The 56,876-nt window shown below is 64.3% G+C and carries 55 protein-coding genes (1 of these 55 running past the window's edge); 18 read left to right on the top strand and 37 right to left on the bottom strand.

The window, feature by feature from the left end; genetic code table 11:
- On the bottom strand, window positions 1-742 hold a 742-nt coding region (locus P8Y39_00385), incomplete at its 3' end, for a 4Fe-4S ferredoxin (GenBank protein ID MEJ2190788.1).
- Window positions 743-962: 220 nt separating this feature from the next.
- Between P8Y39_00385 and P8Y39_00390 the strand changes: the two genes are divergently transcribed.
- The 5 genes from P8Y39_00390 (at window position 963) to P8Y39_00410 (ending at window position 3,962) form a co-directional block, all read left to right on the top strand.
- Window positions 963-1,214 (top strand): glutaredoxin family protein, encoded by a 252-nt coding sequence (locus tag P8Y39_00390; GenBank protein MEJ2190789.1) that lies wholly within the window; start codon window positions 963-965, stop codon window positions 1,212-1,214.
- The gene (locus P8Y39_00395; protein MEJ2190790.1) at window positions 1,211-1,543 is read left to right on the top strand and encodes a ferredoxin-thioredoxin reductase catalytic domain-containing protein; all 333 of its coding nucleotides are present in this window, start codon (window positions 1,211-1,213) and stop codon (window positions 1,541-1,543) included. The genes P8Y39_00390 and P8Y39_00395 overlap by 4 nt, the downstream gene beginning before the upstream one ends.
- 356 nt (window positions 1,544-1,899) lie before the next feature.
- Entirely contained in the window at window positions 1,900-2,022 is a 123-nt protein-coding gene (locus tag P8Y39_00400; GenBank protein ID MEJ2190791.1) for a hypothetical protein, read from the top strand.
- Window positions 2,023-2,075: 53 nt separating this feature from the next.
- Complete coding sequence (locus tag P8Y39_00405; protein MEJ2190792.1) at window positions 2,076-3,185, top strand: glycosyltransferase; 1,110 nt, start codon at window positions 2,076-2,078, stop codon at window positions 3,183-3,185.
- Between the two features lie 63 nt (window positions 3,186-3,248).
- Window positions 3,249-3,962 (top strand): hypothetical protein, encoded by a 714-nt coding sequence (locus P8Y39_00410; protein ID MEJ2190793.1) that lies wholly within the window; start codon window positions 3,249-3,251, stop codon window positions 3,960-3,962.
- 87 nt (window positions 3,963-4,049) lie between these two features.
- On the opposite strand, the gene P8Y39_00415 is transcribed toward P8Y39_00410, so the two are convergent.
- The 3 genes from P8Y39_00415 to P8Y39_00425 all read right to left on the bottom strand — a co-directional run bounded on the left by P8Y39_00415 (window position 4,050) and on the right by P8Y39_00425 (window position 6,411).
- A complete protein-coding gene (locus P8Y39_00415) occupies window positions 4,050-4,673 on the bottom strand; it encodes an isoprenylcysteine carboxylmethyltransferase family protein (protein MEJ2190794.1) in 624 nt (207 codons plus the stop codon).
- A gap of 186 nt (window positions 4,674-4,859) precedes the next feature.
- A complete protein-coding gene (locus P8Y39_00420) occupies window positions 4,860-5,372 on the bottom strand; it encodes a hypothetical protein (GenBank protein MEJ2190795.1) in 513 nt (170 codons plus the stop codon).
- A 112-nt stretch (window positions 5,373-5,484) separates the two neighbouring features.
- Window positions 5,485-6,411: a substrate-binding domain-containing protein gene (locus tag P8Y39_00425; protein ID MEJ2190796.1), complete on the bottom strand. Its 927-nt coding sequence runs from the start codon at window positions 6,409-6,411 to the stop codon at window positions 5,485-5,487.
- 80 nt (window positions 6,412-6,491) lie between these two features.
- On the opposite strand from P8Y39_00425, the gene P8Y39_00430 reads away from it, so the two are divergent.
- From P8Y39_00430 to lspA, 4 genes are all read left to right on the top strand, one after another.
- Entirely contained in the window at window positions 6,492-6,923 is a 432-nt protein-coding gene (locus tag P8Y39_00430; protein ID MEJ2190797.1) for a SoxR reducing system RseC family protein, read from the top strand.
- Window positions 6,924-6,950: 27 nt separating this feature from the next.
- The gene (gene fusA, locus P8Y39_00435; GenBank protein ID MEJ2190798.1) at window positions 6,951-9,050 is read left to right on the top strand and encodes an elongation factor G; all 2,100 of its coding nucleotides are present in this window, start codon (window positions 6,951-6,953) and stop codon (window positions 9,048-9,050) included.
- A gap of 104 nt (window positions 9,051-9,154) precedes the next feature.
- Window positions 9,155-11,968, top strand: a complete 2,814-nt coding sequence (gene ileS, locus P8Y39_00440) for an isoleucine--tRNA ligase (GenBank protein ID MEJ2190799.1) — start codon at window positions 9,155-9,157, stop codon at window positions 11,966-11,968.
- The gene (gene lspA / locus P8Y39_00445) at window positions 11,965-12,450 is read left to right on the top strand and encodes a signal peptidase II (GenBank protein ID MEJ2190800.1); all 486 of its coding nucleotides are present in this window, start codon (window positions 11,965-11,967) and stop codon (window positions 12,448-12,450) included. Before ileS ends, lspA begins: the two co-directional genes overlap by 4 nt.
- Window positions 12,451-12,490: 40 nt before the next feature.
- Here lspA and ilvN read toward each other — a convergent pair whose 3' ends face one another.
- The 5 genes from ilvN to P8Y39_00470 form a co-directional block, all read right to left on the bottom strand.
- Window positions 12,491-12,976, bottom strand: coding sequence for an acetolactate synthase small subunit (gene ilvN / locus P8Y39_00450; protein ID MEJ2190801.1), 486 nt, complete (start codon window positions 12,974-12,976; stop codon window positions 12,491-12,493).
- The gene (gene ilvB / locus P8Y39_00455) at window positions 12,973-14,706 is read right to left on the bottom strand and encodes a biosynthetic-type acetolactate synthase large subunit (GenBank protein MEJ2190802.1); all 1,734 of its coding nucleotides are present in this window, start codon (window positions 14,704-14,706) and stop codon (window positions 12,973-12,975) included. The genes ilvN and ilvB overlap by 4 nt, the downstream gene beginning before the upstream one ends.
- A gap of 166 nt (window positions 14,707-14,872) precedes the next feature.
- Window positions 14,873-15,661, bottom strand: coding sequence for an HD domain-containing protein (locus tag P8Y39_00460; protein ID MEJ2190803.1), 789 nt, complete (start codon window positions 15,659-15,661; stop codon window positions 14,873-14,875).
- A gap of 8 nt (window positions 15,662-15,669) precedes the next feature.
- Complete coding sequence (locus P8Y39_00465) at window positions 15,670-15,951, bottom strand: hypothetical protein (GenBank protein MEJ2190804.1); 282 nt, start codon at window positions 15,949-15,951, stop codon at window positions 15,670-15,672.
- Window positions 15,952-15,969: 18 nt separating this feature from the next.
- Window positions 15,970-16,485, bottom strand: coding sequence for a glycine/sarcosine/betaine reductase selenoprotein B family protein (locus P8Y39_00470; GenBank protein ID MEJ2190805.1), 516 nt, complete (start codon window positions 16,483-16,485; stop codon window positions 15,970-15,972).
- A gap of 179 nt (window positions 16,486-16,664) precedes the next feature.
- Between P8Y39_00470 and P8Y39_00475 the strand changes: the two genes are divergently transcribed.
- Window positions 16,665-16,940, top strand: a complete 276-nt coding sequence (locus P8Y39_00475; GenBank protein ID MEJ2190806.1) for an HU family DNA-binding protein — start codon at window positions 16,665-16,667, stop codon at window positions 16,938-16,940.
- 251 nt (window positions 16,941-17,191) lie between these two features.
- Here the strand turns inward: P8Y39_00475 and P8Y39_00480 are convergent, their stop codons facing one another.
- The 8 genes from P8Y39_00480 to P8Y39_00515 all read right to left on the bottom strand — a co-directional run bounded on the left by P8Y39_00480 (window position 17,192) and on the right by P8Y39_00515 (window position 25,736).
- A complete protein-coding gene (locus tag P8Y39_00480) occupies window positions 17,192-18,445 on the bottom strand; it encodes a cation:proton antiporter (protein MEJ2190807.1) in 1,254 nt (417 codons plus the stop codon).
- A 50-nt stretch (window positions 18,446-18,495) separates the two neighbouring features.
- Window positions 18,496-18,657 (bottom strand): hypothetical protein, encoded by a 162-nt coding sequence (locus P8Y39_00485; protein ID MEJ2190808.1) that lies wholly within the window; start codon window positions 18,655-18,657, stop codon window positions 18,496-18,498.
- Window positions 18,650-18,805 carry a cbb3-type cytochrome oxidase assembly protein CcoS gene (gene ccoS / locus P8Y39_00490; GenBank protein ID MEJ2190809.1) on the bottom strand — a complete coding sequence of 52 codons (156 nt, stop codon included), beginning with the start codon at window positions 18,803-18,805 and terminating at the stop codon, window positions 18,650-18,652. The genes P8Y39_00485 and ccoS overlap by 8 nt, the downstream gene beginning before the upstream one ends.
- An 84-nt stretch (window positions 18,806-18,889) precedes the next feature.
- A complete protein-coding gene (locus P8Y39_00495; protein MEJ2190810.1) occupies window positions 18,890-19,534 on the bottom strand; it encodes a carboxypeptidase regulatory-like domain-containing protein in 645 nt (214 codons plus the stop codon).
- Between the two features lie 225 nt (window positions 19,535-19,759).
- Complete coding sequence (locus P8Y39_00500) at window positions 19,760-21,100, bottom strand: cbb3-type cytochrome c oxidase subunit II (GenBank protein ID MEJ2190811.1); 1,341 nt, start codon at window positions 21,098-21,100, stop codon at window positions 19,760-19,762.
- Window positions 21,097-22,425: a cbb3-type cytochrome c oxidase subunit I gene (locus P8Y39_00505; protein ID MEJ2190812.1), complete on the bottom strand. Its 1,329-nt coding sequence runs from the start codon at window positions 22,423-22,425 to the stop codon at window positions 21,097-21,099. The genes P8Y39_00500 and P8Y39_00505 overlap by 4 nt, the downstream gene beginning before the upstream one ends.
- Window positions 22,426-22,548: 123 nt before the next feature.
- Window positions 22,549-25,041, bottom strand: coding sequence for a heavy metal translocating P-type ATPase metal-binding domain-containing protein (locus tag P8Y39_00510; GenBank protein ID MEJ2190813.1), 2,493 nt, complete (start codon window positions 25,039-25,041; stop codon window positions 22,549-22,551).
- On the bottom strand, window positions 25,041-25,736 hold the full coding sequence (locus P8Y39_00515) for a sulfite exporter TauE/SafE family protein (GenBank protein ID MEJ2190814.1): 696 nt from the start codon (window positions 25,734-25,736) through the stop codon (window positions 25,041-25,043). Before P8Y39_00515 ends, P8Y39_00510 begins: the two co-directional genes overlap by 1 nt.
- Window positions 25,737-25,833: 97 nt before the next feature.
- Between P8Y39_00515 and P8Y39_00520 the strand changes: the two genes are divergently transcribed.
- On the top strand, window positions 25,834-26,388 hold the full coding sequence (locus P8Y39_00520; GenBank protein ID MEJ2190815.1) for a tetratricopeptide repeat protein: 555 nt from the start codon (window positions 25,834-25,836) through the stop codon (window positions 26,386-26,388).
- Window positions 26,389-26,410: 22 nt separating this feature from the next.
- On the opposite strand, the gene fen is transcribed toward P8Y39_00520, so the two are convergent.
- Window positions 26,411-27,409, bottom strand: coding sequence for a flap endonuclease-1 (gene fen / locus P8Y39_00525; GenBank protein MEJ2190816.1), 999 nt, complete (start codon window positions 27,407-27,409; stop codon window positions 26,411-26,413).
- A 7-nt stretch (window positions 27,410-27,416) separates the two neighbouring features.
- Entirely contained in the window at window positions 27,417-29,087 is a 1,671-nt protein-coding gene (locus P8Y39_00530; protein MEJ2190817.1) for an ATP-dependent DNA ligase, read from the bottom strand.
- Window positions 29,088-29,214: 127 nt separating this feature from the next.
- On the opposite strand from P8Y39_00530, the gene P8Y39_00535 reads away from it, so the two are divergent.
- Genes P8Y39_00535 through P8Y39_00555 form a run of 5 tightly spaced genes read left to right on the top strand, consistent with a single transcriptional unit; the run spans window position 29,215 to window position 34,166 of the window.
- Window positions 29,215-30,279 (top strand): GAF domain-containing protein, encoded by a 1,065-nt coding sequence (locus P8Y39_00535; protein MEJ2190818.1) that lies wholly within the window; start codon window positions 29,215-29,217, stop codon window positions 30,277-30,279.
- Entirely contained in the window at window positions 30,257-31,318 is a 1,062-nt protein-coding gene (locus P8Y39_00540) for a 4Fe-4S dicluster domain-containing protein (GenBank protein MEJ2190819.1), read from the top strand. Before P8Y39_00535 ends, P8Y39_00540 begins: the two co-directional genes overlap by 23 nt.
- The gene (locus tag P8Y39_00545) at window positions 31,293-32,108 is read left to right on the top strand and encodes an FAD/NAD(P)-binding protein (protein ID MEJ2190820.1); all 816 of its coding nucleotides are present in this window, start codon (window positions 31,293-31,295) and stop codon (window positions 32,106-32,108) included. Before P8Y39_00540 ends, P8Y39_00545 begins: the two co-directional genes overlap by 26 nt.
- A 38-nt stretch (window positions 32,109-32,146) precedes the next feature.
- Window positions 32,147-32,926 (top strand): oxidoreductase, encoded by a 780-nt coding sequence (locus P8Y39_00550; GenBank protein ID MEJ2190821.1) that lies wholly within the window; start codon window positions 32,147-32,149, stop codon window positions 32,924-32,926.
- Window positions 32,916-34,166, top strand: coding sequence for a Ni/Fe hydrogenase subunit alpha (locus P8Y39_00555; GenBank protein MEJ2190822.1), 1,251 nt, complete (start codon window positions 32,916-32,918; stop codon window positions 34,164-34,166). The genes P8Y39_00550 and P8Y39_00555 overlap by 11 nt, the downstream gene beginning before the upstream one ends.
- 476 nt (window positions 34,167-34,642) lie before the next feature.
- Here the strand turns inward: P8Y39_00555 and P8Y39_00560 are convergent, their stop codons facing one another.
- From P8Y39_00560 to P8Y39_00640, 17 genes are all read right to left on the bottom strand, one after another.
- Window positions 34,643-35,083: an SRPBCC family protein gene (locus P8Y39_00560; protein ID MEJ2190823.1), complete on the bottom strand. Its 441-nt coding sequence runs from the start codon at window positions 35,081-35,083 to the stop codon at window positions 34,643-34,645.
- A 50-nt stretch (window positions 35,084-35,133) separates the two neighbouring features.
- Window positions 35,134-36,552 (bottom strand): NADH-quinone oxidoreductase subunit N, encoded by a 1,419-nt coding sequence (locus P8Y39_00565; GenBank protein MEJ2190824.1) that lies wholly within the window; start codon window positions 36,550-36,552, stop codon window positions 35,134-35,136.
- Window positions 36,539-38,068, bottom strand: coding sequence for an NADH-quinone oxidoreductase subunit M (locus P8Y39_00570; protein ID MEJ2190825.1), 1,530 nt, complete (start codon window positions 38,066-38,068; stop codon window positions 36,539-36,541). The genes P8Y39_00565 and P8Y39_00570 overlap by 14 nt, the downstream gene beginning before the upstream one ends.
- The gene (gene nuoL / locus P8Y39_00575; GenBank protein ID MEJ2190826.1) at window positions 38,065-39,933 is read right to left on the bottom strand and encodes an NADH-quinone oxidoreductase subunit L; all 1,869 of its coding nucleotides are present in this window, start codon (window positions 39,931-39,933) and stop codon (window positions 38,065-38,067) included. Before nuoL ends, P8Y39_00570 begins: the two co-directional genes overlap by 4 nt.
- Before the next feature lie 4 nt (window positions 39,934-39,937).
- Window positions 39,938-40,246, bottom strand: a complete 309-nt coding sequence (gene nuoK, locus P8Y39_00580; GenBank protein MEJ2190827.1) for an NADH-quinone oxidoreductase subunit NuoK — start codon at window positions 40,244-40,246, stop codon at window positions 39,938-39,940.
- Window positions 40,243-40,761, bottom strand: coding sequence for an NADH-quinone oxidoreductase subunit J (gene nuoJ / locus P8Y39_00585; protein ID MEJ2190828.1), 519 nt, complete (start codon window positions 40,759-40,761; stop codon window positions 40,243-40,245). The genes nuoK and nuoJ overlap by 4 nt, the downstream gene beginning before the upstream one ends.
- Window positions 40,762-40,780: 19 nt before the next feature.
- Window positions 40,781-41,296 (bottom strand): NADH-quinone oxidoreductase subunit NuoI, encoded by a 516-nt coding sequence (nuoI, locus tag P8Y39_00590; GenBank protein ID MEJ2190829.1) that lies wholly within the window; start codon window positions 41,294-41,296, stop codon window positions 40,781-40,783.
- Window positions 41,297-41,303: 7 nt separating this feature from the next.
- Window positions 41,304-42,257, bottom strand: a complete 954-nt coding sequence (gene nuoH / locus P8Y39_00595) for an NADH-quinone oxidoreductase subunit NuoH (protein MEJ2190830.1) — start codon at window positions 42,255-42,257, stop codon at window positions 41,304-41,306.
- A gap of 2 nt (window positions 42,258-42,259) precedes the next feature.
- Window positions 42,260-44,965 carry an NADH-quinone oxidoreductase subunit NuoG gene (gene nuoG / locus P8Y39_00600; GenBank protein ID MEJ2190831.1) on the bottom strand — a complete coding sequence of 902 codons (2,706 nt, stop codon included), beginning with the start codon at window positions 44,963-44,965 and terminating at the stop codon, window positions 42,260-42,262.
- Window position 44,966: 1 nt separating this feature from the next.
- On the bottom strand, window positions 44,967-46,268 hold the full coding sequence (gene nuoF, locus P8Y39_00605; GenBank protein MEJ2190832.1) for an NADH-quinone oxidoreductase subunit NuoF: 1,302 nt from the start codon (window positions 46,266-46,268) through the stop codon (window positions 44,967-44,969).
- The gene (gene nuoE / locus P8Y39_00610) at window positions 46,265-46,726 is read right to left on the bottom strand and encodes an NADH-quinone oxidoreductase subunit NuoE (protein ID MEJ2190833.1); all 462 of its coding nucleotides are present in this window, start codon (window positions 46,724-46,726) and stop codon (window positions 46,265-46,267) included. Before nuoE ends, nuoF begins: the two co-directional genes overlap by 4 nt.
- 25 nt (window positions 46,727-46,751) lie before the next feature.
- Window positions 46,752-48,524, bottom strand: coding sequence for an NADH-quinone oxidoreductase subunit C/D (gene nuoC / locus P8Y39_00615; protein MEJ2190834.1), 1,773 nt, complete (start codon window positions 48,522-48,524; stop codon window positions 46,752-46,754).
- Window positions 48,525-48,539: 15 nt separating this feature from the next.
- The gene (gene nuoB / locus P8Y39_00620) at window positions 48,540-49,181 is read right to left on the bottom strand and encodes an NADH-quinone oxidoreductase subunit NuoB (GenBank protein ID MEJ2190835.1); all 642 of its coding nucleotides are present in this window, start codon (window positions 49,179-49,181) and stop codon (window positions 48,540-48,542) included.
- Complete coding sequence (gene ndhC, locus P8Y39_00625) at window positions 49,165-49,566, bottom strand: NADH-quinone oxidoreductase subunit A (GenBank protein ID MEJ2190836.1); 402 nt, start codon at window positions 49,564-49,566, stop codon at window positions 49,165-49,167. Before ndhC ends, nuoB begins: the two co-directional genes overlap by 17 nt.
- 1 nt (window position 49,567) lies before the next feature.
- On the bottom strand, window positions 49,568-51,751 hold the full coding sequence (locus P8Y39_00630) for a cytochrome b N-terminal domain-containing protein (protein ID MEJ2190837.1): 2,184 nt from the start codon (window positions 51,749-51,751) through the stop codon (window positions 49,568-49,570).
- Between the two features lie 56 nt (window positions 51,752-51,807).
- A complete protein-coding gene (locus P8Y39_00635; GenBank protein MEJ2190838.1) occupies window positions 51,808-52,302 on the bottom strand; it encodes a ubiquinol-cytochrome c reductase iron-sulfur subunit in 495 nt (164 codons plus the stop codon).
- 171 nt (window positions 52,303-52,473) lie between these two features.
- Window positions 52,474-53,325, bottom strand: a complete 852-nt coding sequence (locus P8Y39_00640; protein ID MEJ2190839.1) for an MBL fold metallo-hydrolase — start codon at window positions 53,323-53,325, stop codon at window positions 52,474-52,476.
- Window positions 53,326-53,658: 333 nt separating this feature from the next.
- Here P8Y39_00640 and P8Y39_00645 point away from each other — a divergent pair, with 333 nt between their 5' ends.
- Together P8Y39_00645 and P8Y39_00650 are read left to right on the top strand one after the other, a co-directional pair.
- Complete coding sequence (locus P8Y39_00645; GenBank protein ID MEJ2190840.1) at window positions 53,659-54,657, top strand: fused MFS/spermidine synthase; 999 nt, start codon at window positions 53,659-53,661, stop codon at window positions 54,655-54,657.
- Window positions 54,654-55,277, top strand: a complete 624-nt coding sequence (locus P8Y39_00650; protein ID MEJ2190841.1) for a fused MFS/spermidine synthase — start codon at window positions 54,654-54,656, stop codon at window positions 55,275-55,277. The genes P8Y39_00645 and P8Y39_00650 overlap by 4 nt, the downstream gene beginning before the upstream one ends.
- A gap of 23 nt (window positions 55,278-55,300) precedes the next feature.
- On the opposite strand, the gene P8Y39_00655 is transcribed toward P8Y39_00650, so the two are convergent.
- On the bottom strand, window positions 55,301-56,876 hold the 3' portion of the coding sequence (locus P8Y39_00655; GenBank protein ID MEJ2190842.1) for an NAD(P)-binding protein. 305 nt of this gene lie beyond the right edge of the window; only the last 1,576 of its 1,881 coding nucleotides appear in the window; its start codon lies off the right edge, out of view; it ends in the stop codon at window positions 55,301-55,303.

A 56,876-nucleotide genomic window follows, 5' to 3' on the forward strand; every position in this document is an offset into this window, starting at 1 on the left:
CGGCATTGAGGACAAGCCCCGTCTCCCTGGAGCGGGCGAGGTTTTCAAGCATCTCGGTCTTGGAGACTTCCCTGGCAAGACCGCGCCTTATCATGAACTCGGCGGCGTAACCGAAGACGGAGCACTTTTCCAGAGGAACGTCACAAGTCTTTTTTCCGGCATGCAGCATCGTGTGCCTGCAGGAGCAAAGACCAATGGCAAACCTGTCGGATGCGTGGATGAGGGAGGCGGCTTTTTCGTAATCCATAATTTCACTGTAATCGGTCGGGTGCATCATCTCTTCGTGCGGCAGGGTCCTGATAATGGAAACCCGCTCGCCGTTATTGCAGTTGGCCGCATAGAGAGACGCATCGTCCTGCATGTAGGCGTGGAAAAGTCGTGCCCATGTCTTCACGTCGAGGTCGGGCCCCGTCCTCATCATCGTGAACTCGAATATCCCGACCACGATGGGAGAAAGCATGTAGTGAAACTCGCCTCTTATCCAAAGGTCCATGACGAGGCCCTTTGAGCACAGGCCGTCGAGAAGTCTTCGCACTTTGGCGCCGTCGCATCCCGTGCTCTTTGCTATGCGGTCCGCCGTGGACAGTGTATACGGCAGCTTCGCGGCGAAATCAGCCTCCTCGGCGGAGTAAAGCTCCCTCAGGATGGAGTGGAACGTTTCATTGCGAGGAGCCCTCATCGTGAGATTGTCGAGCTTTCTCCCGAGCTTCCCGTAAACGTCTTTTCCCGCTGCATGTCCCATAAGGAGTCCCTTCTGATAGATTATACGCCGGCTGACATCGGTCCGATAGACTTTCCCGGGAGGAATCCCCTGGCTCCCAAGACGGGACGGGGTACGGACGGGTGTTTGACAGAAATCACGGAAAGCCTTAGGTTATTAGGAAGGACTCAACAGATGAAGAGCGCCTGTCGCCCTCATGATTATTTGACCGTGCTATACCCTGGAGGGCCATAGAGGGCATATGCCGACTGTAAGGATGTATACGTTGAGCACCTGCGGCTACTGCAGGGCAACAAAGCTGTTTCTGGCGGAAAACTCCGTCAACTATGAATACACGGACGTTGACCTGCTCTCGGGCGACAAGCAGCGTTCGGTGCTCGAGGAGATGAAAAAACTGAACCCGCTGTGCACGTTTCCCACCATCGTCATAGGCGACAGGGTCATCGTGGGCTTCAAGCGGGACGAGATCAGGGAGGCGCTGGGCATCAGGTGACCGCGAAAGAGCTGTACGAAATGCTCGGAAAGGCCCAGGAGCCCAAGGGCTATTTCTTCAACAAGGACAGGGACTGGGTTTACGGCCTGCTCGAAAGCCTCCTTGTAAACAGAGAAAGGTACGGCTACATGTCCTGCCCCTGCAGGCTGGCGACGGGCGACCGCCGGAAAGACGGAGACATCATCTGCCCCTGCGTGTATCGCGGGCCCGACGTGGAGGAGTTCGGCAGCTGCTATTGCGGCCTTTATGTATCCAGACAATGGAACGACGGCGAGGTCCCGCACGTTTACGTCCCGGAAAGAAGGCCCCGCGAAAAGATGTCCTACTGATACACCCGGGAACCACCACACGAGGAATCCGGCTGACCGTTTTGCACGTTTCCCGAAGAGCCTCACTAAAATTGGCCGCCCCGCCGTAACATACCGGCGTCCCGGGATACGCAAGGCGCTCCCGCCGGCACCGCCAAGAATCTCTTGCACATGGTCCGACGGCCTTCGTCCGGCTGCCGCCCCTTCTGCCCCCTGCATCCGCTCATCGGTTTGCACCCTCCGGTGCGTGCCTTGTTCCTCTTCTCCGGAAAGCCAGGTGCGAGCGAGAAAGAGAACTTATTGCATTTGGGGACGGCCCGTTATACAATGTCTGAACGCTCAAGCTCGGGGACTGCCGAACCGAGAAACCCGCCCCTATGAAGGAGGCCGTCCCCGTGATGAGCACCGGGGTTGAGAGCCCGCCCGGGCACGGCATCGCGGCCTTCATGGACCGGGAAAGCGCCGGGCATCGCGTGGCCGGGGACGGGGCACGGTTATGACGTCCGGCTGCCTCATCGCCCGGGAGCTTCGATAGCCGGCTTCCTTGCTCCCGGTGCCGGCAGCAGGGGGCGCAGAACGCCAAACGTCCGGAGGGCCGTCCATAGCCAGCGTCATACTCAGGAAAGAGGTCCAGGAGAAGCTCTCCGAGATCCAGAGGGCCGACATCGTCGTCGGCGTCCCCAGTTACAATAACGCGTCCACCATCGGCCACGTGGTGCGCGCCGTGCAGGCGGGCATCAGCAAGTACTTCCCCGACCGCTCCGCCGTCCTGGTCAACTCCGACGGCGGCTCCAAGGACGACACGGCCGGGGTGGTAACGAAAGCCATGCTCGATGATTTCGGCTCCCTACTCATCCCCCAGCGCATGAACCCCATGGAGAAGATAATCACCCCCTACCACGGGGTTCCCGGCAAGGGAAGCGCCTTCCGCACCATCTTCGAGATAGCCAAGGAGCTGGAGGCCAAGGCCTGCGCGGTGGTGGACTCGGACCTTCGGAGCATCACCCCGGAGTGGATAGACCTCCTGTTGAGGCCGGTGCTGGAGCGCGGCTACGACTTCGTCGCCCCCTACTACCTCAGGCACAAGTACGACGGCACCATCACCAACAGCCTGGTCTACCCCATCACCCGCGCGCTGTACGGCCTCCGCATCCGGCAGCCCATCGGCGGGGACTTCGGCTTCTCCGGAGAGCTGGCCAAGTTCTACCTCACCAAGGACGTCTGGGAGAGCGACATCGCCCGCTTCGGCATCGACATCTGGATGACCACCACGGCGGTGGCCAACAAGTTCCGGGTCTGCCAGTCCTTCCTCGGCGCCAAGATCCACGACCCCAAGGACCCCGGAGCCGACCTCAGCGCCATGCTCCACCAGGTGATGAGCACCGTCTTCGAGCTCATGATCGAGTATCACGACGTGTGGAAGAATGTGCAGGACTCCCAGCCCACGGAGGTCTTCGGCTTCCGCTACGGCGTGGGGCTCGAGCCCGTCCACGTACACCTGGAGAGGATGATAGACAAGTTCACCCTGGGCCTGCAGGAGCTCTCCCCGCTCTGGGAGAGGTTCATGCCCCCGGAGGTCCTCGAGTACCTGAGGTCCATCTCGTCTCCACCCTGGAGAGCGGAGCCGAGGAGGTCGAGGAAATCATCGAGAAGTCGTGCCTGAAATTCGAGGAAAAGAAGGATTTCCTCCTAGAAAACTGGTAGGAGTAAAGAAAGGGGGCGCCCCATGAACGATTCCATAAAAAGGCTCCTCGTCGAACCTTTCGAGAAGTTCTACGAAAACGTCATCCAGTACCTGCCCAACGTGCTGGGCTTCCTCCTGGTGCTCATCGCGGGCTTCATCCTGGCCAGGGTGCTCAAGATACTCGCGAACTACCTCTTCAAGCTTTTCCACGTGGACAGCGTCTCCAAGCGCTGGGGCATCACCGAGGTGCTGCACAGGGGGGGCATCCGCGAGCCGGTCTCCGCGCTCCTGGCCCGCCTGGTGGAGTACATCACCATATTCATCTTCGCCATCGTCGCCCTGGGGGTCCTGGAGATTCCCCAGGTGGAGTACCTGCTGAGGGACTTCTTCATCTACCTGCCGAACATCCTCGTGGCCATCCTGATACTGTTTCTGGGGTATCTGCTCAGCAACTTCCTCGGCCGGGCGGCCCTCATCACGGCCGTCAACGCCAACATCCCGTTCTCGGGACTGGTGGGAAAGGGCGTCAAGTACAGCATCTTCGCCCTCACCATAACGATGGCCCTGGAGCAGCTGGGCATCGGCAAGGAAACCATCATCATCGCCTTCACCATCATCTTCGGAGGGGTTGTGCTGGCCCTTTCCATCGCCTTCGGCCTCGGGGGAAGGGACGCGGCACAGAGGTACATCGAGCGGAGCATCAAGAAGAAAAAGCAGCAGGAAGAGGCCGGTGCCGACGAGATAGAGCACATCTGAGGACGGGCGCATGGCCGGGAAAAGCGCGGTCCTGGAACTTCTGCCCCTCGGGCGCGGGACTTATCTAGTTTTGGGCACGGGCGGCTCTTAATACAGCTTCAGGAGGGTCGGCAGCACGCCGGCCCTGTGCAGGGCTTCCATGAACTCCAGGAGCCCCACGACCACGATGAAAAAGCCGAGGTCCCTGAGGCCGTTTCTGAAGGCGCGCACGGAGATGAGCATCGTTTCGTCCTCCACGAAAGCCTTGAAGGAGGGGAAAAACGCCGGCACGCTCCGCTGGTATGCCTCGAACTCCGCCCCGAAGAGCTCGCGGAGCTCCAGCTCCTCCCTGCGTATGACCCCGGGATAATACAGGGCGAAGGCGACCAGGACGGCAGCGGTCATCGTAAACGTTTCGGTGCAAAGGCCCAGGCCCACCGCGCCGAGGAAGCTCGAAAAATAAAGGGGGTTTCTGCACAGGGAATACGGCCCCGTGGTAACGAGCATTCTGTTCTTCTTGCCGGCTATGTAGGAGAGGCCCCATGCCCTGCCCACCAGACACAGCGCCACAAGGACGACCCCGGCAAGATACAGCGACCCCTCGAGCAGAGCGTTCCTGGACTCCCAGCCTTCGGCCGAAAACAGCAATGTCAAAAATACCAGTGCACCAAACACCTGCGTAAGGAAGATCCTGCTTCTCAAGGACTTGGTTACGGTTTGCTGTATGTTCAAGAATGGCCTCCCCATTTTGCAGTGGCGTTTGGCAATATGTTTAGGATTATAGGCCCTTCATTTCGGTAAAAACAAGCCGGTTTCGTGCTGCTCCGGCAGCAGGGATTGTTCTTCCGATGCCCCCGCGTGAGCCGGCCCAAGCCCTTATGAGCGTGAGAGGAAGAGCACCGGACAGCCCGCTTCCGTCTACTTTACCAACACGGGCTCCCCGGTGCATAAGCTTTTAAGCCCGGGGTCTGCTATCTTCTCGCAGAGCGCCTCATCGCCCGTCTTGCCGTACACCTTCAGATAGCAGCTGTCTTTGAAGTTCCGGGTCCGTATCTTTTCACAGAGCGCGGCATCCCCGGCCTTTTCGGCCACGTCGCTTATGCAAAGGTCGCGGAGCTTCAGGGACTCATCGGGTTCCCGCGGTATATCGAAGCAGATTTTCCAGTCGCCCAGCTTCTCGGCCGCCACGGCGTAGCACTGGTACTTGACTCCCTCGTGCTTGGCGGCATCGCAGAGAGAAGGGTCTTTTTTCGCGGCAGCCACGTCCGAGAGGCATGTAATCTGCTCTATGAGGCCTTGAGCGAGGCATTCCTCCACGGAGCCCTGCGCCCATGCGGACGGTGCCGAAAGGAGAAAAACCGCAAGAGAAAGCACAATGGCCCATCCGCCCCTCCGAAACGTCACTCCGCCCTTCACACTGCCTATCCCCATGACGCCACCTCCGATATATTATGAGAAGCATGATACGGTGTGCACGCAGATGCCGGAACCAAGACGAAAAACAGGTTCCTCCCGAGCTTTCAATGTACGGGAAAATCCCCAGTCAGCGTTGTCTCCGTATCGCCAGAAACCCGTATTCCTCAAAGACATCTTGAGCGGTCTCGGAGGCGAGGAAATCGACAAAGCGGCGTGCGTTTCCCGGGTGGGGCGCGTCGGCCAAGGCGGCGCAGTAATATCCGACCCTGTCCCTCTGGTCGCACTGAGGGCCTACCTCGAGGGCATCGACTTCGAGGCCTTCCTTCTGAGCGTTCAGGACTTCGGTGAACCAGACCGGCCCCACGTCGGCCGCTCCCTGGGTAATCCTCCGGGGGGTCTCCCGGTGGTGCACCACGGTGGCGAGCGTGGTGCCCTCGGCCTGTTTCCCCTCCATCACCCTGCGGGCCAATTCCTCGCCCCCGGAGGCTACGTACATGAGCCTCGTATAATGCCTGATGTCCTCAAGCTCGCCGGGCTGGGAGACCACTATCTCGTCCCGCGCAAGGTCTCCCACCGTTGATATGCCCCTGGGGTTGCCTCTGGCCACCATGAGCACGAGGCGGTTCCGGAGGTAAAGGGAATACTCCCTTATCCGTCCGGCTGCCTTCAGTTTCTCCATCGCCTCCTCGGTGACGGACGTGTATACGTCGGGCCTGCCCGTGAGCTTCATGCCGCGGAACATCGCCCCGCCGGCCAGTATCTGCCTGAGCTCGAGCCCCGGGGGGAGGGTTTCGTAAAATATCTCCCGTACGTCCGGATAGAGGGACCTGAAGACGGCCAGGAGTTTCGGAGCGGCCATGAACTGGTTTCCGGCAAGGAACAGGACGAGGTCGGCGGAGTCCATGTGCTCGATGCCATGGATGTCGTCGGCCCTCTCCGGTGGAATCAGGGGATAGTGCATCTCCTCACCCATCGTCCCGGTGATTATAGCATGGGGAAGCACCGGGAAATCTCGGGAGAGGCACCGGGCCGCCCCCGCAGGGGTCCCCGACATGTTCGAGGTTCGCCCCGGAGAGAGGCCCCGCCTCCGGACCAAAATTTTCTTTATATATGTGGTACAATGGAGTATCACCGATGGAACAAGAAGTAGGGCTTGTCACAGGCATCGAGGGGGTCCACGCGCTCGTCACCGTAGAGAAGAAAAGCGTGTGCGAGCACTGTACCGCCGGCACCTGCATCCTCACGGACGACGGGGCCGTCATCGAAGCGTTCAACAAGGCCCAGGCCAAGGTGGGGCAGCGCGTACGGGTGGCCCTCACGCCGTACACCTATGTGAAGGGGTCGATCATGGTCTACGGGCTCCCGGCCCTGGCCCTCATCATCGGGGCTGTACTGGGCAAGGAGGTGCTGAGCCCGTACTTCTCCTCCATGGATTCCGACGGCGTCTCGGCCATCTTCGGATTCCTGTTTTTCGCCCTCTCCTTCGTGCTTGTGAAGCTCTGGAGCATGAGGGCCCAGAAGAGCGTGCAGTACAAGCCCGTCGTCGAAGAAATTCTGGAAAACTGAACACTCTCAGCACGGAGGGGTTATCGTATGCCGAATTTCGCCATCGACAAACTGCGTGATATCGCCGTCGTCGCCCACAGCAAGGCCGGGAAGACCTCCCTGGTCGAGGCCGTTCTCTTCGATGCCGGGGCCGTCGACAGGCTGGGCTCCGTACAGGAGGGAACCGCCACCACCGACTACGAGCCCGAGGCCGTGGACCGGCAGATGACGGTCACCTCCACCCTTGCCTTCTGCACCTGGAAGGACACCCGCTTGAACATCATCGACACTCCGGGGTTCATCAACCTCCTGGAGGACAGCCGCGGCGGCATGAGGGCTGCGGACGGAGCCCTCCTGGTGGGAAGCTCCATCGGCGGCGTCAAGGGCGAGGCCGAGAGGCTCTGGCAGTACACCGAGGAGTTCGCCCTGCCCCGGCTGGTCTTCATAAACAAGATGGACAGGGACTCGGCGGACTTTTACGCCGCGGCCGAGGCCTTCGAAAAGACCTTCCAGCTGGAGGCCGTACCGCTTCATCTGCCCATCGGCACGGGAGAGGGCTTCTCCGGGGTGGTGGACCTCCTGGGCATGAAGGCCTACACCTTTGCCGGCGGCAAGCCCTCGGAGTGCGGGGTCCCCGGCGACATGGAAGAGCGGGTGCAGGCCTACCGGAAGAAGCTCGTGGAAAAAGTGGCCGAGCTCGACGACGCGCTCCTGGAGAAGTACCTGGAGGGCGCGGAGCTCACGGCCGAGGAGCTCCTCACGGGGGTAAGGAAGGGCTCCCTGGAGCGGAGGTTCATCCCCGTCACCTGCGGGTCGGCCCTCAAGAACGTCGGCATCCAGACGCTCCTGGACGCGGTCCTCCTCTGCCTGCCTTCTCCCCAGGACATGGCCGGGCTCCGTCCCCTCGCCGGCACCGACCCCCGGGACGGCTCCGAGGTGGTGCGCGACATCTCCCCGGATGAGCACTTCTCGGCCTTCGTCTTCAAGACCATCGCGGACCCCTTCGCCGGGAAGCTCTCGCTCTTCAGGGTCTGCTCCGGCACCCTGACCGGCGAGACCAACGTCGTCAACACGGTGACCGGCGCCAAGGAGCGGCTGGGCCAGGCCTTCTACCTGCTGGGGAAAAAGCAGGTCTCCGCGCAGAACCTCGGCCCCGGCGAGATAGCGGCCGTGGCCAAGCTCAAGGAGACCAACACGGGCGACACCCTCGCCGACGCCGCCCACCCCGTCATCTACAAGAAGGTGGACTTCGCCGAGCCCCTCATCACCTACGCCATCGAGGCGAAGAGCAAGGGTGAGGAGGAGAAGGTGAGCACCGCCCTGCACAAGGTCCTGGACGAGGACCCCACCATCCACTTCAGCCGGGACGAGGAAGCCAACGAGATGCTCCTCTCGGGCATGGGACAGTTCCACCTGGAGCTGACCCTGGAGAAGCTCAAGAGAAAGTTCGGCGTGGACGTCCTGATGAAGGCCCCCCAGGTGCCCTACAGGGAGACCATCAGCGCCTCGGCCAAGGCACAGGGCAAGTACAAGAAGCAGTCCGGCGGCCGCGGGCAGTACGGCGACTGCTGGATAGAGATAGAGCCCCTTCCCCGGGGGACGGGCTACGAGTTCGTCGACAAGATAGTGGGCGGGGCCATCCCCCGGCAGTACATCCCCGCCGTGGACAAGGGCATCCAGGAGGCCATGCGCCAGGGCCTGTACGCGGGCTTCCCCATGGTGGACGTCCGGGTCACGCTGTACGACGGCTCCTTCCACGCCGTGGACTCCTCGGAAATGGCCTTCAAGATAGCCGGCTCCCTGGGCATCAAGAAGGCCGTGGCCCAGGCCAGGCCGGTCGTTCTGGAGCCCGTCATGAAGGTCGAGATAACCACCCCCGAGGAGTACCTGGGCACCATCATCGGCGACCTCAACAGCCGCCGCGGGAAGGTGCAGGGCATGGAGCAGCTGCCCGGCGGCACCAACCAGAAGGTCGGCGCCCTGGTGCCCATGGCCGAGATGCTCACGTACGCAAACCAGCTCCACAGCATCACCTCCGGCCGCGGCCTGTACAACATGGAGTTCTCCCATTACGAGGAGCTCCCGCACCACCTCGTACAGAAGCTCCTGGAGGAGAAGAAGAAAGTGGAGGCCGAAGAGGTCAAATGACCCCGCCTCTTCCCCCCGTCCCGCCCCCGGTCCTCCGGGCAGCGCTTGCCTGAGCCCGGGACGGTGGCCGCAAACAGGGAAAAAATCCAAACGGAGTGCGCAGGATGAGCCCGCAGGAGCAGGACGCCCGGACATCGAAGGAGAAAAGGGACTACAAGGAGACGCTGAACCTCCCGCGGACGGACTTCCCCATGAAGGCCAATCTCCCCCGGCGAGAGCCGGAGATGCTTGCCTTCTGGGAGTCCAGGGAGGTCTACCGGAAGCTTCTCGAGAAGAACCGCTCCGGCCCCTCCTATGTCCTTCATGACGGGCCGCCCTACGCCAACGGGCACATCCATATCGGGCACGCCCTGAACAAGACCCTCAAGGACGTCCTGGTCAAGTACAAGGCCATGCGGGGCTTCCACGCCCCCTACGTGCCGGGGTGGGACTGCCACGGGCTGCCCATAGAGCTCGAGGTGGACAAGAAGCTCGGGGGCAAGAAGGCCGAGGTGGACATCCTGGCCAAGAGGAGGCTCTGCCGGGAGTATGCCGAGAAGTTCGTCCAGGTGCAGCGCGAGGAGTTCAAGCGCCTGGGCGTCTTCGGCACCTGGGGCTCCCCCTACCTCACCATGTCCAACGACTACGAGGCGGCCATCGTGGGCGAGCTCATGACGTTCCTCGAGAAGGGAAGCGTCTACAGGGGGAAAAAGCCCGTACACTGGTGCCCCTCCTGCGTGACCGCTTTGGCCGAGGCCGAGGTGGAGTACGCTGAGAAGACCTCTCCGTCCATCTACGTGAAGTTCCCCGTGGAGCGGGCCGACCGCGAGCGGCTGGGCCTGGGAGGAGAGGACGCCTTTTTCCTCATCTGGACCACTACGCCCTGGACCCTCCCGGCCAACCTGGCCCTGGCGGTGAACCCCGACTTCATCTACGCCGCCGTGGAGGTGCGGGGGGAGGTCCTCGTCCTGGCCGACGACCTCAGGGGAAGGCTCCTCCGGGAGGGCGTCCTGCCGGAGGAGGAAATCGCGGTGGCCCGCCTCAAGGGAAGCGACCTGGTGGGCGCCCGCGCACGGCACCCCTTCGTCGACAGGGTCTCCACGGTCGTCCCGGCCTCCTTCGTCAGCGCGGAGGAGGGCACCGGCATCGTGCACATCGCCCCCGGGCACGGCGAGGAGGACTACGAGGTGGGCCTGCGGGAAGGCCTAGACATCTACGCCCCGGTGGACGACCTGGGGCGCTTCTCGGGCTCGGGCGTCGAGGCCCTAGAGGGGCAGTTCGTCTTCAAGGCCAACGCCGCCATCGTCGACATCCTCAGGGAAAAGGGACTTCTTCTGCACGGCAGCCAGCTCACCCACACCTACCCGCACTGCTGGAGGTGTAAGAAGCCCGTCATCTTCCGGGCCACCGAGCAGTGGTTCATCTCCATGGAGCACGACGCGTTGAGGGAGAACTGCCTTCGCGAGGTGGAGCGCACCCAGTGGGTTCCGCACTGGGGAGAGGACCGCATCCGGGGCATGCTCCAGAGCCGGCCGGACTGGTGCATCTCCCGGCAGAGGGCGTGGGGCGTGCCCATCACGGTCCTGACGTGCCTGTCATGCGACACGCCCGTAAACGACCCCCGCGTCTCGGAACACATCGTCGCCCTGGTCCGTGAGCACACCGCCGACGTCTGGTTCTCCCGCGAAGCCCCGGAGCTCCTGCCCGAGGGGTACCGCTGCCCCTCCTGCGGCGGGGGGACCTTCAAGAAGGAGACGGACATCCTGGACGTCTGGTTCGACTCCGGCGTGAGCCACGCGGCCACCCTGAAGCCGGAGTACGGCCTCTCCTGGCCGGCCGACATGTACCTGGAGGGGTCGGACCAGCACCGGGGCTGGTTTCAGAGCTCGCTCCTGGCCGCCGTGGGCACCAGGGGCCGCGCACCCTACCGCACCGTGCTCACCCACGGGTTCGTGGTGGACGGGCAGGGCAAGAAGATGTCCAAGTCCCTGGGAAACGTCATCGCCCCCCAGGACGTCATCAAGAGCACCGGCGCGGAGATACTGAGGCTCTGGGTCTCGGCCGAGGACTACAAGGGCGACGTGAAGATATCCCGGGAGATCATGGCCCGCCTGACCGAGGCCTACCGGAAGATCAGAAACACCGCCAAGTTCCTCCTGGGCAACGTCCACGACTTCCCCGGGGGAGAGCCCGCCGGGGAGCTCCAAGAAATCGACCGCTGGGCCATGTCCCGCCTCCAGGGCCTCACCGAGAAGGTCACGGCCGCCTACGAGCGCTACAGCTTCCACGAGGTCTACCACCGACTGTACAACTTCTGCGTCGTGGACATGAGCTCCTTTTACCTGGACGTCCTCAAGGACCGCCTCTATACATACAGGGAGGACTCCCCCGGGAGGCGGGGCGCGCAGTGGGTGCTGAGGGAAATCCTCCTCACCATGACCCGGCTCATGGCCCCGGTCCTCTCCTTCACCGCCGAGGAGATCTGGCGGTTCACGAAGGACGCCCCCGCGGAGAGCGTCTTCCTCGCGCCCTTCCCCGTGGTGGAGGAACGTTTCCTCGACCACGCCCTGGAGAGAAGATGGGAGACCCTCATGGCGGTGCGCAACGAGGTGAACAGGGCCCTCGAGCTCAAGCGGAAGGACCGGATGATAGGCAACTCCCTGGAGGCCGGGGTCGTCCTGCACGCGCAGGACCGGGAGCTCCTGGCCCTCCTCGAAGGATACCGGGACTTCCTGCCCACCCTGTTCATCGTCTCGGCGGCCTCCCTGAGGGGCGAGGGCCACGGGGAATACGCGAGCGAAGAGGTCCCGGGCCTGAGCGTGGGCGTGGAGCGGGCTCCCGGCCAGAAGTGCGCCCGGTGCTGGAACTGGTCCACCACGGTGGGGCAGGTGGCCGAGGCGCCGGAAATCTGCCAGAGATGCTACGGAAACATTACATGAGAAAGCTCCCCCTGGCCCTCACCGTCTCCGCCGGCACCCTGGCCCTGGACCAGATAACGAAATTCCTGGCCGTGCGCTTCATCTCTCCGGCCCACCCGGTGGATGTCCTGCCCTTCCTCACCCTGGTCAACGTCCGTAACACCGGGGCGGCCTTCGGTATGCTCAGCTCCCTGGGCAACACCTTCTTCGTTGCGGCCACCCTTGCGGCCATGGCCCTGGTGGCCTTTCTCCTCATCCGGGGAGACGAGGACGCCGTGGGCCTTTCGCTCATCCTCGGGGGCGGGCTTGCCAACCTCATCGACCGCCTGGCCCTGGGCCACGTGCGCGACTTCATAGACGTGCACGCGGGCTCCCTGCACTGGCCGGCCTTCAACGTGGCGGACAGCGCCCTCACGGTGGGCATCGCCCTTCTCATCCTTAACGCCCTCCGGAGCAGGCCCCGCCCGGACAGGCTCCTGAGGGACGAAAAAGGCAGCCCCTGAGGAGGGCTGCCTCGCGCGCGGGCCTTCGGTATCCTGCCGCCTACGTCTTTACGCCCTCGCGGGCGATGGCCACCTTGCCGGTCCTCACCAGCTCCTTGATGCCCATGGGCTTCATGAGGTTGATGAAGGCCTCTATCTTGTCCTCGTCGCCGGTTATCTCCACCGTGTAGGTGCGCTCCGAGGAGTCGACGATCTTGCCCCTGAAGGTCTCGGCCAGCTGGAAGACCTCGAACTTTCTCTCCGGCCTGGGGGCCACCTTCAGGAGTATCATCTCCCTCTCCACGTGCTCCAGCTCCACCATGTCGGTGACCTTGATGACGTCGATGAGCTTGTTGAGCTGCTTGGTTATCTGTTCGATGATCTGGTCGTCCCCCCGGGTGACGATGGTCATCTGGGAAACCCTGGGATCGGTGGTCACGCCCACGGACAGGCTCTCGATGTTATAGCCCCTGCCGCTGAACAGGCCCGACACCCGGGAGAGCACGCCGAACTTGTTTTCCACGAGCAACGAAATGGTATGCCTCATTTCACCGCCCTCAGTTTCTTCTTCTCGGGTTTCTCCTCCTCGGGAAACAGCATGTGGTCGATGGGCGCCCCCGCGGGCACCATGGGGTAGACCTTCTCCGTCCAGTCGACCACGAAGTCCATGACGACCGGCTTTCTGGTGGAGAAGGCCTCCTTGAGGACGGGCTCCACCTCCGAGGGCTTCTCGGCCCTAAGGCCCACGGCCCCGTACGCCTCGGCCACCTTCACGAAGTCCGGGGTGACGTCGAGGCTGGTGTGGGAGTAACGCTCCTGGAAGAACAGCTCCTGCCACTGCCTGACCATCCCCAGGTAGCGGTTGTTCAGGATGGCCACCTTCACCGGCAGGTTGTTGACCACCGCCGTGGCCAGCTCCTGGATGTTCATCTGGATGCTTCCGTCTCCGGCTATGTCGATGACCAGCTTCTCGGGCACGGCCATCTGCGCCCCGATGGCCGCCGGGAAGCCGTATCCCATCGTCCCCAGCCCCCCGGAAGTCAGCCACTGCCGGGGCTTGTCGAACTTGTAGAACTGGGCGGCCCACATCTGGTTCTGTCCCACCTCGGTGGTGATGACGGCGTCGCCCCGGGTGAGCTCGTATATCTTCTGCACGACGAACTGGGGCTTGATGACCTTGTCGCTGGCCTCGTAGGAGAGGGGCCGCTCCTTTTTCCACGCCTCTATCTGGGCGAGCCACTTCTTCTTGACGGCCGCCCACTGCTCCTTCTTCTCGTCCTTGAGCACCTTGTTCAACTGCGTGAGCACGCGCTTGACGTCCCCCACCACCGGGATGTCCACCCGTATGTTCTTCCGTATGGAGGTGGGGTCGATGTCGATGTGGACGATCTTCGCATGGGGCGCGAAAGAGTCGGTCTTGCCCGTCACCCTGTCGTCAAACCGCATGCCGACGGCGACGAGGAGGTCCGACTCCTGGATGGCCTTGTTGGCGTAATAGGTGCCGTGCATCCCCGGCATCCCCAGGGAGAGCTTGTGGCTGCCCGGAAAACCGCCCAGGCCCATGAGGGTCATCGTCACCGGGATGCCCGTCATCTGGGCCAGCTCCCGGAGCTCCTTGTGCGCCCCCGAGAGGACCACTCCTCCTCCGGCCACGATGACCGGCCGGGTGGCCTTGGCGATGAGGGCGGCCGCCTTCTGTATCATCCATTTGTTGCCCTCGTACCGGGGCTTGTAGCTGCGTATGTCCATCGACTCGGGCCAGACGAACTCGGCCTTCCCCGCCGTAACGTCCTTGGGCAGGTCGATGAGCACCGGGCCGGGCCGCCCCGAGGAGGCGATATGGAAGGCCTCCCGGACGATGTGGGCCAAGTCCCCAACGTCCTTGACCAGGTAGTTGTACTTCGTGCACGGCCGGGTAATGCCCACGATGTCGGCCTCCTGGAAGGCGTCGTTGCCGATGAGCATGGTGGGTACCTGCCCGGAGAAGACCACCAGGGGGATGGAGTCCATGGAGGCCGTGGCGATTCCCGTCACCGTGTTGGTCGCCCCGGGGCCCGAGGTCACCAACGCCACGCCCACCTTCCCCGAGGCCCGGGCATAGCCGTCCGCTGCGTGTATGGCTCCCTGCTCGTGGCGGGTAAGGATGAGGTTGAGGTCTTTATCGTCATAGAGGAGGTCGAAGATGTTCAGCACCACGCCCCCGGGGTATCCGAAGATGTGCTTCACCCCCTCCTTCTTCAGGCTCTTAAGCAGAATCTCTGCGCCCGTTATCTTCATGTGCCGGAACTCCAAGCTCTTAAGTTTTGAGGTTTATTCTACCACAAAGCCCCGGCGCGAAGGTCGCCCGGCACACGGGCGAGAGCCTCCGCAGCGACATGTTCTGAGCGAGAAAGCCGACCCGGCAACGGACCATGAGCCCCCGGAAGCGCCGGAGGCCACCCCCTTACGGCCCGGCTGCCCTCACCTTGACGTACGCGGCCAGGCGCTCGAGGGCCTCCCGCACCGCCGGCCCATCCGGCAGCACCCGGCCCAGACGGCCCAGGACGTCGCGCTTGAGCAGGATGCGGAAGCTCGTCCGGAAAGTGAGGTCATGGACCCAGGAAAGCTGCACAAGGACATAGTCCTTCCCGGTACGGCAGATGTCTATCGAAGGTATGCGTCCTTCCTTGACGGCGTCCAGCACCGCGTCCGTACAGGCGTCCTTGGGGCTGAGCCCCAGATTGGCGGCCGCCGAGCGCTCCCCGGGCGGGGTGTCGTGCCATTCGGAGAAGACGCGCCAGATGTCCAGCTTGTCCGCGTCCCGGATGAGCCTCAAGCAAAGCTCCGCCTCCGGCCGCCCGAGGTCCGGCACCCGGAAGGCGTTGTGATACCGCACCACGGCCAGGATGACATCCCTCTCGGCCTCGGGAAGCCCCGCCAGGAGCCCCTCCTCCTCGATGACCCTGGCCCCGAGGAGGCCGTGGTTCACGGAAGAGGCGTCCCGGAACGTTCCGTAGCGGGCGAGCTGGGGGAAACGCCCCACGTCGTGAAGAAGCGCCGCGGCGGCCGCCACCCGGGCCTTCTCCCGGGAGAGGCCCTCTTCGCGAGCAATGCGCTCGGCGTTCCGAAGCACCTCCCGGGTGTGCCGCTCCTTCAGAAGGAAATTCCGCCGCTCCTCCTCGGACCGCGGGACGAAGGAGCGGACGTATCGGGAAAACCACCGGCGGAAGTCGCGCAGGTCGCTATCGAGCATCGGGACGCTCAGCAGAGGTCAAGCTTCTCGTCCTCGTAGCTCTCCCGCCTCCACTTGTACGGAATGTCCCTGATCTCTCCCGGGGTCTTGATGGAATAGAGGGCCTCGAAGGCGCGAATGAGCACGGCGCGCTGCTGGTTTCTGTTGAAGGGCTCTCCGAGGGGATGGCCGAAGGGCCAGTGCAGGTATATGCTCCTGGGGGGCTTGACCTTCTCGGTATAGGCCCGCACGATGGAGATGCCCACGGTGGCGATGCCCGCCCTTTCTATCTCCCTTTGTACCAGTGCCACGGACTGGTTGCAGATTCCTCACCCCGGCGTCAGGACGACGACGTCGACCCCCCGGGAGGCAAGCTCGCGGGCGCACCAGGGGGCGCTCTTCTCGACAAGGGTTTTGACGTGCGGCTCCTCGATGTGGCCCATGAAGCTGTAATGCAGCTCCGCCACCTTCCCCAGGGCCCCCTCCTCCTGAAACTCCCACAGCCTTTCGATGGGGAAGACAATGTTGATGTCCTTGTCGGCGTCCCTGTGGTCGTAGTAGTCGTGGGTAATCATCAGGCTCGTGAGAGGCCGCCGGACGTCGATGACCCTGACCGAGGGGTCGCCGTGGGGGTCTTGCATGTCGAAGGGTCTCTGGTCCTTGTGGTGCACGCCCGCCGTGGTGACAAGGGCCACCGTGGCCTCGCACAGGGGCTTGGGAGTGCTCCAGGGTATCTCTCCGGCGGTCTCCAGGGCCTCCCGGCCCTCGGAGACGAAGCGGGAGATGGCCGGAAAACGGCTCGTGGCCCTGGCCACCGCCTTGTTTATCGCCTTTTTTATGCTCATCTGTTTCCTTTATCCCCATTTGCCCCGGAGGCGGCGTATATCCCCATTATACGCGCATGGGTGAGCCTTGTGCAGTACCTCGATAATGGCGGTTGCAGAGCCTTAACTTTTACTTCCCCTATGGCGAAAAAAAGTGTAAAATAGCCATGTAACACACACAACAACGGGGAGGGGGTTTCATGAACAAAAAGAAGCTCATAAGAAAAATCTCCAATGACACAGGCCTGACCCTCAGGCAGGCGGGCTCTGCCGTGGAAGCCCTGCTGGACACCGTCACCGACAGTCTGAAGAGGGGAAAGAAGTTCCGACTGAGCGGTTTCGGCACATTCTCCATCGGCAGGAGAAGGTCACGCTGGGGACGCCACCCTCGCACGGGGGACAAAATCAAGATACTGGCTTCGAAGTTCCCGAAGTTCACCCCGGCTCGCAAGCTCAAGGACATGGTCAGAAAATAGCGGTACTCCTCCGCCGCACCGGGAGCCGCCTTGCACCGGACGGCGGTTCCTTGGGGAGGATCGAAACGGTGGGGTTGAAAAAATCCGGCTCTGCCGCAGGAGCATTTCTTTTCCGCCGTTGCCACTGACGTCGCGACACAGCCCACTCACCTTCCGGACGGGCACCGATGCCCATCTCCTGGCGAGTGCAGGCCGCCGCCTTTTCCGGCGCCCTTCCAAGGGGCTTTTCAGCCGGGGGAAAGGTCCGGGGCCTACCGCTCTTCTTCCTCTTGCCGCCACAGGGAGCAGAAGGCCGCCTTCTCGTCGGGCAGGCAGGTCCGAAGCACGGACCACCTCAGGGTGAGGGGCGCCAGAAACGTGGTGGCAAAGGCCATGAGGATCAGCGCGGAGAACTGCACTTCCGTCAGCAGGGGCTCGGCGATGCTCCCCGCGGCGAGGAGCTCTTGGCTGAGCTTGATGACCACCGAGGCGATGACCAGCTCCACCGCCCCCCGGCCGTTCAAGCCGAAGCCCACCACGACGGATTCCCATACGTTGCGGCGGAAGGGGTAGAGCCCCAGGCCACAGCCCACCAGCTTGCCCAGCACGGCCACGGCGGTCAGGGCCGCGGCGAAGAGGACGAAGTGCCAGCTTGCCTCGAAATTGAGGTGAAACGAAAGGGAGGCGAAGAAAATGGGCACCAGGAAGCCATAGCTCAACCCGAAGAAGCGGTCGCTGATGGCGTCGAAAATCCCGGGGTCCATTATCTCCTTCCTGACGAACTGCCCCGCCAGGAAGGCCCCGATAATCAGGTGCAGGCCCGCCAGCTCAGCCAGGTACGCCATGGCCAGGGCGACGCTTATGGCGAAGGTGAAGGCCTTGCCCTCCTTGTCGTGGAGCTTGCGGGTAAAGCGGGGAAGGACGTACTGTCCCGCCAGGATGGTGGCGGCAAAGAAGGCCACTACCTTGAAGACCACCCAGGCCACCCCGGCAACCTCCACGGTGCCGGTCCGGGCCAGTCCCAGAAGCACGGAGAGGGCCACCAGGGAGAAGATGTCGTCGGCGATGGCCGCCCCGATGATGATATGGCCGACGTAGGTCCGGTTTATGCGGAGGGAATGCAAGATGACGGCCTGCACAGCGATGGCGCTGATGGAAATGCCCATGCCCATGAAAAGGGCCTGGTAGACCGTGGCCCCGAAGAGCCTACCGGCCCCGTAGCCCAGGGCGAAGGGCAGGACGAACCCTCCGACGGCGGTGGCCAGGGAGGGCCAGAAGTGCTCCATGAGCTCCCTGGGGTCCATCTCCACGCCGGTATAAAACATCACGAAGAATATCCCCAGCTCCGCGATGAGTTCTATGGAAGGAGAGGTGGTAACGATTCCCAGAAGCGGGGGGCCGAGAATGACGCCGGCCAACAGCTCGCCCAGCATAACCGGAAGGCCGAACCGGCGGAAGATGGTCCCGAGAACCCAGGCAAGGACGAGAATAAGGAGGAGGTTGACGATGAGCTCGCCGGTAATCACGCGCAGAGCCCCGCGGCCTCAGCCCTCACGCGGCTCCGGACATAACGCCATCAGTATCCCACACCCGGGCCGGACCCGCCCCAGTAGGCGATAACATAGTAAAGCGCCCAGGCCGCCACCAGCAGCGAGCCGATGACGAACCACAGGGGGGTCTTCTCCCGCATGTAGCTGCCGATGCGTATCTCCTTCTTCTCCCGGGTCTCCTCACTCATCGGAAAGCTCCCTCTGAAGCACGCGGTACTTTATCTCCTCCGCGTCCTCGTAATGGCCGCTGAGGACCGCCCATATGAACACGCAGAGCGCCCCAAGCCCCATCAGAACGGCGACGATGAATTCCAGTATCACAATCTCTTCGCCCATGCCCGCTCCCCCGGGAAAGGCCTCCGCGGCGGCGCCCCGGCGGAGCAGCCACCCCTTCCCCTTTTCCTTTGGCTCACCTCAAGCTCACTGTTCTTCCCGCCGGACCTTCAGCTCTATCGTGCCCATGTCCGTTTTGCCGCCGGCCTTGACGGTGACGGGCTTCTCCACGGTCTCGGCCCCTTCCTGCCAAATGACCACCGTGTAGTCCCCGGGAGGGATGTCCCCGATGCTGAAGTCCCCGTCCTCCGAAGACAGGGCATAGTACGGGTTGTCGGCCACGTAAATCCAGGCCCTCATCCACTGGTGCACGTCGCATTTCACGTGCATGAGCCCGGCTGTATTTATCTTCTTTTCCACCTTGGCGCCCTTGAAGGGAAGGGCCACGTTGAAGACCGTATTGCCCCTGATGAAACCGTGCGTATTGTGTAAAATGGGATCCGAATCCAGTATGGTCAGGGTATCCCCCACGGGCATCGCCTGGACGTGGGGTTCGAACGCGCACTTCTTGTTGTTCAGCGTATAGGTCCGCTTTGCCGGCCACCTCTTCCCGCTTTCCACGCTCTTCAGATAGACGACGGCGTCCTTCACCCCATTGTCATCGCCCACCTCGATGAGCGCCTCCTTCCGCATGCCGTCGCACACGCTCTTGTTCTTGTTGGGTATGATGGTCCGCTCGGGGGGCGACCCCTTGAAGATGACCCTCCCCACCACCGATCCACCGTCGGACACCGTCTCCTCCTTGTAGGCGTCCGCGGGTGCCGCAGAAAAAACAAGTACGGCGAGCAACATCGTCAAGGCGACACCTGCCGGTACTGTATGTCTCACTCTTCTGCCTCCTCTCGTTTCTCCATGGTCAGCCTCGCTCCGCCGGTTCGCCGCTTCCCTGGGCTCCTTTCCCCTGCTGCTTTCTCTGCCCTGCTTCCTGCGTCCCCTCGGGCGCTTTCTTCGCCGTCTTTACTCGGCGGCGAAGCTCAGCACATAGTACGACAGGGCCCAAGTGTCGCTCTCGGACTGAAGGAAGCTCCGATACGACGGCATGGGGGTCCCGTTCAGCCCGGTCATCAAGGTCCGGAAGATATCCCCCGGCCGCGGGCCCACTTTCCACTGCCCGTTGGTGAAGTTCGCAGGCAGGATGGGGTTGCCCAGGTCGTCGGTCATACCCACGGCGGCGGGGCCGTCCCCCTCGCCGTCCTTGGCGTGACACTGCCAGCACTGGAATTTTTCGTACAGGTTCTTGCCGCGCGCAAGCATTGCCGGCGTGGGCTCCGGCGCCTCCGGGACGTAGACGGGCTTTCCGGGCTTCTCCTTCTTGAACGCCGGGGAGAACGTCTTTATGTACTGGATGATGTCCCACCGCTCCGACTCCGGCAGCATGTTCCAGGGCGGCATGGCCGTCCCCCGAACACCGATGGTGATGGTCCGGTACAGGTCGGTGTCCAGGGGCAGCGAGCCCGTGGGCGTGGAGCGGAACTTGAAAACCCCCCGGGTGAAGTTCCGGGGCTTGACTTTCCGGAAGAACCTGGCCGCCGGGCCGTCGCCTTTCCCGTCCTTGCCGTGGCAGCCCGCGCAGCGGCGATTAAAGCTCTTCTTGCCCCGCGCGAGGGACGCATTGTCCGCGATGGCGTTGGACCCCTCGCCGGCCAACCGGGAGATATAGGCGTTTCTCCATTTCCCCCGGTTCATCCCCAGGAACTGGACGAAGGCGATGACGGCCTCCCCGTCCTCGTTGGGAACAAACTCGGACTCCACGGGAAGGACGCGCTGGCGCTCCCCCTCGGTAAGCTTCCGCCCGGCCTCCTCCTGCTCCTCTTCCGCGGGCTTCTCATACTTCTTGTAAAACCACGGGAAGCCGGGCATGATGGAGTCGGGCACCACGAGGCGGGGGTTGAAAAAGTGGGCCCGGTGCCAGTCGTCCCCGTACTTGCCGCCCTCGCGGATGATGTCGGGCCCTATGCGGCGGGTGCTCATGGTGTGGGGAATGTCGTACGCATACTCTCCCGCCTGAGAGACCGGCCCCCACCTGCGGTCCTCCCCGGCCACCGGACGGACATACATGGAATGGCAGTACCAGCAGCCCTCCCTGATGAATATCTCCCGGCCACGCTTGACCTTCCCCTGGTAGGGCCGGGCCTCGCCGTCCACCTCCTGAAGCAGCCCCAGGTCGGTGCGCACCCATGTGGACACCTTGGTCGTGTGCGTGTCCCTGGTGAAGTACGGGATGAGCGCCTGCACCCCGATGGCCGCCATGATGAACACGAACCCCGCCGTGAGCGCTATTACTTTCGCCCGCTTCACTTCTTCCCCCTCAGAAGGTTAATGGCAACGAGCGCGATGCCCGTATCCATCGTTACGCCGGCAAGGGTCCTCATGAGCCAGTAGGGTTTCATGGAGTCCAGGCTGTGCACGAAGAAGACCCCCTGCTTGAGCATGGTCCCCTGTGCGAGGCCCTGAACGATGAGCCCGAAACCCATGGCCGTGATGCCGACGATAATGAGCCAGGTGCTCCACCGGGCCATGGTGGCGCTGAAGGGCTTGTCGCTGACGCGCGGCCAGACGTGGTAGCAGGCGGCAAGGGCGAAGACCACGTAGCCGCCGAAGACCGTGAGATGCGAATGGGCGATGACGAAGTCCGTAAAGTGGGTGGGCGTTTGAATGCTCCTCAGTGCTTCGAAGGAGCCCATCACGCTGCCGAAAAAATAGAAGAACGTGCCCACGACGAGAAGCTTCACGGTAAAGTTGTCTATGAAGGTGTGCCACCTGCCCTTCAAGGTGCCGTAAAAGTTCACCAGCACCGCCGCCACCGGGATGATGAGCATCAGGCTCGCCGCGATGGCGACGGTCTCTGTCCAGTCCAGCACCGGGCTGAAGATGTAGTGGTGTATTCCCACGAAGGGGTAGAAAAGGGCCAGGGACCAGAACCCCAGAAGCCCCAGCCGGTGGCTGTACAGAGGGTTTCTGGAGGCGGCGGGCAAGAAGAAATAGACGACGGCCAGCCCTGTGGGCGTTATCCAGAGGCCCACCGTGTAATGGATGTACAGGCCGTGAAGCGAGACGTTGTTGATGCCGGCGACGTGATAGGGAAGAATAAAGTTTCCCACGAAGAGGCTCACGGTGGTCCATACCAGGGCCGCGATGATGTACCAGGCCGAGACATAGAGCTTCTCCTCCTTGCGCACGGCCAGGGTCGCCAGAATCTGCACCATGAGGACCGCCACGGCCAGCCACAGGACCAGAGCAACGGGCCAGGGGAACTCCGCCACCTCCACCCCGTCGTTGTACCCCAGGGCCAGGGTGACGAACCCCGCGGCCAGACCCAGGTTCCAGAGCCACATGAGGGGCCGGCCCACGCGCTCCCATTTCATCCGCACCCCTGTTATCTGGGGCACCATGTAGTAGGCCAACCCGATGAACAGGGTGGAGTACAGGGCGAAGATGACCCCGTTTATATGCACCGGCCTCAAACGGCCGAATACCGTGTATTCGGTATTCAGGAAGTTCGGATAGTTGAATTTCAGGGAGACCAGGATGCCCACCACGGGGGCAAAGAAGGACCAGCCGAGACCCCAGAGAAGCCATCCCCTTACCAGAGGCTTATTGACCAGTGTACCTTCCCCGTCCATGTCCCTCCTTTGGATATGTGGTCCCCGGGCGCCCGGCTGCGCCCTCTCACGAAGGCACTCACCTTTGTTGCCACGCTTCGTCGGGAGCGGCTTGCTCCCACTTTAACACTCCGAGGGCAAATGTCAAGAGGCAAGGGACACCGCCCTCTCGCCCACTCTTTCTCCGCTTGCGGGAGCGCGGCGCCTCTCCACTCCGAGCCTCAGGGAGTTGGCGGCCACCACCAGGGAACTGCCCGCCATCAGTGCGGCCGATGCGATGGGATGGATGAGCCCCGTCACCGCCAGGGGTAAAGCGACCAGATTATAGGAGAAGGCCCAGAAGAGGTTCTGCCTGACGGCCCCAAGCGTGTGGGAGGCTATCTTGAGGAGAGAAGGGAGAAGCCGAAGGTCCTCTCTCAGGAAGACCACGTCGGCGCTCTTTCGGGCGACGTCGGTCGCCTTACCCACCGCAACCCCCACATGGGCCTCGGCCAGCGCGGCAGCGTCGTTTATGCCGTCGCCCACCATCATCACCCTCCTGCCCGATTCCCGCAAAGCGCGGACGTATTGCGCCTTCTCGATGGGGGAGGCCCCGCCCCTGATAACGTCCGCCTCCCCGGCGCGTTCTTCCTCGCCCAGGAGGCCGGCCTCCACAGCCATTGTCCTTACGGCCTCCGGGATATCCCCGCTCCGCACTCGCACGTCCAGGCCCCTCGCCGCGAGGGCCCTCATGACCTCGCCCGCCTCGGGCCTCGGGGGGTCGGCCAGGGCGAACCACCCGGCAAGCCCGCCATCCTGGGCCAGGCCCACCACGGTCTTCCCCGCCCGGCTCAGGCCGGCCCGCATGTCTTCCTCCGCGGGCCTCCACGTGACGCCCCGCTCCCTGAGGAAACGCCCGCTCCCCAGCACGACGTTCCGCCCGCCGACCCTGCCCTCTACGCCGCCTCCGGGGTGGGCCCTGAAATCCTCCACCGGAAGGAGGCCGCCCTCGGCGGCCCCTGCCAGGGCCCGTCCCAGGGCGTGCTCCGAACGGCTCTCCAGGGAGGCGGCCAGTAGACGGAGCTCCTCCTCGCCCATGCCCGTGGCCGCCACATCGGTGAGAGCGGGCCGCCCCATGCTCAGGGTGCCGGTCTTGTCGAAGACGACGACGTCCACCCCGCCCAGGGCCTCCAGCACGTCGCCCCCTCTGAGTAAAATCCCCTCCGAGGAGGCCCGCGAGGAGCCCCTCAGCATGGCCATGGGAGTGGCCAGCCCCAGGGCGCAGGGGCAGGCGATGACCAGCACCGAGACGGCGTTCATGAGGGCGGCCGAGGTCCCCACGCCCCGCGAGAGCCAGTAAAGGAACGTCCCCGCCGCCACAGCGCAGACGGCGGGCACCGCCCATCCCACTACCTTGTCAGCCGCCCTCTGAACGGGGGCCTCCCGTCCCTGGGCCTCCTCGACCGCGCGGATGACCCGGGCCAGCACGGTGTCTCCGGTTCCCCCGCTGGCCCTGAGCGTGATGCTCCCCGTAAGGTTCGCGGTCCCGGCAAAGACCCGTTCCCCCGGGGCCTTTCCCACGGGCATGGGCTCGCCCGTAAGCATGGACTCGTCCACCTCGCCGCCGCCGGCCACCACCATGCCATCAAGGGGAACGGCCTCCCCCGGGATAACCTCGAGGAGGTCGCCCTCCCTGAGGGCAGACAGGGGAACGACCTGCCGCTCTCCGCCGCTCAGGACGGCCCGGGCCTGACAGGGCTGGAGGGACAGGAGGGCGCCCAGGGCCTCCTGTCCCTTGCCCCTGGCCCCCGCCTCAAGGAGCCGCCCGAAGAGGATGAGGGTGACGATCATCACCGCGGTGTCGAAGTAGACCTCCCCTCCCCTGAGCACCTGCACGGCACTGAAGGCGTACGCGCTCATGGAGCCCAGAAAGACCAAGGTGTCCATGGTGGCCGCGCGATTGCGGATGCCCCGGAGAGTGTGGACGATGAAGGGATACCCGGAGTAAAAGAGCACCGGGGTCGCCAGGGCCCACATGACGGCCTGGATGAGCCTCTTGGCCCAGGGGTCCATGCCGTCGAAGTAGCCAATGTACAGGGCCAGAGAGAAAAGCATGACCTGAAGCGAGAAAAACCCCGCCGTCCCCAGGCGTATGAGGAGGCTCTTCCTTTCCCGGGCGATGGCCTCCGCAAAGCCGGAGGAGAAGGCGGGGCGGGGCGAATACCCCAGCGAGCTTATCCTTTCCAGAACGGCCCCGAGGTCCGTCCTCTCCGGGTCCCAGCGTACCCTTGCCCGGTGGGTCGCGTAGTTGACCCTGGCGGAGGTCACCCCCGCCTGCCTGCCCAGCACACGCTCGATGAGCCAGACGCAGGCCGCGCACCTTAGGCCCGAAAGCGAGAGGTCCAGTTGTCTTTCGCCCCCTGCGCTCAGGACCTGGTCCTCGAAGAGCGCCGGCGAGGCGGCCTCGAAGACCGGACGCCCGGGCCTCCATCCCTCCCGAAGGCCGTAGAAAGACGCGAGGCCCTGCCCGCAAAGAAGCTGGTAAACCCCACGGCAGCCCGTGCAGCAGAACGTCTTGTCGCCTTCCCGGACGGCCCCCGCCCCCGCGGCCTCCCCCAGGCAATGGGCACACGTCGGCGTATGCTCCGGCCTTTCCATCAGCCCAGCGCCCTCACGAGGATGAGCACCCCCATGAGAACGACGATACCCCCCGAGACCGCGGACAGCCTCTTCCTTGCCCGCTCACCCAGGAGCCCGGCCACCTTGCCGAAGGCCGCCAGGGGGGCCACCGTCCCCAGGCCGAAAAGAAACATCAGGGCCATGCCGCTTAAGAGGGCCGCTCCGTGAGTTTGGGCCTCCACGCCCATCCCCAGGGCGGTCATCAGGACCGAATAGACCAAGCCGCAGGGCAGAAAACCCAGGGCCACACCCATGGGATAGAACGTCCCCACCGACGCCTCGCCCGCGAAAAGGCCCACGAGCCGCCCAAGTACGGGGAGACGCCCCACCCCTCTTTCGAGGTAGCCGGCCAGAGGCAGCCATCCCGCCGTGCTCGCCCCCATGAGGACGACGAACACCCCCGCCAGGGCCATGGGCATCTTCCCGAGCCAGTGCAGATGCTCCGCCGGGAGAACCCCGGCGGCCGTCACCGAGAAAGAGCCCGCGAGTGCCACGCCAGCCCCGAGGAGCACGTAGGTGGTTATTCTGCCGGCGTTATAAAGCGCGTGGGGAAGAAAGCTCCTGGCCGGCAGGACCAGCGAATAGGACGCCACGATGGGGCCGCACATGCCGATGCAATGGCCCAGGCCTCCGGTGAGTCCGGCAGCCAGGGTCAGGAGATAGATTTCCGGCATGCCCCAAGCGTACCGGAAAAAGAAATGACGGGCAAGCGCACCGGAAGAGCCTTCGCCGGGCTGTGTTACCATAAGGCATCTCTAAAAAAGGGGTCACGTGGCGGAGACATCATACAAGAAGTGGATATTGGGCCTAGTCCTTCTTCTCCTGGTGGGCGGGGCCGTCCTCGTGCTCACCGGCCTGCCTCGCCGGGGAGGGGAGCGGGAGCCCCTCGTCCCGGCGGCACCGGCAGAGGGATTTGCGGCGAAGGAGCGGAACCTGCGGGAGCAGATCCGGAACAGCCCGGAGCGGGCGGAGCTTTACGCGAGCCTGGGCGACCTGTACTTTGAGCAGCAGGATTTCGCCCGCGCGGCGGACGAATACGAAGAGGCCCTCAAGCGAAATCCGCAGGACGCGGACACCTACAACGACCTGGGGCTGGCCCTCCACTACCTGGGGCAGGAGGACAAGGCCGTCGAAACATTGAGAAAAGGAACGGACGCGGACCCCTCCTACCAGCGTATCTGGCTCTCCCTGGGGTACGTCCTTCTCTCAAGCGGCAAAACCAGGGAGGCCCGGGATGCCCTAGAGAGAGCCGTCGAGCTGGGCCCTGAGACCACGATGGGCAGGGAGGCCCGGAAGTTCCTGCAGGGGCTGCCCCCGGCCCAATAAGGCTTGCTTCGAAGAACCGGCCTCACCTTTTCCGTGGCGGCGCTTTCAGCCTCTGCACCGCCGTCTTTACCCTCTGGCGGGAGAAATCCCTCTCCTCGCAGAGAAAGCGGTAAACCCCTTCCTCGTCGGGCTCTTCGAAGGAGATGCCGTAGTCGTCCGTCACCTCGGGGCGCAGAAAGACGTCCCTTATTTCTTCGTAGCGCTCCGTCACCTTCCTCCCGACCTCGGCGGGAAGGTCCTCCAGGCGCCCGTGTTTCTTTAACAGGTTAAGGGCCGTCTTGGGACCGATGCCCCTGATGCCGGGGTTGAAGTCCGTCCCCATGAGGATGGCCAGGTCCACGAGCTGCTCCCTGCTTATGCCCAGCTTGTCCAGCATTCTCCCGGCATGGATTATCTCGGGGACGAGGGGGCGGGAGATTCCCTTGCTGGGGAGGCGCTCCCTGCCGGTGAAGGTGACGAACCTGACCAGGCGCGGCGCCCCGAAAAGAAGGGAGTCGAAGTCCTTGCTTCCCACGGCCCAGGCGTCCCCCCACGAGGCCATGTGGGCGGCCTGCGCTTCGCCCTCCCCCGGCGCCTGAACGAAGGGAATTCCCAGAAGGGCCAGGAGGCGTTTGGCATCCTCGGTCATCGAGGGGGTAAGCCGCGAGGTCATCACGGCCTTGGAATAGGCCTCCGCGAGGTCTCCCCGCGCCCGTGCCTCCCGATACTCCCGCTCGTACCGCTCCCTCAGCCGCCGCCTCCCGGCCAGGACCTCCCGTTTGAGCCGCGGGGGCTTCCCGTCGAACACGAAGACCAGCCGGGCCCCGTGCTCGCTCACGAGCCGGGTAGAGCGGTACAGAAGGCCCACCAGGTGGGAGGTAACGTTGCCGCGGGAGTCCCGAAGCGGGGTGCCGTCGGGCTGGCGAATCAGGGCCAGAAACTGATACAGCTCCGCGTTTCCGTCCACGGCCAGGACCCTGTCGCGGAGGGCCTCAAGAGTGCTCTCCTCCCTGAGGGCGATGGGTGCGAGGTTCACTCCCATACCGGCCTTACGCCTCCGCGGGCCGGGGCGCAAGCTGTCCCCTGTAAATTTTCCCGATGCTCTGGATGGTATCGGCCTCGCGGGGGGTCTTGTCCTCCCTCAGGCGGGCGATGCGGGCAAACCGGAGGGCATAGCCTCCCCGGTAACGGGGGCTTCTCTGGATGTCGGAGAAAAGCACCTCCACCACCACCCGGGGCTCCACGAAGACGGTGCCTCCGCGCTCGCCCCTCTTCAGGGCCAGAAGCCGCCTGGTCATCTCCTGAAACTCCCCATCCGTAAGGCCCTTGTACGTCTTTCCCACCATGACGAGCCCACCGCTTTCCTCGTCGCGCGCCGAAAGGTGGTAATTGCTCAGCCAGCCCCGTCTCCGCCCGTAGCCCCACTCCGCAGCCGTGATGACCAGGTCCAGGGAGATGGCTTTCTTCACTTTGAGCCAGAGCCCGCCCCGCATCCCCGGCCTATAGGGCGAACCGAGGGCCTTGGCCAGAAGCCCCTCGAAGCCTTCGTCCACGGCCCTCCTGAAGAAGGCTTCGCCCTCGGCCAGGCTCCGGGGCACGATGCGGGGGGCGAGGGACAGGCCCGTCCGGCGCAGGGCCTCCCAGCGCTCGGCGTAGGGGAGGTCTACGAGGAGTGAGCCGTCCTTGTAAAGGATGTCAAAGAAGAAAACCCGCACGGGAAGCTCCTCAATCATCCGCTTGAGGTCCCTTTTCCGCCCGAGCCTCCGGCTCAGGACCTGAAAAGGCAGGGGACGGCCGTCCCTGTCCAGGGCCGCGACCTCGCCGTCCAGGACCGCGCTTTCCAGAGCGAGCGCGCTCCGCACGTCGCGCACAACCTCGGGGAAGACCGGCGTCAGGTCGCTCAGGCTCCGGGAGTAAAGGCGGCAATTCCCCGCATCGCAGTGCGCCTGGATGCGGGCGCCGTCTATCTTGTACTCCAGGGAAAAGGGAGCCTCCATGGCCCCGAAGACCTCCGCCACGTCCGTTGCCATCTCGGCCAGCATGGGCTTGACCGGCCGGAAAAGGCGGATGCTCTCTTCCCCGAGCCCTTCGGCGCCCCGGGCAATGGCCACCCCGGCCACGCGGCCCACGTCACCCGTGAGCATGTTGGCCCGGCGGAGAAGCTCGCCCTCGATGCCCAGGGTGCGGCCCAGCGACTCCAGGACCATGCCCTCCTCCACGCCGTGGCGCATCTCGCCCACCACGGCCTTGGCCAGGCACTTGGCCTCCAGGGGACTGGCGCGGGCGAGGAGCCCCCTCAAGAGGTCGAGCTTTCGCGCCCGGGAGCCCGGCCCCGCAGCCCCGGCTATCTCCTCCAGGGCGCGGTAGACGCCGGAAATGGTAAGCCCGCCGCCCTCAGGGCGGTGCCCGCCCTCCTTGAGGAGGATGCGGACCGCCTCGCCGAAATCGGCCGCCCTGCGGAAGGCGTCCTCCACCCGGTCCCGGGTGAGAACGAGGAGGCCCGACAGGGCCTCGAAAAACGACGAGCCGCTTATGTTCAGGGTGCGGTGGTCGGCTTTGGGAAAGACGTCGCCCAGGACGAGGTGGACGGCGACGGGGACCTCCTCCGAAGGAAGCTCCATAAGAAATTCTCCCAGGAGCCGGGAAAGCTCCGTACGCTTCTTCGTCCTCTCCAGCTCCCGGCACAGGCCGGCGAGCCGGGCAAAAGGGGTCTCATCCATCGCATGAAAAGTTTTTTTCTTTCACTCTACCACCCCGGCCGGATGAAAGAAAGAAATGCCGGGGCAGGCGGAAGACGGGGATGCTCCGCTTCTTGACAGCCACACCCCGTTTTGATAGCTTTCGGCTATGGAAGCAGGCAAGTTCTGCACGCCCGACATGTGCTCCCTCTGCGAAGAGATTGCCTCGGCGTACGGACTGGACGAGACCCTGAACGTGCTGGCCCGGAACATGGCAAACGCCCTGAACGCCAGGGCCTGCGCCATCTATCTCTTCGAGCGGGAGAAGCTTTCCCTCGTGCCCGCCGCCTCCCACGGCCTCCCAATTGGCCTCCTCCCGAGCGGTCCCCGCCCTGTGAAGGAGGGCTCGATTGAGCTCAGGGTGCTCGGGGGAGAGGTGGTGGACGTCCCGGACATCGCGGGAAGGTCCGACGTCCTGGACGGCGAAGCCCTGGCGTCGGCCGGCGTGCGGTCCGCCTCTTTCCACTGCCTCCGGGTGCGAGGCAGGGCCCTGGGCCTTGTGGCGGTGTACAGCGACGCACCCCGGGAGCTTTCGGAGGTGGAGAGGAGGACGGCCCGGACCCTGACCTCCCTGGGCGGGGTCCTTGCAGACAGGGCGACCATCTGGGAGAGGATGGAAACCCTCATCGAGACGGCGCGCTCCCTGAGCTCCACGCTCTCCCTGGACGAGGTCCTGGGCAGGCTCGTGGAGCGGGCGGCGGAGTCCCTGGACCTCAAGGCCGCTTCCATCAGGCTCCTGGGCCCCGAGAGGGAGAGGCTTGACATCAGGGCCACCTACGGGCTGAGCGACGCCTATCTGGCCAAGGGACCCGTGGAGGTGGCCAGAAGCCCCCTGGACAGGGAATGCATCGCGGGCAACGTCGTCGAGATATCCGACGTCGAGCGCGACGGGAGGCTCCAGTATCAGGAGGCCATCCGGGAAGAAGGCATAGGGGCGCTGCTTTCCGTCCCCCTCACCTCGCGGGGCACGGTGCTCGGCGTCCTCAGGGTCTATACGGCTCATCCCTACAAGTTCTCCCGGTCCGAGGTCGATTACATCTCCGCCCTGGCAAGCCACGGGGCGGCTGCCATCGAGAACGCGCGCCTCTTCGAGCACATCCAGAAAGAGTACGAGGAGCTGACCAGGGATGTCTGGAAATGGTACGACTGGGGTGCGCGCTTCCCCCGGATGTAAGGCCGTCCTCACGCCCAAGGAATCATTGCCGGGGCTCCTGGACTCCCTGCGCCCCGCATACGGGCTTGCCGGCCCGGTCCCCTTGGGAGAACAGACCGTCTTCAGCCGCGTGGACTCCGCCGGGCAATTGAAGATGGACTATTCCTCCACCATGGCTCCTCCGGGGAAGCTCTTCCTTTATCCGTCCAGGGAGAACATTCTCCGGTTCCGCACCGAAGGGGAAAGCGCGGAGGTGGAGAGTTTTCCGGCGGAGACGGCCAAGACGCTGCTCCTCGGCGTGCACGCCTGCGACGTACACGCCGTCGTTTACCTGGACAAGGTCTTTCACAACGACCCCTTCTACCGCGCCAGAAGGGAAAATACTCTTCTGGTGGCCATCAATTGCACGGAGCCCACCCCCTTCTGCTTTTGCTCCTCCGTGGGGACGGGCCCTTTCCTCAGGGCCGGGGAAGGCTATGACGCGGTGCTTACGGACCTCGGCGAGCACTACCTGGTGGAGCTCGTAAGCGACAGGGCCGGGGACCTTCTGCGCATCGAGGGCGAGGCCGTGGGAGAGAACGTCTGGCGGCGGAAGGCCGCGCGGGAAGAAGAGGTGCGCGGGAAAATCACCAAGAGGATGGATGTGGAGGGCCTGGACGAGCTTCTTCTTCGGAACACGGAGCATCCCGTCTGGTCGGAGACGGCGGACAGCCGTTGCCTCTCCTGCGCCAACTGCGTGATGGTCTGCCCCACCTGCTTCTGCCACGACATCGTGGACCGCGTGGACATGGCGCTTACCGAGACCGTGCGCTTCAGGCACTGGGACGCCTGCCAGGACCAGAAGTTCGCCGCCGTGCACGGGGGCAACTTCAGGCGCACGCGGGCCGCACGGCTCAGGCAGTTCGTCATGCACAAGCTCGACTACACGGCCCAGTTCGACACCATGGGCACGGTGGGCTGCGGGCGGTGCATCCAGTGGTGCCCCACGCGCATCGACTTGACGGAGATGGCCAAGGAGATACAAAGGAGCCCCGGTGAAAAACCTTCTCTTGCCCGATAAGGCGGTCATAAGGGACATCAGGCGGGAGACCGGGGACGTCCGCACGTATACCCTCTCTTTGGAAGGAGACAGCCTTCATGCCCTGCCGGGGCAGTTCAACATGCTCGGATGGCCCGGCGTGGGCGAAGCACCCATCTCCGTGAGCTCGCTGCACGGCCCGGAGGGCATCCAGCACACCATACGGGCCGTGGGAAGGGTGACCAACTTCCTCGCCTCCATGGCCGAGGGTGACGAAATCTTCATCCGGGGCGCCTACGGGAGCCCCTGGCCCCTGAGGAACGCCGAGGACATGGAGCTTGTCCTGGTGGCCGGCGGCCTGGGGATGGCGCCCCTGAGGCCCGTGGTGCAGTCCATCGTGCGAGGCGAACACCGGCCCGGAGACGTCACCCTCGTCTACGGGGCCCGCGACCCCCTGAGCATGCTTTTCAGGGACGAGCTGGACGGCTGGCGGAGACACTTTCGCCTGCACCTTACCGTGGACGAGGTCCCCGAGGGCGTCCCCTGGGACGGGGGGGTGGGCCTGGTCACCGAGTACATGGAGGACGTGGCGCAAAGGCCGTCGCAGGCCGTCGCCTTTCTCTGCGGGCCCGAGATCATGATGCGCTTTGCCGCCCGAAAGCTCCTCATGAAGGGCATGCCCCCGGGGCAGATATACGTCTCCATGGAGCGGCGGCTCAAGTGCGGCATCGCACAGTGCGGCCACTGCCAGCACGGAAGCGCCTTCGTCTGCAAGGACGGGCCCGTCTTCCGCTACGGCGACGTCGGCAGGTTCCCCGACGGCCTGCTTTAAAGGGCGCGCCAACCAACGCAATGGAGAAGACACCGAACATGCAGCCGCGGAGAAAGCCCCGCCTGGGGTTCTTCAAGTACTCCTGCTGTGCGGGATGCGAGTTCACGCTCATCTTCTTCCAGAGGCGCATCGTGGAGACCCTCCGGGGCTTCGACTTCGCCTATTGCCGCATGGTCTCAAGCGCGGGCACGCCCGAAGGGCCCTTCGACCTCGCCCTGGTGGAAGGCACCATCACCGAGGCCTGGCAGGCCGACGAGCTCAAGAAGATACGCCGGAGGAGCCGCCTTTTGCTGGCCATCGGCTCCTGTGCGGTAAACGGCGGCATACCCGCCATCAAGGCCACGCATCCCGAGGACGACGTCCAGCGGCGGGTCTACCGGGACCTCGAAAACATCCATTCCATCCGGCCCCACGCCCTTGACGCCTATGTGCGCGTGGACGGCGAGATAAAGGGCTGCCCTCCCGGGGAGCGGGACCTGGAGGAGGCCCTCACTTCGGTGCTCATGCAAAAGAAGCCCGATTTCCTCGAGTACAGCGTCTGCATCGAGTGCAAGGCCAGAAACAACATCTGCATCCTGGTGGCCCACGGGATGCCCTGCATGGGGCCGGTGACCAACGCCGGCTGCGGCGCCCTCTGCCCCTCGAACCAGAGGGCGTGCTACTCCTGCTGGGGACCGATGAAGCAGGCCAACGGGCTGGCCCTGGCCAGGACGTTCGAGGCCCTGGGCCTTTCGCCGGAGGACATCGTGGGAAAGTTTACCCTGTTCGGCGCCGACACCGTACAGTACCGGCAGGTGCGGGAGCACTATGAAGCATAAGATAGCCTATCTGGCCCGCGTGGAGGGCGAGGCCGCCGTCACTTTCGAGATTAAGGACGGCAAGCTCTCCGAGCTGGTCCTGAACATCTGGGAGCCCCCCCGGTTTTTCGAGGGGTTTCTCGCCGGGCGCACGTTCGACGAGGTCCCGGACATCGTGGCCCGCATCTGCGGGATATGTCCCATATCGCACATGACGACGGCCATCCGCGCCCTTGAGAGGGCCTTGGGGCTCGAGCCGCCTCCCCAGACGGTGGCCCTCCAGGAGGTGATGGCCCTGAGCCAGATAGCGGCCAGCCACCTGGTGCACCTTTACATGCTTGCCCTCCCGGACTTCCACGGCATGGCCTCGGCCGCGGAGCTCCTGCCCCGTTTCGAGGGCGAAGTCGGAAGGTTCCTCAGGATGAAGGAAGTCCTGAACGATGCAAGCGCGCTTTACGGCGGCAGGGCGCTGCATCCCGTATCCATGGTGGTGGCCGGTTTTACGAATCCCCCGTCGCAAGACCGGGTGGGGGACATCGTAAGGAGACTCGAAGGCATAAAGGCCGACGCCCTGGAGACGGTGAAAATGGTGGCGGGGCTCCCGGTGCCGGACCTCACGAACGAAGCCGAGTACGCCGCCCTCAAAAGCGCGAACCGTTACGCCGTCAACGCCGGGAGGCTGGCCTCAAGCGGAGGCATCGACGCGCCCGAGGAGGACTACCCGGAGTACATCGAGGAAACACAGGTGCCCCACGCCAACGCCAAGCGGAACATGGTCAAGGGACGGGGGGCCCTGATGGTGGGGGCCTTGGCCAGGACGAACCTGAAATTCGCACAGCTCCATGACGACGCCAAGGCAGCCGCAGCCGGTGTGGGCTTCGGTCCGCCGGCGGACAACCCCTTTTTGAACAACCTGGCCCAGGCGGTGGAGGTGGTGCATGTCCTGAGCCGCATGATAGAGATACTCGCGACCCTTCCGGGCGGGCGGCCCTGGGTGGAGGTCCGTCCCCGGGAGGGCGAGGGCTCCGCCCTGACCGAAGCTCCCCGGGGCCTTCTCTTCCATTCCTACACCCTCGACCGGAGGGGCCACGTGGTCAGGGCCAACATCGTGACGCCCACGGCCCACAATTTCATGGGGCTGGAGGAAAACCTGAGAAAGCTCATCGAGAAACACGCCGGGGAGGAAAAGGACGAGATTGCCCTCCTCTCAGAGATGCTCGTCCGGGCCTACGACCCCTGCTTTTCCTGCTCCGTACACTGACGCCACCCACCGGCGGACGGACAAGCCGCTCAGGCGGTGCGGATTCCCTAGAGCAATTTAATAAATTATGTAGCCGAAGGCCTCCTTGTCGTAGCCGTTTGACCTGAGGCGGCTCGGCAGTGACTTCTTTGGAGGAACTGCCTATGGAGGGCGGCCGCCGTTGCATAAAGAAAGAGGTCTGCGAACGTTCCGGCCCGATAGGGCCGGTGCAGGGCGTTTCAAGAGGCTGTTCCACCCATTCGTCACTCACATAAGGCCGCCCGGACAGTAATAAGACTCCTTGCCGCAGAATAATCCTCTCTTCCCCACTTTTGAACTAAGAGGGGAAGAGAGGATGGGTGAGTTGGGGAGATAGATAATTAAAAAAACCGGGGCCGGGGGCGGAGCGCCCCGTAATAACAATGCAACTCTTCTGACTCCCTAACCCACCTCTTCTCCCTCTCCCTTAAATCGGCCACAGGTCAAGTTAGATTGCTCTAGGGTGTTCCGGACTCCATCATCCGCTTGAGGTTTTTCAGGTCCTCTTTCATCTGCTCGCCGGTTACGACGTCAAGCACCGTGTCCTCCAGAAAAGAGTTGTACTTCCCCGGGGGTTTGTAGGAGAGCTCCACGGTCACTTCGGTGGCGCCCCCTTCCTTCTCCGCGAGGCTCAGCGCCCCCCTGTTTTGCACGCGGGAGCCCGGCAGCGAGCGCCACTCGATGACCTCGTTCTCCTCGTCCCGGACGATTTCCGACTCCCAGCCGAGGTCCCCCACGGGTGTCTTGATGGTCCAGCGGCTGCGCCCGCCCCCCAGGTCCTCGACGGAGTCCAGATGGTCGATAAAGCGGGGGAGGTTCTCGAAGTGCCGCCAGAACCCGTATATGTCGCCGGCCTTGCGTTTTATGGTGATGCTTTCCTTGACGTGTACTTCCGGCATGTCACCTTCCTCCTCGTCTCCAGCCGCGCATCAAGTGCCTGCCGCCTCCTCTAGGGGCCTCCCAGGCTCAACGCCTGGATAACCGCGATGAGGGAGCCAGGATAGACCCCGAACCACAGGAGGGCGAGGGCCAGGACGCCGAGGACCAGGCTCTCTCCCGCTCCGGCCAAAACCCGCTCCCCGGGGGCTGCCGGGGCATAGAGGGCAGCCACGATGCGCAGATAGTAGTACAGGCCGATGCCGCTGTTTACAAGGAGCGTCACTACCAGGGCCCAGTGGGCCGCGCCGACTCCGGCGGCAATGACATAGAACTTTCCGATGAATCCCGCCGTCAGGGGGATGCCCGCGAGGGAGAAAAGGACGAAGGTAAAAACACCGCCCAGCCACGGGCTCCGGCGGAAGAGCCCCCGGTACTCGTCGAGATGGCCCGTGCGCCGCTGTGCTTCGGAGAGGACCGTCACCACGCCGAAGGCCCCGAGCATGGTCACCACGTAGGCGGTGATGTAAAACGTGACGGCCGTCGTCCGCATCTGGCCGCTTGCCAGGAAGGCCACCAGGATATAGCCCATGTGGGCGATGGACGAGTACCCGAGAATGCGCCTGACGTTCTGCTGCCTGAGGGCCAGCAGATTGCCCACGAACATCGAAAGCACGGCGATAACCGCCAGGACCGCAAAGAGGGGACCCGTCTCCGCAAAGCTCAGGCCCGAGAAATAGCGCACAAGAAGGGCGAACATCGCTCCCTTGGATATGGTGGCCACGTAGCCCGCCACCGGGGCGGGGGCCCCCTCGAAGATGTCCGGCGTCCACATGTGAAAGGGGGCCACGCCCAGCTTGAACCCCACCCCGACGACCACCATCCCCATGCCCGTCAGGGCCAGGGCCGACCCGGGGTGGGAGAGCCTCGAGGCCAGGGCGGCAAACTCCATGGTGCCCGCCTCCAGGTAAAGAAGGGCCATCCCGAAAAGCAGAAAGGCCGACGAAACTCCCGCCAGGACGAGATACTTTACGCCGGCCTCTATGCCGGGCTCGTGCGCGCGCCGGTACCCGATGAGGGCGTAGAGCGAGACGCTCAGTATCTCCAGCCCGAGGAAGAAGGAGGCCAGGTGGGCCGCGGCCACCAGGACCATGGAGCCCAGGGAGGCCAAGAGAAGCAGTATGTAGTACTCCTCGCGGATGCCGCCCCCCCTCTGGATGACGCCGTAGGACATTATGGCCACGGCCAGCGCGGAGACCAGGATGAGGGCGAGGTAGAAGACCGCGTACGTGTCCAGGACAAGCAGGCTCGTCACCGGGTGCGGCAGGCCCGATAGTGAGCTCAGGGAGGCCGCGGAGAAGAAAAGCGCCGCCGCCGTGAGGCCGAAGGTCAGGTCGTAATGCCGCTTGACCGCCAGGGCGAGCATGACCAGGACCGGGGCGGCCCCCATGATGAGAAAGGGGATGAGGGGCAGAAGGTCATTTGCTCTCATGCATGCCCTCCATGGGCTCCGTCAGTGCCGCCTCCACCTGGGCGGCCTGCGACAGGCGGCTCAGGTTCTGGATGCCGTGCCGGGCGGTCCTGAGCACGGGCCCGGGATAGATGCCGATGGCGATGATGAGGGCAGCCATGACCGAGAGGGTGAGGACTTCCCGCACCCGGAGGTCGGGGAACTCAAGCCCCTCTCTCTTCCCGCCGAAAAAGGCCTGCTGCATGAACCAGAGGCCGTAGATGGCCGAGGCCACCAGCACTATGGCCGCGATGCCCGCCGCCCAGGGGTTCACCTTGTATGCTCCCAGCAGAACCAGGAACTCCCCGACGAAATTCCCCATCCCGGGCAGCCCCACGGAGGCCAGGGCGAAGATCATGGCCATGCCCCCCATGCGGGGTGCCGCCGACCAGAGGCCGCCCACGGCCGCCATCTCGCGGGAGCCCACCCGCTCCTGAAGCTCTCCGACCAGGACGAACAGCGCCCCGGTGCTTATGCCGTGGCTCACTATCTGCACCACCGCTCCCTCCAGGGCCCAGTTGTTCCAGATGCTGACGGCCAAGAGGACGAAGCCCATGTGGCTCACGCTCGTATAGGCGACCAGCCGCTTGAGGTCGGTCTGGGAGAAGGCCATCACCGCCCCGTAGAGGATGCCCGCCACGGCCAGCACGACGCCCCCCCAGGCAAGGGCCGCCGCGGCTTCGGGGAAGAGGGGCACGGCGAAACGCAAAAGCCCGTACGCCCCGGTCTTCAACAGGAGCCCCGCCAAGATGACGCTCCCGGCCGTGGGGGCCTCGGTATGGGCGTCGGGCAGCCAGGTGTGGAAGAAGAACGCGGGCAGCTTTACGAGGAAGGCCGCCAGGAAACCGCCCATCAGCCAGAGCGAGGCCGTCCGGCCCAGGGAGGCCCGCAGAAGCTCCACGTAGTCGAAGGTATGTTCTCCCGTGGCCCGCCAATGGATGAAGTACAGCCCCAGGATGGCCGCGAGCATGAAAAGCCCGCTGAGCTGCGTGAAGATGAAGAACTTGACGGCGGCGTACTGGCGGTTCTCGTGTCCCCATATGGAGATGACGAAATACAGAGGCACCAGCATGAGCTCCCAGAAGAAATAGAAAAGGAACAGGTCCAGGGCCAGGAAAACCCCGACAATCCCGGCCAGGCACCAGAGCAGGTTGAAGTAGAAAAACCCCACCCTCTCGGTTATCTCCGTCCACGAGGAGGCCACCGCCACCAGGCCCAGAAAAGCGGTCAGCGCGACGAGGATGACGCTCAGCCCGTCGGCGGCAAGGTGAAAGCCGATGCCCAGCTGGGGAATCCACCGCACCTGAAGCGAGGCCAGCCAGCCCCCTGCCTGGGCACCCTGTGCCGCGGCGGCCCCGAAAAGGGGCAGCACCAGGGCGAAGTCGGCAAGAAGGGCGAAAAGCGCGACGTACCGGGGCGTGCCCTTCCAGAAACGGCCCGCCAGGGCCGCCCCGACGCCCCCCAAAAGAGGGATGACCACGAGCAGGACGAGTATCATGCGAACACCATCATCATTCCCAGGACGAGGATGGCCCCGAAGGCCATCCCGGTGACGTACCAGCGCACCTTGCCAGACTGGGTGGCGCTGAGCCAGCCGTGCACGACGCCGTTGTACCAGGCCGCCCCCGTATAGAAGAGGTCCACGAAATCGTCCTTGTTGACGCGGGCCACAAAGAGAAACGGCCGCACGAGGAGCGCATCATAGAGGCGGTCGAAGCCCCATCCCCCGTGCAGGAGCGCCCGGAGCCCCCCGCCCGGCCCCGTCCGGGCCAGCGAGCGCACGGAGTCCGGCCTGAGCACGTAGAAATAAAAGGCAAGGTATATCCCCAGGAGCGAGGTGGCTGAGGTGACGAACTCTATCAGGATACGGGGGACCGGGAGGGTCCGCTCCTGGAGGGCCGGGAGGACACCGGCCGCTCCGGTCAGGGCGTGGGGCACGTTTATCCATCCTCCCGCGATGGACAATGTCGCCAGCGCCAGAAGGGGGACGCTCATGCGGAGGCCGGGCCGGTACACCACCCTGCCCCTGGCCTGGCCGAAGAAGACCAGAAAAACCATCCGGAAAGAATAAACGGACGTTATCAGGGCCCCGGCGAGACCCGCCCCCCAGAGCCAAGGTCCGCCGTCCGTGGAAAAGAGGGCATCGCTTATGATGAGGTCCTTGCTGTAAAACCCGGCGGTAATCAGGGGGAGCGCCGAGAGCGAGGACGCCCCTACGAGAAACGTCCAGAAGGCCAGGGGCAGTTTTCTCCTGAGCCCTCCCATGCGGAACATGTCCCTTTCGTGCTTCAGGGCATGGATGACCACGCCCGCGCTCAGGAACAGGAGGGCCTTGAAGAACGCATGGGTCATGAAATGGAATATGGCTGCGGCCCACGCTCCCACGCCGAGGGCCAGGAACATATAGCCTATCTGGCTCATCGTGGAGTAGGCCAGGGCACGCTTGATGTCGCGCTGGGCCAGGGCGCTCATGCCCGCAAGCAACAGGGTCAGGGCTCCGATGACCGCAACGGCCAGCTGCACGGAGGGGGCCAGGGTGAAGATGACGTGGGTGCGGGCTATCAGGTAGACGCCGGCCGTCACCATGGTGGCGGCGTGGATGAGGGCGCTCACCGGCGTGGGGCCCGCCATGGCGTCGGGAAGCCAAGTCTGAAGGGGCAGCTGGGCCGACTTCCCCAGGGCGCCGAGCAGGAGGAGCCAGGCCGCCAGCGAGGCCGCGCCGGAGCCCGTCGCCCATTGTTTCTGGGCGACACCCATCAGTTCCTGTATCGTCGTGGTGCCCAGCGCGTGAAAGATGAGGAAAATCCCCACCGCCAGTGCGGCGTCCCCGACGCGCGTCACGATGAAGGCCTTCTGGGCGGCCCACCCGTTGGCGGGGTCCTTGTACCAATAGCCTATGAGCAGGTAGCTGCAAAGCCCCACGCCCTCCCAGCCCAGGTAAAGGAAGGTGAGGTTGTCGGCCAGGACCAGGATGAGCATGGAAGCCACGAAGAGGTCCATGTAGGCGAAGAAGCGGCTGTAATCCTCCTCCTCCATGTACTCCGCCGAATAGACGAGGATGAGGAAGCCCACCCAGGAGACCACCAGGGTCATGACCACGGAGAGGCCATCCAGGTAGAGCGCCACCCGGGGGGAGAAGCCCCCCACGTCAATCCACTGCCAGAGGACCAGGGTGAAACCCTTCGCCCCGGGGCCCAGGCCGGCGAACCCGAGGCCGCACGCCGCGGCGGCAATGGCGGCAAGGCCGACCGAACCCGCGCCCACCGCCGAGACCGCCCGGCGGGGCATCAGGGGGCCCCAGACGGCCAGAAGGGCAAAGCCCGCCAGGGGAAGCGCCGGCACTATCCAGAGAAAGTCGAGCACGCCGTCACCCTTTCATCCTGTTGACCTGGTCCATGTCCAGCGTCCTGTACCGGTGCGAGATGCCCAGGACGAAGGCCAGGCCCACCGACACTTCCGCCGCCGCCAAGGCCAGGATAAAGATGTACATGACCTGCCCGTCGGGCTGGCCCCAGCGAAACCCCGCCGCCACGAAGGCCAGGCCCGAGGCGTTGAGCATGACCTCTATGGAAAGGAGGATGAAGATGACCTCCCTTCTGAGGAGCACGCCGAAGAGGCCGATGATAAAGAGGACGCCGGCCAGGACCATCGCATGCTCGAACAATACGGCGGTCATCCCGGCCCTCCCCTCTTCTCCGGGACGTCCTCCCTCCGTCCCAGGTGATAGGCCCCGACAAGCCCGGCCAGAAGAAGCATCGAGCCCAGCTCCACGCCCAGCACGTACGGCCCGTAAAGGGCTATGCCTACCGCCTTGGGGAGGACTTCTTCCGCCCCGCCGGCAAGCCCGGTGGGGTGAAAAAGGATATACAGAAGCTCCCCGCCCAGAACGAGGGAAAGAAACGCCGGCCCTGCCCACATCTCCGGGACCATCCAGCGGGCGCCCCTCCGGGGAGGGACCTCGCCCAGGTTCAGAAGCATGATGACAAAGACGAAAAAGACCATGATGGCCCCGGCATAGATGATGACCTCCAAGGCGGCCACGAAGGGAGCGCCCAGTATGAAGAAAATGACGGCCACCGCAAGAAGCGAGACGATGAGGTACAAAAGCGCGTGGATGGGGTTTCGCCGGGTCACGGCAAGCATGGTGGCAAGGACGGCCACCACCGAGGTTATGTAAAAAACGACTTCCATGCCTGCCCCTTTCGCTCCCTCAGGGCATGAGGTCCCTGACGTCCACGGGAGGCCGCTCGTCCACGGCCTCTCCCTTGTCTTTGCCCTTGACGGCAAGCCCCGCCACCTTGTAAAAGTTATAGCCGTGGTACTTGCCCTCGCCGTCTATGAGGAGGTCTTCCTTTTCGTAGACCAGGTTCTCCCGCCTGTACTCGCCGAACTCGGCGTCGGGGGTGAGCTGTATCGCGTAGGTCGGACAGGCCTCCTCGCAGAAACCGCAGAGGATGCAGCGGGAGAAGTTGATGCGGAAAAAGGCGGGGTAGCGCCGGCCGTACTCGTCCTCGGCGGCCTGAAGCGCGATGCAGTCCACCGGGCAGGCCACGGCGCAGAGGTAGCAGGCCACGCAGCGCTCCTCGCCCTCTGGGTCCCGCGAGAGGATGATGCGGCCCCGCCACCGCGGAGGCATATAGAGCTTCTGTTCCGGATACTGGACGGTCACCCGCCTCCGGGCGAGGTGGCGAAAAACGTTCCAGAGGGTTTTCAGTATGCTCAGCACGAATCTTTCACCCCATCGCGGCAAGCAGTATGCCGCCGGTGACCACAAGGTTCAGAAGCGACAGGGGAAGCAACACCTTCCACCCGTATGCCATGAGCTGGTCGTATCGCGGCCGCGGCAGCGACGCCCTGAGCAGGATGATGAAGCAGACGACCGCGAACGTCTTCAGGGCGAACCACACCAGGGGCGGCAGATACGGCCCCAACCAGCCGCCGAAGAAAAGGGTGACCGTGAGCGCCGAGACGAGGGTCACCCCGATGTACTCGCCCACGAAGAAAAGGCCGAACTTCATCCCGGAGTACTCGGCGTGAAAACCCGCCACCAGCTCGCTCTCGGCCTCCGGCAGGTCGAAGGGCAGGCGGCGGGTCTCGGCCGTCCCGGCTATCAGGAAGACCACCAGCCCCAGAAACTGGGGGATGCAGAACCACAGGTCCTTCTGCGCTTCGACGATGTCCGAGAGCCTGAAAGAGCCCGCCAGCATGACCACCCCCATGAGGGAGATGCCCATGAAGACTTCGTAGCTCACCATCTGCGCCGAGGCCCTCAACCCTCCCAGGAGGGAGTACTTGCTGTTGGAGGACCATCCGGCGAAGGCTATGCTGTAGACCGCCAGGGAGGACAGGCCGAGGAAATAGAGGAGCCCCACATTGAGGTCGATGACCTCCAGCCCCGGGGCGAAGGGGATGACGGCAAAGGACAGAAGAGCGCCCAGCACGACGATGGTGGGCGCGAAGACGAAGAGGGCCTTATCCGCGAAGGGCGGTATCCAGTCCTCCTTGGCCAGGACCTTCAGCATGTCGGCCAGGACCTGCAGGATGCCGAAAGGCCCCACGCGGTTGGGACCGTACCTGTCCTGCCAGAGCCCCAGAAGCCTGCGCTCAAGCCAGATGAGTCCCGGGGCCACGACCATCACCGCGACGAAGACAAAAAGGACCTTCAAGACGGGTATCAGAATTTCCATGGTCACCCCTTCCGGACCTCCCCCCAGAGGGGGCTTCTCATCCACCGGAGCCCCGGAAGGCCCGACGGCAGGCCGGCCACCCCGCGGGGAAGCTCGGGCTTGAGCACGAGGGGAAGCCTGAGGGTCGCCTCTCCCAAAACGACGAGAAGCTCCTCGCCTCCGGAGGCGCCGAGCCCCTGGGCGTCCTCCTCTCCCAGGGCTACGTAAGGCTTGGGCGCAAGCGCGGCGATGCCCGGAGCCCGCGCGCTCAGCTCCTCGGAGCCAAACACGTGATGAAGCGGACAGAGGAGCCACCGCCCCTCCCGCCGGGCGAAGGGCTCGGGGATGTCCCCATAGTAGGCGCCCTCCGCCGCCTCCGCGGCACGGAGAAGAGGGACGCCCGGGCTTCCGCCCCTGAGGACGCCCCCGACCTGTTTTTGATACTTGTCCACGGCCTGCACGGAGTTCCATCCGGGCGCCCAGAGGCGCGGGATGAGGGAAGGGGGCGGCGTCCCCGGGTATCCCTCCATGGAGAAGTCCAGCGGAGAGTCCGGGTCCTCGGGGGGCCTGGGCTCATGGAGGGTCCTGTCGGCGTGCATCGCCGTCCGGCCGCTGTAGCGGTGGGGCTGGCGGGGAACCCTGAGCCCCCGCACCCTGAAGCCCGCGGAAGGGGCGGCCCGGGCGACGCCCCGCATCCGGGGCAGCTTCTCCTCGATGCTCCTGAGGAGGGCATCCAGGGTCTCCCACCGCGCGGCCTCGGGCCAGCGGGCGGCCAGCATCATCTGCCGGAGCCACCGCCAGCTCTCCCGCACCCCCTCCGGGGGCGGGAAGACCTCGAAGAACCTCTGGGCCCGGCCCTCGCTGTTTACCAGCGTGCCGCTCCCTTCGGCGAACGTGGCGGCGGGGAGCACCAGGTCGGCCTTCTCCGCGGTGGGGCTTGCCAGGGAGTCAAGGACCACGATGCGGCAGGCATCCAGAAACTCCTCGGCCCGCGCGGCTTCCATCCTGGCGTAAAGGTCGGCCTCCAGGATGACGGCCGCCTCCACCCCTCCGCCCCTTACCGTCTCATACGCCTTCCCGAGCCCTTTTTCGCTCATCAGGGCGAGGCCGATGCTGTTACAGTCGAAAGCCGAGAGGTAAAGCCTGCACTCCTTTCCGGCCTCCGCCAAGGCGCGGGCCACGTTGGCCGCAGCGTGGACCGCCGCCGTCCCCGCGCCCGCGCCCGATATCACAAGGGGCCTTTTGGCCCGCTTGAGGTCGCCCGCTATGTCCTCGGCCAGGCTCCTCACGCCCTTCTGGAGGGCGGAGACCCCGGGGGCGCCGCCGGCCAGCGCATGGGCCACGGCGAAGCCCAGCCTGGCGATGTCCCCGGGCGAGGCCCGGTAGGTGCGGCTGGCGATGTCCTCTATCCGCGTGGCTGCGGGCGTGGCGATACTGAGGGGGTTTTGCTCCTCCCTCTGGGCGAAGGTCCGCAAGGCCGTGTCTTCCCAGCGGGGAATGCCGTAGGAAAGGGCCAGCTCGATGGGCCCCTGGCGAACGGACTGCCTCAGGGCAAGGGCCATCCGGGGGGCGGTGGCCGAGATGTCCTCGCCCAGGACGAAAACGGCATCCGAGGACTCCGCTTCCTGGAGCGTAGGCGCCGGGGCCGGGCAGGTGCGGCGTACGGCGAGGATGGCCAAGAGGGCCTGAAGCTCGCTCTCCGGGACCCCGGCATAAAAGTTCTCCGGGCCCACCAGCTCCCGAAGGAGGAAGTTCGCCTCCACCGAAGCCCTCGGCGAGCCCACCCCCACCACCCGGGCCCCAAAGTGCAGGACGTCGGCCATCTGCCTCAGCGCCGTCTCCGGGTCCACCGGCACGCGCCCCCATCCGCTCTCCCTGAGCAGGGGGCGGCCGATGCGCTCCGGGCTGTTTACGAACTCGTAGCCGAAGCGGCCCCGGTCGCAGAGGAAATAGCCGTTGACGACGCTGTTGTAGCGGTTGCGTATCACCCGCAGGGATTCGTAGCGCTCCCCGGCGATGGTGTTGCACCCGTGGGCGCAGTGCACGCAGACGGACGGGGCGCTCTGAAGGTCCCATTTCCGCGTGTAGTGCCCCTTGAGGGTCTTGTCGGTGAAAACCCCCGTGGGGCAGACCTCGGCCAGGTTGCCGCTGAATTCGCTCTCCAGGACGCCGTCCTCGTACCGCCCGAAGTACACGTGGTCGTGGGAGCCCAGGACGTCCAGGTCCCGCCCCCCCGCGTATCCCTTGTAGAAGCGCACGCAGCGGTAACACTGAATGCAGCGGTTCATCTCGTGGTTGACGAGGGGGCCCAGGTACTGGTTGCGATACGTCCGCTTCGTGAACCTGTACCGCCTGTACACGTGCCCCGTCATCTCGGTCATGTCCTGCAGGTGGCACTCCCCGCCTTCGTCGCAGACAGGGCAGTCGTGGGGATGGTTTATCATCAGCCATTCGATGACCTTGGCGCGGAAAGCCCGGGCCTCAAGGTCGTCCACGGAAAGCCGCGTGCCGTCCTCCGCCAGGGTCATGCAGGACATGGCGAGCTCTCCCTTCGCGTCCTCCTCGTCCTTGAAGACCTTGACCGCGCAGAGCCTGCACGCGCCCACGGAGTCAAGGGCGGGGTGCCAGCAGAAGTACGGGATGTCGAACCCCAGCGTGAGGCAGGCCTCAAGCAGGTTCTGCCCGTCTTCCACCTCGTACGGCACGTTATCCACGTAAATGGTGGCCATCCTAGAGCCCCGCCCTTCCGTACGTGCAGCGTTTCTCCCGGATGTGCCTCATGAAATCGTCCTCGAAGTACCTGAGCGCGCTTCTCAGGGGCTCCATGGCCCCCGGGGCCAGAAAACAGAACGTGCGGCCCGACCCCAGGTCGCGGCAGTGCTCCCTCAGGATGTCCATGTCGCCGGGCTCCCCCTCGCCCCTCTCGATGGCCTCCAGGATGCGGGCTATCCACGGGAGGCCCTCCCGGCAGGGGGTGCACCAGCCGCAGGACTCCCGGCTGAAGAAGTCCATGAGGCTCCACGTGGTACCTATTGGGCACGTCCTGTCGTCCAGGACGACCACCGTCCCGGTCCCCAGCCTGCTTCCGCTTTCCGGCATGCTGTCGAAATCCATCTTCGTATCCAGATGCCCCTTGAGGACGAACTCCGTGGAGGCCCCACCCGGGATGGCCGCCCTGAACCGGTATCCCTCGCGCATGCCTCCGGCGTGCTCCTCCAGAAGCTCCCGCATCGTGGTGCCCATGGGAAGCTCCCAGGCACCCGGCCTTTGCACCCGGCCGGCCATCGTGTAGAGCTTGGTCCCTCCCTCCTTGGTCCGGCTCAGGCCCTTGTACCACGCGGCTCCGTTCTTTACGATGTGGGGGACGTTGCATATCGTCTCGACGTTGTTGTTCACGGTGGACTTTCCCCAAAGGCCGCAGACGGAGAGGTGCGGAGGTTTGGCCCGGGGGAAGGGGCGCCTGCCCTCCAGGGCCGTCATCATCGTGGCCTCCTCCCCGCACATGTAGCGTCCGGCGCTTGAGTGCACGTGCAGGCGGAGGCTGAAGTCCGTGCCCATGATGTTTTCGCCCAGGAAATTGCCGTCGTAAGCCTCCGCTATGGCCCGTTCCAGGCGCTTCCGCGCGGCGTGATACGCCCACCGGAGAAAAATGACCGCAGTGCTGGCCTCCAGGGCGTAGGAGGCTATGGCCATGCCCTCTATCAGCAGGTGGGGGTTGCCCTCCATCAAGACCCTGTCCTTGAAGGAGCCGGGCTCCATCTCGTCGGCGTTACAGGTGTAGTACTTGGGATGGCGGGCCTTCTCACCCATGGGCATGAAGCTCCATTTCTTCCCGGTGGGGAATCCCGCCCCTCCCCGCCCCCGGAGGCCGGAGGCCAGGACTTCCTTGGTGACCTCCCCGGGCTTCATCTCCTTGAGGGCCCTCCTCAGGCCCTCGTAGCCTCCGGCTTTCCGGTACTCCCCGAGGGTCGGCGCGGCGCCGTCGGCCCTGAAGGCCCCGGTCAACGGTTTTCTCTCCGTGCCCGCCGTCACTTGTAGTCCTCCAGGATGCTGTCTATCTTCTCCGGGGTCAGGTCTCCGTAAAGCTCCTCGTCCACCATCATGGCGGGGGCCACGCCGCAGGCCCCTATGCAGCAGACGGGAAGCAGGGTAAACTGCCCGTCCTCCGTCGTCTCCCCGAAGCCCACGCCCAGCCGCGTGCTCAGGTGCTCGAAAACCTCCCTGTAGCCCATTATCCAGCAGCAGAAGGAGTCGCACAGCAGAATGACGTGCTTGCCCACCGGCCTTCTGAAGATGAGGCTGTAGAAGGTGGCGATGCTGTCCACCTCGGCGGGCGACATCCCCAACATCTCGGCCACCTCGGGGAGCTCGCCGGAGATCCAGCCCCGGTGTCTCTGGACGACCTTCAGGGCGTCGGAGACGGCCTCTCTCTTGTGCACGACGTCCTTGAGGCTCTTTCTTATCTCTTCCTTTTCTTCTTCCGTGAGCATCCCGTCTTCTCCCGCAAACGACGGTTCATTTGTCTATGTCGGCCAGGATGAAGTCCACGCTTCCCAGGATGGCCAGGAGGTCCTGTATCATGAGCCCCCGGCTTATCGCCGGGACCATCTGCATATGGGCAAAGGACGGGGTGCGGATGTGCACCCGGTACGGCATGGTGTCTCCGTCGCTTATGAGGTAGTAGCCGTTGGAGCCCTTGCTGGCCTCGACCGCCTGGAAGGCCTCCCCCGCCGGCACCACGGGCCCCCAGCTGACGTTCAGAAAGTGGTCGATGAGGGTCTCGATATGAACCATGGTCTTTTCCTTGAGGGGCGGCGTCGAGGCGGGATGCTCCGCCTTGTACGGGCCGGAGGGCATGTTCATGAGGCACTGCTGCACGATTCTCAGGCTCTGGCGCATCTCCTGCACCCGGACCACGGCGCGGTCGTAACTGTCCCCTCCCTCGGCCGTGGGGATATCGAACTCGAACCAGTCGTAGCCGGAGTACGGCCTCTTCTTCCTGAAGTCCCACTCCACGCCCGTCGCCCGGAGGCCCGGACCCGTCACGCCCCACTGGACCGCCTCCTCGGCGGCATAGCGGCCGATGCCCTTGGTACGGGCCTTCAGGATGCTGTTCTGCATGACGATGCGGTCGTACTCCCTGAGCCGCCGGGGCAGGTAGCGGATAAGGTCCCTGACCAGCTTCTCCCACCCCCGGGGAAGGTCCTCGGCGACCCCGCCGATGCGGAACCAGCCCGGATGCATCCGCCCCCCGGTGACCGCCTCGACGATACGGAAGATGACCTCCCTGTCGTTGAAGGTATAAAAGACCGGGGACATGGCCCCCAGGTCCTGGGCGAAGGTGCCGTACCAGACCAGGTGGCTTGCCAGGCGGAAAAGCTCCGAGACGAGGACGCGGATGACCTTGGCCCTCTCGGGCACCTCGATACCGGCGAGCTTCTCCACGGCAAGGACGTAGGGCAGGTTGTTGAGCACGCCGCCCAGGTAGTCGATGCGGTCGGTATAGGGGATGTAGGTATGCCAGGACTGCCTCTCCCCCATCTTCTCGGCCCCCCGGTGGTGAAATCCGATATCCGGCACGGCGTTGACGATGAACTCCCCGTCAAGCTCCAGAATGATGCGCAGGAGGCCGTGGGTGCCGGGGTGCTGGGGACCGAGGTTCAGGAAAAGATACTCCGTGTCCTCCCGCCTCCTCCTGAGCCCCCAGTCCTCGGGCCGGAACTCAAGCTTCCGGAACTCCATGGCCTCCTTCTCCTCCGGAAGCTCGTAGGGCTCCATCTCGGTGGCGCGGGCGGGGTGGTCCTTCCTGAGGGGATGGCCCTTCCACCCCGCCGGCATGAGGATGCGCCTCAAATCGGGGTGGCCGTCGAAGGATATGCCGAACATGTCCCACACTTCGCGCTCGTACCAGTCGGCGTTGGGCCAGAGGCCGACGGCGGTCCCGACGGAGAGGCGGTCCTCGCCGAGGGGCACCTTTACCCTGATGTCCTCGTTCCTCTCCAGGGACAGGAGGTGGTAAAGAACGGTGAAATCATCCCGGGGGAGGCCGTGCGCCTCCGAGCGCACCCGCTCGTCCACCGCCGTTATGTCGTAGAGCATCCGATAGGGCTCCTTTGCCTCGCTCTTGAGGAAGCGCAGGACGTCGAGCGCCTTGTGCCGGGACACCCAGACGGTGGGCACGCCGTCGGCGGCCTGCTCGGCCGTTATGGCCTCCGGCCCGAAGGACGCCGTGAGCTCCCGGACGACCCTTTTCTCCTCTTTGACTGCCTGCGCTCTTTCCTGTCCCATGCGTTCAGGCGCTCGCTACACGTGCTCCGGCGGGCGGAGCCTGCCGGTCTTCCGCCGCTCCGCCCTCTTGAGGTCCCGCATGGAGGGCATCTCGGGCCTGTGCACCCCTTGGGAGCCCAGGGCCCAGGTGAGGGGCCTGCCCTCCTTTCGCACGAGCTTCTGAAGCAGGAGAAGCCCCTCCATGAAGGCCACCGGGCTGGGCGGGCAGCCCGGCACATAGACGTCCACGGGAAGGAACTGGTCCACCCCCTGCACCACGCTGTAGATGTCGTACATGCCCCCGGAGTTCGCACAGGAGCCCATGGAGATGACCCAGCGGGGCTCCATCATCTCCTCATGGAGCCTCTTGATGACGGGGGCCACCTTCTTGAAGACCGTGCCCGCCACTACCATCACGTCGGCCTCCCTCGGGGTTCCCCGGATGACCTCGGCCCCGAAGCGCGCGATGTCGTACACGCTGGTGATGCTGGTGGCCATTTCCACATAGCAGCAGGAGAGGCCGAAGTTGAAGGGCCACAGGGAATTGCTCCGGCCCCAGGCGATGAGGTCCTTGAGCCTGGCCAGAAGGATGCTCCGGCTTACCGCCTCCGCAAGGGACGCCCGGGGCTGCCAGGGCCGGCTTATCTTCCAGGAGCCGTATTCACGCTCTTCCTTCATCCTGCCTCCCCGTGACCTGCGGGCGCGGCCAGTCCAGCGCCCCCACCCGCCAGAGGTACGCCAGCGCGGCCAGAAGGACCGCTATGAATATCACCATCTCGATGTAGCCGGCCCAGCCCGCCTCCCGCACGGCCACGGACCACGAAAAGATGAAGACCGACTCCAGGTCGAAGACGACGAAGAACATGGCCACCAGATAGTACTGGATGTCGAAGCGGAGCCTGCTGGTCCCTATGGGGGCCATGCCCGACTCGTAGGGCTCCTCGGTGGCCCTCTCCGCCCGCCGCTGCCCCAGAAGGTACGACACGACGAGCATCACGGCCACCGTGACCACGACAAGCCCCAGATAAACCGCCAGCGGCCAGTAGATGGTGTCCCCCTTCATCTCAGGACCCCTCCTCCGTCTTTCCCCCGGGGCTTCCCGCCAGCCGCCTCTTGCTCCAGAGGCCACCCAGGCCGAGGAGCATGAGGGCATAGAGCGCCGCCACCACCGCGAAGAACGTGCGGGGGGAGACCCCCGGGTCTATGAGCTTGCCCCTGTCCACCCCGTTGAGCTTCAAAACGTAGGTTATGATGTTTGCTATCTCCTGCTGGGTCAGGGACTTGCTGTCCCCGAAATTAGGCATGTGCAGGGCAGGGCCCGGACCCGGGGGGACCGAGCCGTGCTGGATGAACCTGTCGATGTTCTTGGCGAAGGTCAGCGGGTCGTCGCTGTACAAGGCCCGGTCGATGGGATTGAGAGTCGGCACGTGGCCGCTTTGCGAGCCGGGGTTGAACGCTCCCTTCGTCCCCTCGGGGCCGTGGCAGCGCTGGCACTGCTCCTTGAAGAGAACCCCTCCGTGCCCGGCGCTTCCCACGACGTAGGCGGCCGGGCCCACCTCCCGGGGGTTGGCCTTCCCCTTGGGGCTGGGCAGGGGAGGACCCTCTTCTGCCGGTGCGGGCGCGGCCTCCGTCTTTTCCGGCGCCTTGGGCCTCGATCTTTCCTCTTTGGGCGAAGTTTTGGCCTGGGCTTTCGGTTGCTCCTTGGACGAGGCCTCGGCCTGGGCCTTGGCTACGGGTGGCCCGGCCGCGGTGACGCCGTTTAGCTTCATGACGTAGGCGATGACGTCGGCTATCTGCCGGGCTTTGAGGGTCTCGCTGAACGAGGGCATGGATATCTCGGGGTTCGGCCCCTTGGGGACGGAGCCGTGCTCGACGAAACGGTCCACGTTCCTGGCGAACTCGGCGGGGTCGCTGCTGTACAGGCTGCGGGCAATGGGGTTGAGGTCAGGGACATGCCCCATGCTGGAGCCCGGGTCTGGATGTCCGTGCTTTCCCTCCGCGCCATGGCAGGCTGCGCATATCTCTGCGAAGAGGCTCTTGCCCCGTTCCGGGTCTCCCGTGAGGGTCACGGCCTTGCCCACCGCCCTCGGATTTACATTACCCTCGGGCGCCGGCAGCTTGGGGTCTCCCCCCGCAGGCGCCTGGGCGGCCTCGCCCAGGCCGGCAAGGAGCAGGCCCGCGAGGTGCTCTCCCACGGGGTCGCCGCCGCCCTGCCGGGCCTGTGTCTGCCCTCCCGCTGGCGCCCTGCCGTACCCCTTGCTCAGGTAACCCTTTATGCTCAGGGCCAGGATGACGGCCCCGACGATAATGGCAAACGATATGGCCACCGGCCGCCTGAAAGGGTTTTTCTCGGGGCTGCGGTCGACGAAGGGCAACAGGACGAGAATGGCCACCAGGGCCCCGGGCACGGCCACCGCGCCCACAGGCTCCCAGGGGCCCTGGAAGTACTTCAGGGCCTCGTAGAGAAAGAGAAAGTTCCATTCCGGCTTGGGCACGTAGGAGGTGTCCAGCCTGTCGGCGGGGCCGCTGTAGTCCGGAGGGAGGAATACCACGAGAGCAATCAGAATAAAGAATATGAAGGAAGCGAAAAGCGCGTCCTTCAAGGCCTGGTCCGGCCAGAACGGGCCGGTGGTCCTTCTTTTCTCTTCCTTCCAGGGCCCCACGCTCCCCCCGCGGCGCATGGCCACGATGTGAAAGCCGAAAAGGAGCGTGAGCAGAAGGGGAAACACGGCCACGTGCAGGCCGAAGAGGCGGCTCAGGGCGAGCTGCCCCATGGTCTCCCCTCCCCGGAGAAAAACCCTGAGGTAATTGCCCACCACCGGCACCACGCCGGCGATGTTCGTGCCCACCTGGCCCGCCCAGTAGCCCGCCTGGTCCCAGTGCAGGGGAGCACCGGTAAAACTGAGGGCCATGAGCGTAAGGAACAGCGCTACGCCGAAAAGCCAGGTAAGCTCTCGCGGCCTCTTGTACGCCCCCCAGAGAAAGGCCCTGGCCATGTGCAGGCCGACCACCATGATGATGAGCTGGGCTCCCCAGTAGTGCAGGCCGTGGATGAGCCAGCCGAAGGGCACCTCTCGCCTGAGGTAGGTGAGGCTGTTGTATGCCTCGTGCTCCGTGGGAACGTAGTAGAAAAGCTGCATGACCCCCGTAAGGGCCTGAAGCGAAAAGAGGACCAGGACCGCGCTGCCGAAGCTGTAAGAGAAACTGGCGCCGCCGGGTATCTCCTCGTCCAGAACAATGTGGGCCACGCTCGAGAAAGGCCATCTCTGAGCCAGCCAATTCTTTATCGACGTCCGCATAATTCCTATACGGGCACCTTCTTCGAAATGCCTACCTTGTAGCGGACCCACTCGACCAGGAGAGTATGATTCTCGACCTTGTGGGGCATGGTGTCCAGGGGTCGCGGCGCCGGGCCGGCCAGCACGCGGCCGTCCTTGGCATAAACGCTGCCGTGGCAGGGGCACTCGAAGTGTCCGGTCTTGGGGTCCCACTTGTAGTAGCACCCCATGTGGGGACAGATGGGCGAGAACGTGGTCACGCCCTCGGGATGCTTTATCACCCACACCCTGTGCTCGACCACCTCATGGTAGTACGCTTTCTTCTCCCGCACGTCGAAGTGCAGGTCCATTGGCTGGCCCACGGGCAGGTTTTGAAGGTCGGTCACCTTCTCGAAGGGGTTCTTCTCGGCGGGCGGAGAGGTAAAAAGGTTCTTGACGAAAGGGACCCCCAGGAGAAGGCCGTTCAGGGCCCCCAGGGCTCCGAGGGTCCACTTGAGAAACCGCCTCCGCCCTTTCGGCACGTCCCGTTCTTCCGTCCTTGCAGGCTCCATTTTCTCCGTTCCTCTTTGATATCTGCGAAAAGCCGCTTTTCGAAGGTAACGCTTGATTAGGATGGTAGAGCATTTTCCCCTACCCGTCAACGGGAAAAGAAGAAAAAAGAACGGGACGGCCCGAAACCGTTGAAAGGGAAACTACGTTCGGTCCATCTCGATTTTCCTCACGGCGTTTCCCTTCTCGTCGAAGGTGCAGGCGGCAAGGAAAGGGTCGTGGTAGAAGGTAAACCAGGCGCCTTCCTCCACGCCCTTTCTCTCCAGCTCCTCCTTCCGGGCGATGGCATCCAGGGGGAAGTTGTCATAGGCCATCACCCAGAGGGGATTGAAGTGCAGGTGGGTGGGAAGGAGGTCGGCCAGGTGAAGAGCCGTCTGTCCTCCGGAGGCCACCCTTACGACCTGATGCCCCCGGGTGTGCCCGCCCGTAGGGTGCACCGTGACGCCCTCGCAAACGGTGTGCTCGCCGTCGACGAGACGGAGGTTGACGCCCTGCACGAGGCCCTCGAAGTTCGCGGCCCAGTAGGAGCCGGCAGCGCGCCTGTTCGGGCTCGCGGCGTCTTCCCATTCGGCCCGCTGCACGATGTGCCGGGCACGGGGAAAGGCGAGCTCCCGCCTGCCGTCCCTCTTGAGCACGACCCCGCCGGCATGGTCGAAATCCAGGTGGGTGAGGACGACGTGGGTGACGTCCCCGGGGGCAAGCCCCAGGGCCGCGAGCGACCCGGGGACGTCCCATTCCTTTGTCACCCGGTATATCCTCTTCTGTTTCTCCGTGAGCTTGTTGCCAAGCCCCGTGTCCACCAGGACGAGGGCCGAGGGGGTCTTGACGAGGACCGGCGCGTTCGGAAGCCGGATGTAGTTGTCCTCCACGGGCGGGAGTTTCTTCGCCCAGAGCACCTTGGGCACCACGCCGAACATGGTTCCGCCGTCAAGCTCGAACACCCCGCCCTCAAGCCAGCGAAGCTCGAAGTCCCCTATCCGCAAAGCCTCCGCCATGTCCTATCCCCGGGGGCGTGAACCGTCGCCCCCGGAATTCCCCGCCCTTCCCGGTTAATGCCCGGCACCTCCAGCGCCGTTACCGCGTACTATAAGAACCCGTCATGCCCGAAATCAAGAAGGCGGGACGAAGACCCTGTGCCCCGTGCGGAAGGGCGCCGGCATCCCTCACCCGGCAGACACCGCACCGAAGCCCCCCTCTGACCAAGATAATCATCCATCTATTCAAGCACTTTGGGCTTTGCCCATGAAACGAGAGAGCACCGGAGGCACCTGGATGTTGCCCTCGCACAAGCCTTCGATTTATAATAATTTTAGATGGAGGGTTCAGGCGTGCTTACCAATCGCGGCCGACGTGCCTTGAAGGGCGCATTCTTCGCCTTGCTCCTTGCCATCCCGCTCCTGGCTCCGGCCCTCCCGACCTCCGAGGCGCACGCTGCCCGGAAAGGCGACAGGGCAGAGGAGCGCGTCCTTTATACGAAGAACAGCCTCTACCAATACCTTGTCGTTGCCGATGACCTCCAGAAACAGGAGCGGTACATCTATAACTCCAAACGTGATTACATGCAGGGAGGCACGTCCCTCAAACACCCCGACGCCCTGCTCTTTGAGTACACCCGCCTGTCCTTCATCGCCCTTGCCTTCCTCGACAGGACCCCCAAGAAGGTCCTCTTTGTCGGGCTCGGTGCGGGGTCCATGCCCCGCTGGTTTCACCGGTACTATCCCCAGGCGAAGGTGGACGTCGTGGAGATAGACCCGGAGATTTTCAAGATAGCCAAGAAGTATTTTTCCTTCCGCGAGGACGAGCGGATGAAGGTGCACATAATGGACGGCCGCCGCTTCATCAAGCGCTCCCGGGAAAAGTACGACATGGTCTTCCTCGACGCCTACCAGACGGACTACATCCCCTTCCACCTGACCACGGTGGAATTTCTCAAGGAGGTCAGGCGCATCCTGGCCGACGACGGGGTGGTGGCCTCCAACATCGTCTCGGAGCGGAGGAACAAGTACTTCTACGCCATGATAAAGACCTACGTCGAGGTCTTCCCCCACCTTTACATTTATAAGGCCCTGCATTCGGAAAACAACATTTTTATCGCCCCGGCCTACGGCAGGAAGAAGAAAGCCGAGGACATACGGGCGAGGGCCCGCCAGCTTGAGGGGGAGAAGAGCTTCGACTTCGACCTGCCCTCCCTCAACGACTACTACGGATATTACACGTTTTTCAAGATGCCGCCGGACACTCCGCTTCTCACCGACGACTTCGCCCCGGTGAACCTTTACAGATACATGGGAGTGGAGGAAAATAAGGGCGGGAGAAAAGCACGGTGATAAAATTCGTGGTCTTCGTCTGCGGGGCGCTGGTCATGTCCTACGAGATACTGGGAAGCCGGGTGCTCGCGCCGGACTTCGGAAGCTCGGTGTTCGTCTGGGGGAGCCTGATAAGCGTCTTTCTGGGCGGGCTGTCCTGCGGGTACTATCTCGGAGGCAAGGTGGCCGACGTCCGGCCCTCGACGAAGAAGCTGGGGGTCATCATCCTCGTTCCGGCAGGCATGTTCCTGGCCTTCCCCCTGTACGGGACGGCCGTTGCGGACTGGATATTCGTGAAGGACCTGGGCATCCGGCTGAGCCCCCTTCTGGCCTCCCTCATCCTGTTCTTCCCCCCCGCCGTGCTCCTGGGCATGGTGAGCCCCTATACGGCCAAGCTCATGCTCTGCAGCCTCCACACCTCGGGCAGCACCGTGGGAACCCTCTACGCCCTTTCTACCTTCGGGAGCATCGTGGGCACGCTGTTTACGTCGTTTTATCTCATCACCGTGGCCGGGGTGACCAGGCTCATCATGGGACAGGGAGTGGTCCTGCTGGCCATCACCATTCCCCTTATTTTCATGAAGCTGAGCTGCCCGGTCGCCGAGCCCGACAGTCCGCCTCCCCAAGGCGAACGCCCGTAAGCCCAAACTCCCCGGAGCACGCGTCAGAGGACGCTCAGCGCCTGGTCCGCGGCGCGCCGCCCCTCCTGCGTGGCGGCCACCCAGTGCTGGTGGCCGTTCAAATCGGCGTGGCCGAAGGAGATGCGCCCGAAGGGCTCCCGGATGACCTCCGGGGGCGCGGGACGGTCCCCCGTCCCGAAGTAGAAACCCGGCTGAGGGACTACGTACCCATAGAGCCAGCGGTTCAGGATGATGCCGGCAACGTCGGTCTCCGGGTTGAACCCCGCGGGGCCGAAGAGCCGGCTGAGGTGCGAGAGGATGCGCTCCTCGTACCGGGCGTAGCTCGTCTCCAGGAGCTCCTTTCTTCCCCGCTCCACCTGCTCCGCGACGGGGAGCCCGGGCCGCTGGAAGGAAACATAGAAGGTGAGCACGATGGGCTTGTCGGGGTGAAGCGGGGGACTGTACTCGCCCACCACCATGGGCCGCCTGATATTGCAGGAGAAGCCGAACCCCTCGAACCAGCGGCAGGCGGTGTAGCCCAAGTGGTAGAGAAATCGCCAGTTGGTCAGCGCCACGTTGACGATGAGCATGGGGGCGAAGGTCATCTGCGCGAAGGCGTCCCGATGCCCCGCGGGAAGCCCCTGCACTATCCTCCTGGCGCTGTAGCTTCCCGTGGCCGCCACCACCGCCCCGGCCTTCAGGCGGAAGGCCTTCCCGTCCCTGAGATAGGTGACCAGGACATGCTCGGACTTCGCCGGGTCCCCCTCGTGCTGCACGCGGAGCACCGAGGCCCCGGCCCGGAAGCGCACGCGGTTGTCCGGCTTGTCAAGGGCCGCCCAGCGCACGGGGCGGTTCTGTATGTCCTCAAACTTTTTCTTCCCTTCGATGGCCTCGGGGATGAGGGCCTTGATGAAGAAACGGGAGAACCCGTCGTTGCCCCCGGGGAAGGAGTCCCAGTGGTTCGTCTTGAGGCTCCTGTGCCCCCTGAAATTGGGGAAACCGGGCATGTAAACCTGGTGGGCGGCGTATGCCGATATGACGTCGCACCCCAGCCCCACGGTGCTGGCCAGTATGGGATGGGCGAAGCGGGGAACCTCCGGGGAAAGGCCCATGACCTTTTGCAGGTACTGCTCATAGGTCATGCCGTCGAGCCACCGCTCGTAGTGCTCTCCCGTGTAGAAGCGCTCCTTGGAGTTTCTCCACCTGAGGAAGTCCCGGCGGACCGCCTCGGGATAGGGAGTGCCCTTGAAGGCGTTCTCCCAGATGCCGCCCACCCAGTGCCCGGTCCCCCGGCCCTGGCCGCCGAAGAAATACCCGATGCTCTTCGAGGTAAACCATATCCTGTAGCCGAAGTTGGTCCTGTCGAAATCCAGGTCCTTTCCCCGCACCTGCAGGTCCTGGTACGTGAAGTGCCGCGGGACGCCTAGCTCGTCGTATATCTCGTAGCCGGGGATTCCCGGCGTAAGGACGCCAAAGGAGTTCGACCCCTGGGGGGCAATGAGGCGCACGCCGTTTACGACGAACTCGTTGCGCTTGGCCACCCCTCCGAAGATGGGGTGGTTCTCCAGGATGAGGCACCGCGCCCCCCGGGGCGCCTTTTTCTTGAACTCATGGGCGGCG

Source organism: Nitrospirota bacterium, from assembly GCA_037386965.1.
Classification (GTDB): domain Bacteria; phylum Nitrospirota; class Thermodesulfovibrionia; order Thermodesulfovibrionales; family JdFR-86; genus JARRLN01.

Coding starts and splice junctions, on each gene's coding strand:
- P8Y39_00390 (MEJ2190789.1), top strand. CDS start 963: ATGCCGACTGTAAGGATGTATACGTTGAGCACCTGCGGCTACTGCAGG.
- nuoG (MEJ2190831.1), bottom strand. CDS start 44,965: ATGGCCACCATTTACGTGGATAACGTGCCGTACGAGGTGGAAGACGGG.
- P8Y39_00420 (MEJ2190795.1), bottom strand. CDS start 5,372: ATGGGGATAGGCAGTGTGAAGGGCGGAGTGACGTTTCGGAGGGGCGGA.
- nuoE (MEJ2190833.1), bottom strand. CDS start 46,726: ATGCTCACGGAAGAAGAAAAGGAAGAGATAAGAAAGAGCCTCAAGGAC.
- P8Y39_00460 (MEJ2190803.1), bottom strand. CDS start 15,661: ATGCTCGATAGCGACCTGCGCGACTTCCGCCGGTGGTTTTCCCGATAC.
- nuoC (MEJ2190834.1), bottom strand. CDS start 48,524: ATGGGACAGGAAAGAGCGCAGGCAGTCAAAGAGGAGAAAAGGGTCGTC.
- fusA (MEJ2190798.1), top strand. CDS start 6,951: ATGCCGAATTTCGCCATCGACAAACTGCGTGATATCGCCGTCGTCGCC.
- nuoH (MEJ2190830.1), bottom strand. CDS start 42,257: ATGGAAATTCTGATACCCGTCTTGAAGGTCCTTTTTGTCTTCGTCGCG.
- P8Y39_00560 (MEJ2190823.1), bottom strand. CDS start 35,083: ATGCCGGAAGTACACGTCAAGGAAAGCATCACCATAAAACGCAAGGCC.
- ilvN (MEJ2190801.1), bottom strand. CDS start 12,976: ATGAGGCATACCATTTCGTTGCTCGTGGAAAACAAGTTCGGCGTGCTC.
- P8Y39_00505 (MEJ2190812.1), bottom strand. CDS start 22,425: ATGGACGGGGAAGGTACACTGGTCAATAAGCCTCTGGTAAGGGGATGG.
- P8Y39_00400 (MEJ2190791.1), top strand. CDS start 1,900: ATGAAGGAGGCCGTCCCCGTGATGAGCACCGGGGTTGAGAGCCCGCCC.
- nuoB (MEJ2190835.1), bottom strand. CDS start 49,181: ATGAAGGAAGAGCGTGAATACGGCTCCTGGAAGATAAGCCGGCCCTGG.
- P8Y39_00510 (MEJ2190813.1), bottom strand. CDS start 25,041: ATGGAAAGGCCGGAGCATACGCCGACGTGTGCCCATTGCCTGGGGGAG.
- P8Y39_00475 (MEJ2190806.1), top strand. CDS start 16,665: ATGAACAAAAAGAAGCTCATAAGAAAAATCTCCAATGACACAGGCCTG.
- P8Y39_00640 (MEJ2190839.1), bottom strand. CDS start 53,325: ATGGCGGAGGCTTTGCGGATAGGGGACTTCGAGCTTCGCTGGCTTGAG.
- ileS (MEJ2190799.1), top strand. CDS start 9,155: ATGAGCCCGCAGGAGCAGGACGCCCGGACATCGAAGGAGAAAAGGGAC.
- P8Y39_00530 (MEJ2190817.1), bottom strand. CDS start 29,087: ATGGATGAGACCCCTTTTGCCCGGCTCGCCGGCCTGTGCCGGGAGCTG.
- P8Y39_00485 (MEJ2190808.1), bottom strand. CDS start 18,657: ATGAGTGAGGAGACCCGGGAGAAGAAGGAGATACGCATCGGCAGCTAC.
- P8Y39_00470 (MEJ2190805.1), bottom strand. CDS start 16,485: ATGAGCATAAAAAAGGCGATAAACAAGGCGGTGGCCAGGGCCACGAGC.
- P8Y39_00430 (MEJ2190797.1), top strand. CDS start 6,492: ATGGAACAAGAAGTAGGGCTTGTCACAGGCATCGAGGGGGTCCACGCG.
- P8Y39_00410 (MEJ2190793.1), top strand. CDS start 3,249: ATGAACGATTCCATAAAAAGGCTCCTCGTCGAACCTTTCGAGAAGTTC.
- ccoS (MEJ2190809.1), bottom strand. CDS start 18,805: ATGGGCGAAGAGATTGTGATACTGGAATTCATCGTCGCCGTTCTGATG.
- P8Y39_00550 (MEJ2190821.1), top strand. CDS start 32,147: ATGCAGCCGCGGAGAAAGCCCCGCCTGGGGTTCTTCAAGTACTCCTGC.
- P8Y39_00425 (MEJ2190796.1), bottom strand. CDS start 6,411: ATGTCGGGGACCCCTGCGGGGGCGGCCCGGTGCCTCTCCCGAGATTTC.
- nuoJ (MEJ2190828.1), bottom strand. CDS start 40,761: ATGGAAGTCGTTTTTTACATAACCTCGGTGGTGGCCGTCCTTGCCACC.
- P8Y39_00535 (MEJ2190818.1), top strand. CDS start 29,215: ATGGAAGCAGGCAAGTTCTGCACGCCCGACATGTGCTCCCTCTGCGAA.
- ilvB (MEJ2190802.1), bottom strand. CDS start 14,706: ATGAAGATAACGGGCGCAGAGATTCTGCTTAAGAGCCTGAAGAAGGAG.
- lspA (MEJ2190800.1), top strand. CDS start 11,965: ATGAGAAAGCTCCCCCTGGCCCTCACCGTCTCCGCCGGCACCCTGGCC.
- P8Y39_00515 (MEJ2190814.1), bottom strand. CDS start 25,736: ATGCCGGAAATCTATCTCCTGACCCTGGCTGCCGGACTCACCGGAGGC.
- P8Y39_00570 (MEJ2190825.1), bottom strand. CDS start 38,068: ATGATACTCGTCCTGCTCGTGGTCATCCCTCTTTTGGGGGGCGTCGGG.
- P8Y39_00555 (MEJ2190822.1), top strand. CDS start 32,916: ATGAAGCATAAGATAGCCTATCTGGCCCGCGTGGAGGGCGAGGCCGCC.
- fen (MEJ2190816.1), bottom strand. CDS start 27,409: ATGGGAGTGAACCTCGCACCCATCGCCCTCAGGGAGGAGAGCACTCTT.
- nuoK (MEJ2190827.1), bottom strand. CDS start 40,246: ATGACCGCCGTATTGTTCGAGCATGCGATGGTCCTGGCCGGCGTCCTC.
- ndhC (MEJ2190836.1), bottom strand. CDS start 49,566: ATGAAGGGGGACACCATCTACTGGCCGCTGGCGGTTTATCTGGGGCTT.
- P8Y39_00565 (MEJ2190824.1), bottom strand. CDS start 36,552: ATGAGAGCAAATGACCTTCTGCCCCTCATCCCCTTTCTCATCATGGGG.